Source organism: Pseudorhizobium marinum (genome assembly GCF_000705355.1).
GTDB classification, from domain to species: Bacteria; Pseudomonadota; Alphaproteobacteria; order Rhizobiales; family Rhizobiaceae; genus Neorhizobium; species Neorhizobium pelagicum.
On record NZ_JMQK01000013.1, the window covers coordinates 1 to 57,671 of the forward strand.

Consider the following 57,671-nt stretch of genomic DNA (forward strand, 5'->3'; position numbering starts at 1 on the left):
GCACCTGATCCTTGAGCCTGCCGTGGCGGAGAGCTCACGGTCTCTCCGCCACGGTAGGCCAGCATGTCCGCATGCTGCATCGAACGAAGGCCGAACCCGGCCATTTTTCATGCATGGCTCGCCTCGTGATGCCGCAGCGAGGTGCGTCGGGGAAACGCACGACGACGGTTCTCCTGACGGCTGTCTGCAAAAGCGGCGCCGTGATCTGCCAGCCCGCTGCCAATCGACGCCGGTCACGTGCGGGAGGCATGAGCGCGAAAGGCCCGGTCGTCTTCTTCGATCGCATTTCTTGGCAGCCATTGCTCCCATTCGAAGCGGCCGACTCGCGCTCAGTTCGATGAACGCGACGATGCGGCACTTCGGGCCGAAGCGATGATCGACGCGTCCGTCTTTGACGCAACCTGGAGCGACCAGATGAAGACGATGGGCCGCTGCAGGTATCAGAGCTTGCGGGTCAGCAGCGACGTGGGATGACGTCTCCACCTCGTCTGTGGAAATTAAGCGAGCCGGTTCCCTGCCGGATGACTGTGCAGACGACGAACCCGGCTTGGCTGCAGGGATGGGTGAGCGCTCACCTTGATCAAGATGCGCACTGCTTGCCACCGTGTTGTCCAGGGTCGGGGAATCCCTCGGCCACGTCAGCAAGGGTGACATCAGCGAACCTTGTGCGCAGGAGCTCCTCCGCCTCGTTGAAGACATCTTTGAGCGTCGCGTTGACCGCCTGCTCGATCTGGCAACCGGGCATGTCGTATGCAGGTCCGACCGCAAAGATGGAGGGTTCTCCGACGGCGTGGTAGATGTCGAGGAGCGTCAGCTCCTCAAGAGGACGAGAAAGCCTCCAGCCACCGCCGTGCCCTTTCACTGAAACCACATAGCCCTCGTCGCGCAGACCCGCCAGGGTCCGTCGAATCACAACCGGGTTGGCGCCGAGCATGCCGGCGATCATCTCTGAGGTCATGGCCCCATCATATCGCCCCAAGTGGATCAAGACGTGCAGCATGCGTGAAAGCCGGCTGTCTTGCCTCATTATCGTTCCTCTTTGTGAAGTTCCTGGCGCTGCCATAGCACAACCGGCGCTCACGACACAATCGAAGTGCCTTGAGTGTTGACATCCGCCGGTCATGCCACTTATGTTGTTGCGTGAACAGGAGGCGGTCATGCGCGACACCATCTACGACGTCATCATCATCGGCGGAAGCTACGCCGGATTATCAGCAGCCCTTCAACTGGCCCGCGCCCGGCGCCGGGTGCTCATCGTCGACGAGGGTCTCAGGCGCAACCGGTTTGCCTCCCACTCGCATGGCTTCATCACCCAGGACGGCGTCGACCCCGCCGTCATCGCAGCCCAGGCGCGGGCCCAGGTAATGAACTATGCGACGGTGGACTGGCTGGCCGGTCGAGCCGATGGCGTACAGCTGGCCAAGAACCGGGAGCCGGCAAGTCAACATATCGAAGTGACGGGTGGCGCCTGGCGTCACGCTTCGCGCCGGCTGATCCTGGCTCTCGGCGTCACCGACATCCTTCCGGAGATCGAGGGCTTGAAGGAACGGTGGGGCAGACACGTCTTTCATTGCCCCTACTGCCATGGCTACGAGCTGAACCAGGGCAGAATCGGCGTGATCGCCGGCTCCGAACTTTCCCTCCACCAGGCGCTGATGCTGCCTGACTGGGGTCCAACGACCTTGCTCCTCAACCAGGCTTTCGATCCGCACGCCGATCAACTGGCAGCACTCGCAGCCCGTGGCGTCGCCGTTGAACGCAGTCTTGTGAAATCCATCAGGGGTGACGCCGACGCCGATGTCGAGCTTGCCGATGGTCGCACGCTGTCATTCTCGGGGCTGTTCGCGCTCGCTCCATTCAAGACAACGACCTCGCTCCCGCAGCAGCTTGGCCTTGACTTTGATGAAACACCGCTCGGCTCCATCATCAGGACCGATGCGATGAAGGAGACCAGCTTGGCTGGCGTCTTCGCGTGCGGCGATGCCGTACGGGCGACGGCCTCCGTTGCCCTGGCCGTCGCCGATGAAAACCTCGCAGGGGTCGCTGCCCACCGTTCATTGATGTCCGGCGGTATCGCCCATGGCTAGATTCGACGGACGACAGGCAGGTTACATCGAAGCAACCCGGCGTCAGGTTCCCGGTCTGGACGACCTGCATCGGATGACGGGGCTGCTTCTGGCAGAGCGGATTGCAGAGGAGGGACGCGTTCTCGTTGTCGGAGCAGGTGGCGGCCTGGAGCTGAGGGCGCTTGCGCAGCAGCATGCGGGTTGGTCCTTTGACGGTGTCGATCCATCCTCGGACATGCTGGCACTGGCGCAACAGACGACATCCTGCCATTCCAGCCGGATCCGCCTTTGCCAGGGCAATATCCAAGCCGCCCCCAAAGGTCCGTTCGATGGAGCCGTCTGCCTGCTGGTATTTCATCACATCTCTCCGGAGGAGAGGATGGAGACGCTTCGTGGCATTCGTCATCGGCTGTCTCCAGGATCCCCCCTGGTCCTCGCCCATGTCAGCTTTCCCCAAAGGGAGCCGGATCGCTCGCTCTGGATGGAAAGGCACATCGCGTTTGGCGCTGGTCCCGGAATGGACAAGTGGGACGCGGCCCGAATTGGGATGATGAAGAGGCTCTTCATCGACGCGCCCGAGGACGAACAGGCCCATTTGCACGACGCCGGGTTCACGGATGTTGCGCAGTTCTATCAGGCGTTCAGCTTTCGAGGCTGGATCGCTTACGCATGACCAACCCCTGCAAACGTCAGCGGCTCAGGCGGCAATATCGCCTTGCGCCTGGGGCCAGACCTTTTGGTGGGCGACGTGCCCCGCGTAACGGGAACCACCTGATGCTGCTGGGTTGCCAGCAGCATCAATTAAGGCACCTTTAATTAGGCGCCTCTAAGGTGGAAAGAACGACCACGCGGACTTCGCCATGCAAGCTCGGCCCCCGATTCCCTCAACTGTTCAATCCGCGGTGGCCGGCAGGCATGACATGCCCGAGGTGATGAACTGGCTTCCCCTGCCGCTGGCCATTGTCACGGCGGATGGCGAGACGGTCGCCGTCAATCAGGCCTTCCATTCGGCATGGCCCAAGACGGGTTCGAAGGCGGGGCCCAACACGGGATCGGGGCCATCCTTCCTCGATCTGATCGACAATGACGACCGGCAGCGCGTCCTTGTCGGGGTGCGCCGTGTGGCCATGGGCAATCCGTCGCCCGAAGAGCTGGTTGTTAAGGTGAACGGCAAGCTGCGCCATGTGCAGGTCGCGGCGTCTCCCCTGCCGCCCGGCATGGCCCCGGCTGCAGCCGTCCTCCTGCTTCCCCTGGACATCCACCCACGAGCCGATGCCGCCGACGATCTTACCTTCAGTGAAAGCCGGTGGAATCACGCCCTGATCTCCTCCGAGCTTGGGGTCTGGGATCATAACTGGGGCAAGGGAGATAAATATTACTCGCCCACCTGGTACAAGATGCGCGGCCTTGGGCCCGACGATCCCCTGCCGTCAAGCACGGCTGAATGGCTTGAGAACGTCCACCCCCATGACCGCGCCAAGGTCATGGTCGCGATGGACAAACAGGCTGCGGGAGATCCCGCCTATGCCGTCTTCGACTACCGGGAACGGCACAAGGATGGTCACTGGGTGTGGATTGAATGTCGGGGCGCGGCCGTGGCATGGGACGCTGATGGCCGACCCACCCGTGTCGTCGGCACCGATACCGATATCACGGAGCGAAAGGCCTCTGAAGAGGCGGCCTCTCGCAACGCCCGAAGGCTGGAGATGGCGCTCGACATCTCCGGGATCGGCGTGTTCGAAGCCAATTTCACCACGGGAGAGACGGAATGGGACGAGCGGATGTTCACCATCTACGGGGTCCCGGACAGCGGCAGAATTGCCATTGGCGGCCTGTGGGAAAGCAGGGTTCATCCCGATGATCTGCCGCGCGCGACCAGGACAGTGGAGGACCATGCGGGCAGCGTGGAACCCTTCGCCGACGAATATCGCATCCGGCTTGACGATGGCCGTGAACGTATCATCAAAAGCTACAGCAAGCGTTTCGTCGACCACGACGGCCAGTCCAGGATGGTAGGTGCCAATTGGGATGTCACCGAAGAGGTCCTGCTGCGGCGGGAACTGGAGCGTGCAAAGGATCTGGCCGAAGCCAGAAGCGCGGCGCTCGAGGCTGCCCGTCAGGAGATCGAGTACAGCGCCCTGCACGACGACCTGACGGGTCTGCCCAACCGGCGGTATCTGGACGCTGCGCTTCGACGTTGGATGGGACCTGGAGGCGAACAAGGCGACGTCGCCGTTCTTCACGTCGATCTCGACAGGTTCAAGCACATCAATGACACCTTGGGCCATGTAACCGGCGATAGCCTCCTCACCTATGTCGCCGAGGTCCTGAAACATTGTACAGACGCGGTCGATTTCGTGGCGCGCGTCGGGGGTGATGAATTCGTGATCATGCGTCACTTTCGCGGACCGGCAAAAGGGCTGGGCGAACTGGCCGAAAGGATCATTGGCGAACTGAGCAAGCCGGTGGTGCGCAATGGCAACCTTTGCCGCATCGGCGCCAGCATCGGCATTGCCTGCCAACAGCGGGGACAAGGGGATGCGGCACAACTTCTCCTCAACGCCGATATCGCCCTCTACCGCGCCAAGAAGAATGGCCGCAATCGGCACGAGTTCTTCTCCGCCCAGACCTATCGGGAGATTGTCAGCAACAAGAAGACCGCCGACGAAATCCTCGCCGCGCTTGAACAGCGCGAATTCATCCCGTTCTATCAGTTGCAGTTTCGGGCAGACTCGCTGGAGGTGGACGGCGTCGAAACGCTTGCACGCTGGGCCACCCCCGATGGCCGGCTTCTGGGGCCGGACGCGTTCCTGTCTGTGGCAGAAGAGCTTGGAGTCGTTGCCGAGATTGACGCCATGATGTTGAGTGCTGCACTCGACGACTTCAGACGCTGGCAGAGGCTGGGCCTCAACATTCCGAAGGTCTCGGTCAATGTCTCCTACCGCCGCCTGTCCGATCCCGCCCTGATGAAACACCTGCGCACCCTCGACTTCCAACCGGGGACCCTGTCTTTCGAATTGCTCGAATCCATCTTCCTCGACCAGTGCGACGCGCAGATCCTGCAGCGGCTGGCTGACCTGCGTGATCTTGGCATCGCGCTGGAGATTGACGACTTCGGCACCGGCCACGCATCGATCGTGAGCCTTCTGAAAACGGCCCCGGACGCGCTCAAGATCGACCGTGAGCTGGTCAAGGGCATTGTCGACTCCACCGAACAGCGGCAGCTGCTGCGCTCCATCATCGACATCGGTCACTCCCTCGGCATCTGCGTCGTGGCAGAGGGTGTGGAAACCGGTGCCCATGTTGGGATTCTGCGCGACCTGGGCTGTGACGTGCTGCAAGGATATGCGCTGGCAAAACCGATGCCGGCTGCGCATCTGGCTGACTTCATCAACCGCCAACAATGGCGCAGGATCTGACCCGCGGCCGATCAACCGCCAAAGGTCCAGTTGCGCCTGTGGACGCCTCCTCCGCCAACGCTATTGATATCAGTAGTCTTTTATAGATCTCACCGATGCTATACCCGGACATTTGATGTGCGGGATAATTGGACGACGAAAAAGACCGAGCATCGCTATCAAGCAAAGCTCGGCTTCTAGTTCTTGCTGACCAACCCCTGTGCTGGAGTTAGCTGATGCACCTTAGAAGGCGCATGTTGCGAAATCCTTAACCGCCAGCCGAAGGTGCTGGTGTCGTACCCTTGTTGGTAGCGTCGTCCATCTTGCCGGCAACGCCCTTGAAGGCATTGTCCAGCGAGTTTCCGAGAGTGGAGGCGCCAGCAATGAGGGCGACAGAAATGAGGGCGGCAATCAGCCCGTATTCGATTGCAGTTGCGCCCGACTCGTCGCTGCGGAAGCGGGCAAAAAGCTTCATCATGAGTTTTACTCCGTTGAATTAAACAGCATCAACCGAGGTCTCCGCCTCAGCTGTTCACACGCTGCCTGAAGGACTTTGAGAAACAGCTAATGGTTCCAGTTAACCAGAGGTAAACTCCGCTGCTCCCATGCCCGATAATGGAGCTGCCCATTTGATTTTGTTCCTCGCCCAGGCAGAGGGGGATGACGAGCCAATCTCCGCGGCCGCCAGAACCGGATGCGGAGCCGCCCTGGACGCGTGGGGTTGCCGCGATCGCTTGCCGGATGGCTCGCACCTCGAAGCGAGACTCGGCCACAAGGTCGCACAACAATGGCGCCTGGTCTGACCCTCGACCGATCGACCGCCAAAGGCCCAGTTGCGCCTGCGGGCATATGCTCGCGTATGACGGATAACGGCCGCTACCTGGCTGACCATATTACTGGCCTGTCCAGCGGCATGCGCGGACGAGACCGCTAGCCAGCTGGTCGATCAGATCGCGGAGCGCGCCTTTCTCGGGATGGCCGCGTATTCGCCCCAGGTCTTCAGGTCGCCGCGGTAGCATCGCGTCTCATCCGGGTTCCCGTACCCCTAGCTGGGTCCGGCTTACACTGATCGAAAGTGTTTGGGGGCGCGAGTGCAGAACCAAAGGAGGCCAACATTTGATGGGATGGGGCTGTATGTGGTCACCCTTGCCCCTTCATTCTCGCCTGGGATGGCGCCACACGAAAAATTGCGCGTGACCGTCCTTCCGCTTGTTGCTTAAAGGAGGAGCCAACCCGGAGCCCGCCATGTTGAATTTTCTTTTTCTCGGACTTGCTATCGTCGGTGAGGTGGTCGCCACCAGTGCGTTGAAGGCCTCGCAAGGGTTCACACAGCCGGTTCCAAGCCTGATCGTGGTGATCGGCTACGGAGTTGCTTTCTTCTTCCTCTCGCTCACCCTGAAAGTGATCCCGATCGGCATCGCCTACGCTACTTGGTCCGGTGCCGGGGTGGTGTTGGTCGCATTGATCGGCCAACTCTGGTTTCACCAGAAGCTGGATCTGGCGGCTGTCATCGGGATTGGCTTCATCATCGTAGGCGTTCTGCTGATAAACGTCGTGTCGAAGGCTGGCGGGCACTGACAACTTGCTTAAGGTGGCATCATTGCCCTACGGCAACGACTAGCTGTTCATCCCTTTTCTGGACGAGGTCTCCGTGTGCGAGGCGGCTTAGGCTTTGCCATCTGGTTGTCGCTTGGTTACCAAATCCATGCCTCTTTCCCTGGCGATGGATACACCGCCGGTGATGGCGTTGGATAGCTAGTGGTCGATGACCATCTCCTTGGTATTGATACCCTTCAGCCCGCACCCGATGGCCTTCGGTTGTGGAGCCATGGTGCGACAGTAGGCGAGAGCGAACTCCATGTCTTCGGTGTGCATGCTTGCCTCCGGTCCCATGGCGTGGTTGGGTGGATTGTGAGCCACCGGAGCGTTGTCTGCCTCCCTGCCCTTACCGATGACGAGCTTGTCGCAGCCTGGCCACTGGCAGAGGTAGTTGTCCGTGAGGAAGACCCGCTCCCGAAGACCGGGCCCTCGCTTGTCCTTGTAGAGCGTGTTGTGCTGGGGCTTGTAGCGCAGTGCCATGTACAGGCCTTCTCGATGAACCGGATTGCGCCCCACCGGGCAGCAGTGAGCAGTTCGAGCCTCCGCCAGCTGGTGGCGGCCGCGGCAAACCGACATGTCTGCATATCAACATGTTCTCATGTATGTTGTAGATGGTTGCTGGCGACTCGCGAATATTCGATGCATTGGTGGCAAATAGCAGAGGGAAGCGAATGTCAGTCTTCATGGTGTCGTTCCGCATTGCGGACAGAACCACCGTCATCGGCTCTTATGAGGAGCGATACGACTCCGTGAACACCGCAATCCAATCCCTCACGACGGGAATGCGTTGGTCTGAAACCACTTCATTCCACCTCATCGAAAGTGATCTGAACTCGGCAGAACTGGCGACTTCGATTGACCGAGCCTCGCTACTCGACCACGGCGTGGATCTGCTGGTCTGTGTCAATCTTTCGAAGAAGGGCTACAAGGTCGTCGGTGATAACAGGGATCAAGACATCGATGCCATCATGGCGCACCGTTAGCGGCAAGTGCGCTGTGCCGGTTCTACGGAGGACCATTTCTGCATGCGCCAGCCTAAACACCCCTGGCGGCAACTCTCACGCCGGCGATTTGCGGTCAGATTGCCTAGCCAACAATCCCCACCAATCCTGGTGATCGCCCTGCGCTCAAGAGCACCAGGACAATCCTAGCCTTTGCGACGACCTTGGCCGCCTCGGCGAGCATGACCGCGATCAGCTTTCATTGTCAGGCGCCCTTTAAGGCCGGGCAATTCTTACCACGCGGCGCGGTCTTCACCGCGGCACTCGGCCGTGGTCAACCACCTGTGTTCAGGTCGGATCAAATGGAGCTGCGTATTTTGGCGGGAGTTTCACCGAAGGAAGCCGCCAATGACGTTCCTTGGCTCTGCATTTGTTCTTGCGCTGGCGATCTTCATCATGAGCACGCCGCTGATGGCGAAGCACATGGACGACGGAGGCCAGTTTCGCGCGCACGCCGTCGCATCGGTCTACTGACATGTCGCCATGCTTCTAATCCGTGAGAACTGACACCGTGGCAGCCTGGCTGTCCCGTCCAACTGCAGCAGGATGTTCCTCAGGTGCCGACCACGCACGCAGTTCCGATGTAATTGGCTTTCTTGTAGGCCAAAATACCGACAGCGTCACCGATGCCGGCTCCATAGCCATGCGGCATCGACCGGCGGATCTAAAGTGCAAGGCAGGCGCATTCAATGCTTGCCAACCGCTGCAACGGGAGTATGGAATGCTGCTGCGTGCCATCGCCTTCAGGAGATAACCTTGCGAATTCTCGTGCGTGACAACAACGTCGATCAGGCGCTGCGATACCTCAAGAAGAAACTCCAGCAGGAGGGCATTTTGAGGGAAATGCGGCTTCGTGAGCATTATGAAAAGCCATCGGTAAAGCGGGCCCGCGAGAAAGCGGAGGGAATTCGCCGCACTCGCAAGCTCGCGCAGAAAAAACTGAACCGGGAGCTGGGCATCAAAGTCGGCAAAAAGCCACGGCCCGTGTTTCGGCCCGCCCCGTCTGCAACAGCAGACTAGGGCTTGCGACGCCGACGCGATGATTGCTGGGCGGCCGGATCATTCCGGCCACGCGACGCTTCTGGCAGGCGCCACAAGCCGTCGATTGCCATATTCGGACAATCAGTCCCCGTAGTGCCTGGATCCGTCTTGACCAGGCTTGCCACCTGATGGTCCTACCGCGCAATCGACGTCATCTCTGTCTTGCCCGCCTTTGCTGTCGGAGCGCCGTCGAAAAACCCTTTGCGCCTCTTGGGCGTCTCGGCGTCCGCGACACTTCGGTGAAGCGCAGTGGCCCGTTTCGATCGGAGATCTGTCTGCTTCATCTGCGGTTTTCTCGCCATTGTGGAGCAAGCCAGAAATTCGAATGCAAGATGCGCGTTTCGCGAAGTTCCTCGGCTAAGCGCCTACTGCCAAAACATATGCATCACGCAGCTTCCTCCCGCTTTCGGGTGTCTGCTGTTCTCCTCTGAAGCATCTATGAACTCCACACTCCTTGGGCTGCAGGTAGCTGTGAGCCCATCTTTTTGGCCATGAATAACAGGACGCGTCGCTCATCTACGTCCTGTTCGCGATCACAACGTTGGCGGGCGAAGACGCGCTGGAACAAAAACACGCCGATCATGGTGACCATATACATCGCGGGGGGGGGGCTTTCCAGCCTCTGGCAGGACATCTGCAAGATTGCCATTCGATGCAATCCGCGAAGCCCCGGTCAAGCGCTCTGGCGACTACGACAAGTCGTGAAGGTCTTTGCCGAAGGCCTGCCCGAGTTGCCACTCACTGAACTTCACCTCCAACCCAGCACGTTCGGGAGTGCAGCACATGGGGCCGACGAGATAACGATCCGACTTCGGGAAGGGGCAGAGGCGGACCAGTGGCCAAGTCTGTCCATCGCCTGATGCTTGTATCCTCAGAACGCCGTTCTGGACGGTCACCCTTATCCAGAAATCTGATGAATTGCCGACATATCGCCCCGTGGCCCAATCAGAGGCGCCATCCGTCAGCACACTGCCGAGTAAGCCATATCCATCCGAGAACTCGATCCCGGTTTTGATCCACCGACTTTCGTCAAGCCGGACCATGAGTCCTGCCTGATCATAGAGATGTTCGAAACAGGCCTGGACTCGAACCTGAGCGGTGAAATCACCTTCGGCCTGGAGTGCGTAGAAGTGACCGTTGTCGCGGACAAAGCCATAGTGGGTCTCTCGCCAAAAATCGGTGTTGGCGTCAGTCGTTACGGAAAGCTCGCCATCCGATGCTTTTGCTTCCCTGGGCTCATTCAGCCATCGTCCATTTTTAAGACTCTGCAACAGCGGCTCCTATCACAACCGGCAGACCTACCTGCCCGAATCTTTGGTAAATTGGTTACTCGTAGAGAGCCCATCTGCCGGCGACAGGCAAGGACTGATGGGCGTCTTTAGCTTCGCGCCATGTGTGGATTGCGCTGTCCGCTCAAGCACCTCCAGCTTACCAAACCTCTTCAATGTGAGGGTTCCGGATCTCCGGAGCGTGTCGCGGGCACAAGTGCCGGCAAACGTTCAACCCGGCGTCACGGCGAACCGCTTGCGGAGCCGAGGGCGCAGTCAGAAACTTGCCGCTCGCCCACCATCAGTTGGCGCTGCGAATGCTATGACGTCGCAAGCGTCCGCGAACCGACACCCGTGGCGCAGCCCCTGGCGAACCTGGACGGTGAGCAGCCGAGCCCTTTGCAAAATGCAGTGCTGAAGGCGCGCGGACGGTCCGCTTCGATCCTCTCATGATGGCCGCCGGACTGGGAACGAACCTCTCATCGTCGAGCATCTTCGAATCGATGCCCATGGGAAAGTGGCTGCTGATCTCAGCCAGACTTGCGCCCTTGTCGGGTGGAAGGGCCGTTAGCTACCATTGCCTTTGACGCTGGGCGCTACACCGGCCCCAGTGATAACGGCACCACTGTAGCTATCGCCAGCCAGAACGGTATGGCCGCTTCGGACGGCGACAGCCAGTATAGTGGCCACAATATCGTCTTGCAAGGTTACGGCTACAGAGTTGGGGCTTCTCAAGCAGCTAGCAACTCGTCTATTGCGGATACGACGGACGAAGGATCATAGGGTTTGGGAATAAAGCGCCCGACCATCGGAAGCTCACCGCTGGTGAAGCAATGCTTCCCGGATGTTATGATGATCTTGATCGGTGGCCAGCGCCCGCGGACAATTTTGGCGAGGAGTAGGCCATCCATGTCACCTGGCATATCAATGTCCGTAAAAAGCACTTTGATATCCGGGTGCAAAAGAAGTTGGTCCATGGCCGCTCTTGCATTGCTGGCTTCATAAACATGAAATCCAAGGGCCGTCAGCTCATCGCTTATGTTGATGAGGATTATTGCCTCATCCTCGACCACCAGGACCGGAGTTCCGAAACTTGGCAATGTGCAGCTCGATCCAGTATGAGACACGTCAGTATGTGCGATACCGTACATAACTTTCGCCTGCGAGATAAGTTTCGCCACCTGCAAAAGAAGGTTTCATCCACAAGATAGCCGCGGCTCCACATCGGCAACGGCCAGAACACCGTCAGCGCCGCTCAGTCGCCGCTTCAGCAAGACGCGCGGATATTGCAAAGCCGTACGATTTCGTACGCACCCTGAAATGATGAGGCCGGCCTGTTAGGTTAACCGTTGCTTGAAACCAGTGGAGGGAAGCTGATGCCCCTGCATCATACATGGAATTCAATTGCACTCGACAGGACTGATGTGGCGATGCTCCGGGAGGCCGTACAGATAGCGGCGAAAGCCGCCGGAACCACCCGTGAAGATGAACGCCAGCATCTGGCCAGCATCGTCTTCAGCTTCTACAGCCGTGGTCTGATGGATCCGAGACGGCTGGCCGAAATCGCAGTCCTCGCCTCCAGCTCGCGGCTCTTCAGAAGCCAGTACTATGGCGAAGCCGACCAATCGCGCGCGGGCGAGAAGGCCCGGACTGTTCACCTGAAATAACTATCCGGCATAGCTCAGCTGCTCCCGCCCGCAGGCGGTCGCAGGGCTTTCCCCATCAGGTTATGGTAATATTGCTCCGGTTTACCGTAGGCTTCGCCCGCAAACTCCTCCATTGCCTTGCGGTCGCGCATGGTGATCAGGCCACGCTCCGCTCGAATAAAACGGCTTCCTTCCAGGACATGCAGTGCCGTCGTGACGCTGGGGCGGCGGACACCCAGCATGACGGAAATGTACTCATGGGTCAGCCGAAGCTCGCCTCCCTGGATGCGGTCGTCGCACATGAGCAACCAACGCGCCAATCTCTCTTCCACGCTGTGGAGAGCGTTGGAGGCTGCAGTATAGGAAAGCTGCCGTTCTCATGACCATATCCTCCGTAAAGCAACATGGATCGGAGACGCCGCCAGAAGCATCCGTCTCCGGAATTGTCGGCACCTCTCAAGGCTGCCGATGGTATCGATTTGGTTTTTAAAAATTGCGCCTTCAAGATCCTTGCCGCGAAAAAACCGGAGGGATCCGCTCGATCCCTTTCTGGGGCCGACCCGCTCTGATCCGGGTCGCCCATGCCAGGGCTAATGAAAGTTCCGTGATTTCACCTTCAGTGTGTCGATGTGGAGATCTGGAATGTAAATGTCCCTTACCTGCACCACCGGCTTGGCGTTGTCGCGCGGATCAGGGCCACCTCCATGCCTGACCTGGTCGCCCCTGCCATGCGTCAAAGGGAACTGCCCTTCCCGTGCGCCGAGGCTGGAAAGATCGCTCGAGAAATCAAACAGGCGCTGCGCGACGAGATGGACAACATCGCCTTCACGCTGGATGCGGCCGTGGATACCCATCATGCTGGCGGTCATCAGAACCCGGCGTTGCTTCTCGAAAAGACTTGGCCAGACAACGGCGTTGACCACGCCTGTCTCGTCCTCCAGGGTCAGGAACATGACGCCCTTGGCCGATCCCGGCCGCTGTCTCACCAGAACCAGCCCCGCCGTCCATAGCCACCTGCCGTCACGCTCGCCCATCGCCTCGGCACAGGTCACGATCCGCTTCTTCCCGAGGTCGTTCCGGAGGAAGGACATCGGGTGCGCCCGCAAGGTCAACCCGGTGTTTGTGTAGTCCTCGACGACCTTCCTGCCCTCCGTCATCGACTTCAGGACGACATCCGGCTCTTGCACCTCCGCAACCGTTTTTGCTTCACGCTCGGCGGCCGCAGCCCAAAGTTCGAGAGGCTCATCGCGCAAGGCCTTTATGTTCCACAGTGCCTCCCGGCGCTCCAGTCCCAAGGACGGCAAGAAGGCGTCTGCCTTGGCGAGGTTGACCAGGGAGGCTGTCGAAACACCCGAACGTCGCCACACGTCGTGGGCGCTCTGGAACGGCTCACCTGCCCGCGCCAGCACGATTCGTGCCGCATCATTGGCAGCCAGGCCCCTTATCACCCGCAGGCCAAGCCGCACCGCGAAACGGTCCGCATTCTCGATGCGCTCCAGAGTACAGTCCCACCTTGACGCGTTGACGCAGACGGGCCTGACCTCGACCCCGTGCTGCCGCGCGTCGGTGACGATCTGCGCGACGGAATAAAACCCCATCGGCTGGCTGTTGATCAGAGCAGCGCAGAAGATCTCGGGGTGATGGCATTTCATCCAGGACGAGGCATAGGCGACAAGCGCAAAGCTGGCGGCATGGCTTTCAGGAAAGCCGTATGACCCGAAGCCTTCCAGCTGCGTGAACGTTCGCTCGGCGAATTCGGCACTGTAGCCGTTCTTCACCATCCCGCTGACCAGCTTGTCCTTGAACTGGGTGACCCCGCCGGTGAACTTGAAGGTGGCCATGGCCCGCCGCAGCTGGTCGGCCTCGCCGGCGCTGAACCCGGCGCAAACCATCGCGACTTTCATCGCCGATTCCTGAAACAGCGGCACGCCGAGTGTCTTGCCCAGCACCGCCTCGAGTTCAGGCGTCGGGTACTCGACCTTCTCCTTGCCCTCCCGGCGGCGAAGATACGGATGCACCATGTCGCCCTGGATCGGGCCCGGACGGACGATCGCGACCTGAACCACCAGGTCGTAGAACGTCCTGGGCTTCAGCCGCGGCAGCATCGCCATCTGCGCCCGGCTCTCGATCTGGAACGTCCCGAGCGTGTCGGCCCGCCTGATCATCGCATAGGTCTTCTGGTCCTCCTGGGGCACGTCCGCAAGGCTCATCGGCTCGTTCTTGTGCTCGGCCAGGAGCTCGAACGACCGTGCCATGCACGACAGCATGCCCAGTGCCAGCACGTCGACCTTCATGAATTTCAAGGCTTCGATGTCATCCTTGTCCCACTCGACCACCTGCCTGTCCCTCATCGTCGCCGGCTCGATCGGCACCAGGTCATCGAGCCTGTCCTGCGTCAGGACGAACCCGCCCGGATGCTGGCCGAGGTGGCGTGGCGCGCCCATCAGCTGCGTTGCCAGGTCCAACGCCAGGCGCAGGCGGTAGTCCGACGTGTTGACGTTGTTCTCCTTGAGCTGCTTGTCGCCGATGCCGTCTTTCGACCAGCCCCAGACCCCCGAGGAAAGCTGCGAAATGAGGTCTTCCGAAAGGCCCAAAGCCTTGCCGACATCGCGCAGCGCGCCTTTTGTCCGGTAGCGGGTGACGGTGGAACACAGCGCCGAGCGGCTGCGCCCGTAGGTCTCGAAAATCCACTGGATGACCTCCTCGCGGCGGGTGTGCTCGAAATCGACGTCGATGTCCGGCGGCTCGTTGCGCTCCATCGAGACGAAGCGTTCAAACAGCAGGTCTGCGGTTTCGGGGTTGATCGAGGTGATCCCGAGACAGTAGCAGACCGCCGAGTTGGCCGCGCTCCCGCGCCCCTGGCAGAGGATGCCCTTCGACCGGGCGAAGCGGACAATCGAATAGACCGTCAGGAAATAGGGGGCGTAGTTCATCGTCCTGATGAGATCGAGCTCGTGCAGGATCGCCTTTCGAACCTTGTCCGGTACGCCTTCGGGATATCGCTCTTTCGCACCTTGCCAGGCGAACCTGGTCAGCGACTGCTGCGCATCGAGGCCAGGGACGATGGCTTCCTCCGGGTACTGGTACTGCAGCTCGCTCATGTCGAAGCAGCAGCGTTCTACGATCTCCCCCGTCCGCGCCAGCGCCTCCGGGTACTCGCCAAACAGGCGGTGCATTTCTTCGGGTGCCTTGAGGAAGCGGTCCGCATGCCGTTCGCGGTCGAAACCGACGCTGTCGATCGTCGTGCGATTTCGAATGCAGGTTACAATATCCTGAAGCTGTCGGCGTCCTGGATCATGGAACAGGACATCGTTGGTGATGACGGTCTTCACCTTGTGCCTGGCGGCCATGTTCGACAGCGTGTGCAAGCGCAGCCTGTCGTTGGGCCGGCGACGCAGGCACAGGCTGACATAGGCCCTGTCGCCGAAGATTGCGGCCACCTTCCGCAGCTGTCCCGCGTAGATATCGTCAGCTTCGTCGGGAATGAGAATGGCGATCAGCCCGTCGCTGTAGGTGGCGACGTCGGTGATATCGAGGCGGCATTTTCCCTTGCCACCCCGGCCCTTGCCGAGCGACAACAGCCGGGTGAGCCGCGAGTATCCCGGGCGATCGATCGGGTAGACCAGAAGTGACATGCCGTCGGCAAGGTCGAGACGGCAACCGACCACAAGGCGAATGCCCGTGGCCTTGGCAGCCTCCCAGGCGCGGACGATCCCGGCCAGCGAGTTCCTGTCGACGATCCCAAGGGCATGGATGCCAAGAGCCGCGGCCGTGGCGAACAGCTCCGCGGCGGAACTTGCTCCGCGCAGAAAGCTGAAGTGTGTCGTGACCTGGAGCTCGGCATACCTCATCCGAAGACCCCGTGTATGAACCAGCGATGCGAGCCGGTTTCCGGATCGACCCCGTCACCGGCGCGATAGAGCCAGTACCGCTCGCCCTGCTCGTCCTCGACAACGAAATAATCCCGTACCGCCTGCATCTCCCGGGGACGCGTCCACCATTCGCCGAAGATGCGTTCAGGCCCATCTGCCCTTTTGACGCGGCGGCGCTTGCCACGCCAGGTGAACACGGCCGGTGGCTGGTCAGGAAGCAGGGCCATAACCTCGATTGCTTCCGGTCTTGCCATAAGCCGCGACGGACGCGGCCATCTGGCCGCCCAGTCGGCTCCGGTCGCGTCCGCCGTTGGCGCGATCCGGGTTACCGACCGCTCGGGGACGTCCGAGGCAACCGGCGTCATGCGATAGAGGCGCTGCCCCCGGTTGCCCAGGATGTCGATAAGAGGTGTCACGTCGACGACCTGTTCCTCCATCAGAGAGGCCGTCGTCTGCTTCTCTTGCAGCGGTTCGGCCATCACCGCCACGAGCACCATCTTCTCGATACCAAAGCCCGGTTCGATCTTTTCGATGCGGTCGCACAGAAGCTTGGCAAGACGGGCGGGATCGCGAACAGGCTTTGCAAGTCCGGCGCGCAGACACTGCCTCGTGTTGTCGACGCGATGGATGACCAGGTCCGAACGGCGCACGCCAAGGCCCCGTCCTTCAAGCTCGGCACTCAGCTGGCGGGCCAGGCGGTGAACGTATTTCTGGATCGTCTCGGCCGCCCCGATCGGGTCCTGGAAGTCGCGTGAGACCGCGACGGTTTCCGGCGTCCGCAAGGGTTCGATCGGCTCGGCGACGCGGCCAAAAAGCTGGTCGAGCCGTCGTGCGACCTCAGGACCGAAGCGCAATGTCAGCGGCGCCCGCGGCATCGCCGACAATTCGCCGACGGTTTCGACACCCAGGACGCGCAGACCCTGGATCGTATCCGCTGGCAGGCGCAGGCAATCAATCGGCAGTCCGACGACGGCCTTGCTCAACCCACCGACGGGAACCACCGTTGTTTCAGCCGCCGTCAGGCGGGTCAGCGCATGCGCCGCTCCCCAGGTATCCGCCACCGCCGCCCGCGCCGTCAGTCCACGGCCGCGAAGCGAATTCACCAGGCCGGAGACCATCATCATCTCGCCGCCGCGAAGGTGGTCGGCGCCTTCCGTGTCGATGACAATGCCATCGGTCCCGTCCACGGCGACAACAGGGCTGTATTGCCGCAGAACCCAGAGTGCAAGCCTCTCAAGGGCTGCGGCATCCGCGGCCGGATCGGCATCGATCATGGTGAGGTTGGCGATGATCGCCTGCGCCTTGCTGGCGGGCATGCCGACCCGCAGGCCTACGTCACGGGCAGCCCGATCGATGGCAGACACCCAGCGCCTTGTTCCCGACCGGGAGATGACGACGAGCGGTTGGTCAGACGGCATGGTTGCCTCTCCATGCCGTCTGATCCGGTCCGTTGGCAGATACGGGAAGTAGACACACGCGACCCTTGGCATCACAGGCTCCAATTTCGTACTCAGCACACTCGCCTGCTTTCACACGCATCAGTTCGGCCAGCCATCGCGCCCTGCCGACTCCCGCCACCGGCAATGGCTCCGACGGCAGCACGCTCACCCGCCATCGGGTGGAGGACGCCGTGGGATTGCCGTAGTCCGATGCCTCCGTCTGTCGCCGCCACCGACGAACGACCAGACCGATTGTCCCCGTCTTCTCAGCCGCAAGCTGGAGGCGGCGGGAGGCGGTCATGGGCAGACGGACAAGCTCGCCGACGACGGCAGCCAAGCCGCCGAATGACAGTCCCTCTTCCATGGAGGCCAGGACGTCCTCCTCTTTGTCAGCCTGGCAATAAATCACCCGGTCCGGATGCAGCCCTGCCTGCGACAGCGCAGGGGCAAACAGGTCGGGCCTGGTCAGACACCACAACACCTTGCCATTGGCCCTCGCCGCTATTCCCGCGGCAAACAATGCTGCCGCCGCCCCGTCCACCGTGCCGGTGCCGCCGCCTGCGATCTCGTGCAGGGCGCCGTAGGCGAGACCTCCCCCGGGCAGCCGCTCGTCGATCTGGCAAACGCCAAAGGGCAGCACGGCCGCGTTCTTCGACCCGCGCCCCTCAAGACCGGCTATCCGGTCCCTGAGCTCGTCGATGACCCGAGAATTGTGGACACGCGACATCGTTCACGGACCTCCTCAGGTTCGCGGTGTACAGGACTTCCTGCTCCAAAACAGTTGACGTTCCTCTTCTGTTCTCATCGCGGAAAAGAGTCAAGCCGGTCGGGCGCAGGTTTTTTAGACGTCGCTAATCGGCTTCCGATGAAGACCGGCAATCGGCACGGTTGCCCCTGCTGCTCGGCCAGCTCGGCTGCGATCTGACGGCTGACGCGTTCCCCTTGTCAGGAGGTTGTGACCCTGCGCCTGAGGCTGTCGGACCGGGTTGTCGAGTAGCAAGGGAAGCATCTTTGGACGCGAGACTTCAACCGTCGAGGAAGGCCGTAAGCGCGGCGTTGACTGCGCCGCTTTCCTCCCGGTGAACCCAATGCGTCGCCTGGGCGAAAACCTCCAGCTTGCCATCTTCGCAAAGAGCGAGGCTGCGCTGCGCCAGCCCGAACTCGAGAGCTTTGTCCTGCAGCCCCCAGATGACAAGGGTCGGCGTCACAATCCGCGCTTTCAAACTTGGGCGAAAGGGTAAGGCGCGATACCAGTTTAACATACTCGAGAGCGCCTCCGGTTGCTCCCAGGCATGCCGATATTCCACGATATCTTCTTCTTCGAACGCGCCTTGCCGGCTGGAACCCCTGAGCGCTCGGACCAGCAAGGCCGATCGACGAGACCCCAGGACAGCTTCCGGCAACAGGGGGATCTGGAAGAACGCCACGTAGCTGCTGCGCAGGAACTGCGTCGGAGAGTGCACAGCATGGGCAAGCAACACCTCGGGATGGGGCGCATTCAGGATGACAAGCTTGTCCAGGCGATGAGGCAGCGTCGCGCCTGTTGCCCAGGCCACAATGCCTCCCCAGTCATGGCCGACCAGATGAAACCTTTCCACGGCGAGCGCGTCGGCGAGTGCGACGACATCACCGATAAGCCTGGGCAGGGCATATTCGCGCACTCCGCGGGGCTTGTCGCTGGTGTTGTAACCCCTCTGGTCCGGAACGATCACCCGGTAGCCTGCAGATGCGAGCGCATCAATCTGCCGCCTCCAGCCGATCCAGAAGTCCGGGAACCCGTGCAGGAGCATGACCGGCCGCCCGCCGGCAGGTCCAAACTGAACCACATGAAGCCGGAGGCTTCCCACGTTCACGAAACGATGTTCAGGCGCAAATACGGTCATGCCGGTTAACGCAGTGCCTGCTGAAGTGATCCAGCGGCATCCTCAGGTCGTCTGGGTCAGCTGGCTCCGTCGGCCCGTTGATGTCGCAGCAATCGAGGCGGTCGCAATCAGGTGGAGCCGGCAATTGTTGCCTGCATGTCCTGCTGCGGCCATCCTAGCAGTGCTTCGCGCCCGGCAGGGGTCAAGCCATAGACGCCTCTATCGAGCCGTTCAAACCAGCCGTAGACGTTCGCGAGCAAAATCTTGCCCGCATCCGGTATGGTGGATCGGATTTCGCGCACCCGCATCGGCCCTGATGTCAGCACCAGAGCACAACCGAGGGCCTGCTGGCGGTAGGCTGTCATGATCGGCGCGCGGGTGCTTCCACCAAGGGCCGGATCGCCGCGCCGCCGCTGGTGCTCGCGCGTCAGCCGCGACCGGCGCTTCGAGTTGGTACGCGGCATCGGCGATACCGAGGCAACGATCACGCTGACCGCGCCGCTATCGGAGATGCCGAGCATGCCGATCCCGAGCCTGCGGCAGAGATCGCGATAGCGTCTGTCGGCCTCTCGGCCCTTGCCCTTGGCCGATACCCGCCCGGCAATCCAGACCTCGTCTGCGACAGCCGCGCGGTCGACAGCCTGGAGTATCAGCTCCAGATTGAAGCTCAGTTTGAGCTCGCAGATCACCACGACAGGCGGGTCGTCACGGCTCAAGCCGACCAGATCGCAGCCGCCCACTTCACCCTTCACAGTGTAGCCTGCCTCCTCAAGAAAGCCTTTGACGGGAAGATAGAGCGACGTTTCCATGTGCCTGCAGATCGAAGTGGAAAATCCTAGTACATCATAACGCCCGCATGCGATATCCTTGTCATTGCAGTTACAAACTCTCGCCCAAGGAGACCGCCGCCATGACTGCGCGTGGACCAGAGTGCCGTCATGGCGACAGTGCGATGATCGAGCTTGGCCGAACAGAAGAAACACGCCAGGCGCCGACAAGTCGCAGACCCTCTCGGGAGGCGACCGCGGTGTGTTTGAGCCTATAGCGTCACCCCAGGCGTAAGCGGTGTGCCCCGCTCGCAGCCCTCGAACCTCCTTTTCGAGATCCGGGCATTTTCGCGGCATCACTTTCCGGCTTGTGCGAACTGCCCGGGTGTAGCGGTTTTTCAAGGGTCTTCACATGCACTCGGCACGACCAACAGTCGTTTTCATTTTCCGTCGGCACTTTCGATGATGGCCTCAGGCCAACAGCCGTGGTCCGCTAGATGCGCCACTCACCGTCATTGACGGATTGCGCAAAAGCGATCACGGCGGCGCTGACCTCATGGGGCCTCTCCTGCGGTGCCCAGTGTCCGCAATCCGGGATGACCAGGCTCTGCGTCAGCTTGGGAACAAGCTGAGGCATTGCGTCAATGATTTGGCGCATCCCCGGTATGGTCAGGCCAACATCCTGCTCTCCCACCATATAGAGCGCCGGTACCTCTATCTTCATGCCGTTGAGCGAGCGCTGGAGGCTCCAGTTGGCGTCGAGATTGCGGTAGTAGTTGAGACCTCCACCAAACCCGGTCCGGCTAAAGGTCTGGACATAATGGGCAAGGTCGGCCTCACTCAACCACTGAGGAAGCATCTCAGGGGTCGGCAGCGAGGCGAGCAGTCCCCTTGCACACGACACCATGCTGAAAGGATTTGGCGTCCCATCGCCTTCCCGTCGTGCTCCGGCCTCGAACGAGGCGGAGAACAAGATCTTTCGAAGTGTGGAGCCAACATCACGCTCAAATTCCGCTTCCGCTACCCCTGGTTCCTGGAAGTACAGAGTGTAGAAGAGTTCGTCGTCAGTTTGCGGAAACAAGTGCGTGGGCGGCACAGGAGGATTGCCCATCATCGGCACCCCTATTGCGACGACACCTTTGAACCGGTCGGGTCGCATGAGGGCTGCCTGCCACCCCAAGGTGCTTCCCCAGTCGTTGCCGACGATGACAGCGCTTTCGCAGCCAAGCGCATCGAGAAGGCCCACAAGGTCTCCCACCAAGTCAAATGTCGAATAGCGAGCTATATCGGCTGGACTGTCCGTCTCTCCATAACCCCGCATATCAGGTGCGACAGCGTGAAAGCCTGCCGCTGCCAGCGCCTCAAGCTGGTGTCTCCATGCGTAGGACGTCTCCGGAAAGCCGTGGACGAAAAGAACCAGGGGTCCCTCGCCGCTTTCCTTTATGTGCATGTTCAGGCTATTGGCAACCAGCTTGCGGGACGACATGGCGAACTCCTCTGTTGTTTCGCAACATTTTATGTTACGGTAAGAGCCACGTCAAGTTTCCGAAACACGATAAGTTACGCAATGTCTGACACCCGTCTCTCCCGCATGCTCCACGTCCTTGTTCATATGCACCTCCTGGGGGGGAGCGAGACATCGGAGACCATCGCAAAGATGCTGAACACCAATCCGGTCGTGGTTCGGCGCACTATGGCAGCTTTGAGGGACCATGGGATTGTGACGTCAGCAGGGGGACGAAGCGGAGGTTGGCGTTTCGCCAAGGAAGCGGCCGAGATAACGGTGGAGCAGGTCCACGATGCATTGCAGGCCGGATCGGCCTTCTCAATCGCTCTTTCCAGAGACCATAGCGCCTGTCCGGTCGAAAGTGCGGCGAACGCCTTCTTGGCCGAGGCCATGGCAGACGCGGAAACGACCCTCAGGACACGTTTCGCAGGCACCACAATCCGCGACCTGGCGAGCGCCTTCGTCTGATTTCGCTTTGCCTCGATTGCGATAGCCGACATCGAGGAATAGGCCGCTGCTGACGCCTCGGGCCGCTTGGTGTCGCGGAGGCTCCTGGAACTGCGACACCAATCATATCAGCTACAACAGGCGGACCGACATGCCCCCATCAACGATCATGGGACTGCCGGTCATGAACCGAGACCGATCCGAGAGAAGGAAGAGTGCCGCTTGTGCGATCTCCAAAGCCGAAGCCATTCGTTTTATGGGATGCAGGTCAGAGACGAACTTTAAGGCTTCAGGATTACCTTCGCCACCCGCGGGGGTGACTGTCCCTCCGGGCAACAGCGCGTTGATCCGGATGCCCTCGCTGGCATGCTCGGCGGCAAGGGATTGGACGAGCCCGTTCAACCCCGCTTTGGACGCGGCATAGGCTGCCATACCGGGTAGGCCACCGTTGCTGAATCCGACGAATGAGGACGTGAAGACAATAGAGCCGCCGCCTCGTTCCTTCAGAACCGGAACTTGCGCCTTGGCCGCCCAGAAGGCGCTGGTCAGGTTGGTCGAGATGACCCTGTTCCAGTTGTCAATGGACATGTCAGGGACCGCCCGCATGTCACCCACCACGCCTGCATTGTTGAAAGCCCCATGTAGCGTGCCGAACCGGTCCAAGGCCAAATCGGTCAGCACACCTGCATAGGCTTCATCCAGCACGTCACCTGCACGGTACACGGCGCTGCCGCCGCCTCTGGTGATGTCATCGGCAACGGATTGAAGCTCGTCAGATCGTCGCGCCGCCAGAACGACATTTGCCCCCTCGGACGCAAACAGTCTGGCGGCAGCGGCTCCGATACCACTGCTGGCTCCGGTGACAATCAAAGTCTTATTGGCCAGTTCCATTTTCATCTCCTTTTATGATGCAGGAGATGGCTATTGCGCCCTCACGCCAGTCGCCACCCGTTTCCTGCTTCAGCGCAGAGATCCGCAATGGGTCAGCCGACAGACGCCTGCTTCGACGCGTGACAGTTCAAGCGAAGCCAGGAGCTAACAATATCCATGAAGCTTGCGAGGTACCTTGTTGCATTCAAATAATGTGCTATTTAAGTAGCACACACTGGAGTTCATCAGATGAGTAACACAGCAAAGATTCGCCGTCAGGGCGGCGCGACCGTATTTAGCATTCCTCCCGCGCTTTTGAAGATGCTCGGCGTCGAAGTCGGCACAGAATTGACCTTGGTTGTCAGGAATGGGTCTCTTGTGGCGACCCCGAAGCAGGGAAAGAAAAGATATACGCTGGCCGAGCTGCTCGAAGGAGCAGATGAAATGGTTGCGCTCAATAAAGAAGCGGCCTCCTGGAATGTTGGCGCGCCCGTTGGTAACGAAGTGTTCTGATGGTTCGGAGCAACATTCCAAAGCGTGGCGACGTCTTTATCGTCGATCTTAATCCCGTTGTCGGCAATGAAATGAGGGATGACCATCGCTGTGTCGTGATCACCCCTCGTGAAATCAATATGGTCGGCATGTGCCTTGCAGTTCCCATTACGACGGGCGGTGCGTTCACCCGCAAAGCCGGTCTTGCCGTCAATATCTCAGGCCACAAGACGACCGGTGTGGCTCTTTGCAATCAGGTAAGAGCGCTCGATATCCTGGAACGGGTGAAGCAAAGGACTGCCAAACATGTCGACACGCTGGACGCCTCCACCATTGACGAAATTGTCGCCAGAGTGGTTAGCATGATCGACCCTGCTTAGTCGGCCAACGCACGTCGGCCGAGAAACATCACTTTACATCTGCCTATCGCATCCGAAGGGATGCCATGCGCCTTTAATCCGGTTTGTGGCAACTGCTCCATATTGTCGCTTTGATCTCTGAAGGAGATGCAATTCCTCTCATGCGTCAGGCACGCCCGCCATGCGGGCGAAGTATCACCGGGCCGCGAGATTTACCGCTCTCTATAGCCTGATGCGCTGCGGCAGCCTCACGGAGAGGGAACTCCCTCCAGAAGTCAGTCGAGAAGATGCCTTCGCTGGCCGCATCAAGAACGTCGGTGGCTCGCTCTTTGTACTCCTTGACATCGGTCGCATGTGCTGCGAGCCCCGGACGGGTCAGGTATAAGGAGCCCTTGGCGTTAAGAATTGCAACTTCGACGGGTGGAGGCGCACCGGTGGAGGCACCGAAGGAAACCATCAGGCCGCGCGGGCGCAGACTGTTGATGGAGGCTTCGAAAGTCAACTTGCCCACGCCGTCATAGACGACATCCGCTTTTTGTCCGTACGTGAAGGCGGTAACCTTCTCCGCGAGGTCGCCTTCCCCCCAAACCAGGACTTCGTCGCATCCAAGCATCCGGGCCCGGTCGACGCTCGACCCTTTCGAGACCACGCCGATCACTGTCGCGCCGAGGTGCTTCGCCCAGGGTGTCATGATCTGGCCGAGCGCTCCGCCAACGCCATAGAGCAATACGACCGTCCCCTGTTTTACCTGATAGGTGGACTTCAGGAGGTACTGCGCCGTTATGCCCTTGAATAGGACGGTCGCAGCGATGTCAGGTGTCACACCCGGCGGCAACGGGATGACCCTATCGGCCGAAATCGTCCGGCTCTGCGAGTAGGCACCCAAGGGGCCGAGGATGTAGGCGGCACGATCCCCCGCCTTGAGGTCCGTCACAGACGAGCCGACTGCACTGACGATACCAGCACCCTCAAGGCCCAGGCCCGAGGGTAGAGGGACCTTGACCGCGCCGTTCCTCTGGGTGATGTCGAGGTAGTTCACGCCGATGGCTTCGTGTTCGATGACAACATCATTTGCTCCAGGCGCGACGGCATCGACTTCTGTGGCGTGCAGCACTTCGGCCCCCCCGGTCTCGGTGAAGCGGATTGCAACGGGCATGTGGAACCTCCCTGACAGTGAATTTCAGGGGCCTGTGCCCCGGCAGACGCTCAGACACGTGATCGGAACAAGGATGCCCCAACCGTCGGTGATCGTCGAAGGGGGATGCTACATGAACAACGCCCGATTTACATGGCCCCCCGATGTCCGCGTCCAGATTAATCTTCGGACCGCCCGTTCTCTCCAGGAAGGCGGCAACGGCAAGATTGCGTCGCTTAGGCAGACGATCCTTTCCGGTCGCGGCCAACGCACCCCGCATTTCCTACCGTGTTAGATCGGCCGCAAGCTGGAGCCCCCGGGCTGCTGCCGCCAGCCGCCCGGGTGATATCAAATACGCGGCATCGAAGCCCGTATCTTCCCCGCGCATCCTTACAATCTCACAATCCTTGTCTCGGTCTGCCGCGACGGAGATAGCGACGCGGTCTGCGCTACCTGCAGGCTTGCCCTTCCGCGCGAAGGAATCTGGTCCGGTGGCGTTCCATGCCTTCGCGGTCGGGCGACCCGGTTGCTCCGACACCCATACGCAAACGTCATCAGACTGACAGCAGCTTCGACGTCTACAAAGCGAGCCAGCCGCATGAAAATGGCGTGTCGGTCAGCATGGGACATGCATGGGAGCAGGAACGATCGGATCAAAGCGTTTCTCGTGCAGGAAAAGCGTAGACTGCCACAGAACTGTACCATCGGGGTCATCACCTTCTGCACGGTGACCGTGAGCTGGCTTCCAAGGGTCAGGCTTCCACCGGGGGCGATTCATTCTTCGGCACTCAAGGAGGCATGCCTCGACCATCGTCTTCCGACGCCGGCGTCACGTGTGGGAAGGCATGACACCTCGCTGCCTCCCTTGATCGCGGCAATGCCGGGATTGTAGGAGGAGCTTGCATCTGGTGAGACGCCTCGGCTGCAAGTGTTGCTGGCTCAGATGCCTTTCCCCTTCTCTCGGTAAGCGTAGGTTCAGCCGCGCGCCTCCTGCCAATGCGGGTAGGTCACATAGGCGGTCACCGCTCCTTCCTCGTGAGAGCGGATGGTGACAGCCCCGCCCTGCGGCATATAGATCACCTCACCCGGCCCCGCGGTGACTGTGGCGGAGTCGGTCGAGACCGTCAGCCGTCCCTCGAGGACCACCATGGTGTCGTGGACGGTCATGGTTTCCGAAAGGTTCTGGAGCGGGCCGTAGCGACCGAAGCCAATCGTGACAGGGCCGCCGTGGCGCTGATCAATCACATTGCCAGCAAAGATGTCGCCTTCCTGGCCGGGCGAGCGCTCCAGCAAGGCATCGGATACCGAGAACTTCTGGACATTCATGAGAACTCTCCATGTTGCAGATACATGCACGGCGTCAACGCAAAAACCCCCGGGTGGGTTCAGCCGCCACTCAACTTGCCAGAACCAGACCACCGTGGCGGCTGATCTCGCTGCGGATCTCCGCCACCAGCGTATCCAGCGCCGGATTGCGGGCCTTGCGTGCGCGCCGCACCACATAGGCGAGACCGGGCGGCTGCGGCAGGCCCTCGGCGATCACCTGCATGTCGGGCCGCAGGTGGCGCTCGTTGAGGAGCGCCACCCCGAGGCCGGCGGTCACCGCCGACACGATGCCCGCGGCGCTGGAGCATTCGAAGACGGTTTCCAGCACCATGCCGCCGTGCCGGCCACCCTCCCCACTGCCGTTCTGGCCGAACGTGAGGGCCCATTGGCGGTAGAAGCAGCTCTCGTCGAAGGAAAGAAAGGGAACCGCACCTTCCTGGGGCAGCGGCAGATCGGGATGCTTGACCCAGAAGAGGCTTTCGCGAAAGAGCACCACATCGGCCGGACGCACCTCATGGATGAAGAGCTGGACAATCGCGGCATCGAGTTCGCCCTGTTCCAGCATGGCGCGCAGCACGGTACTCATGCGCACCCGGGTGCGCACCGAGACCGCCGGATGCAGGCGGCGGAAGCGGCCGAGGATGCGGGCAAGGTCGCTGCAGGTGGTGTCTTCCGTCAGTCCGAGCATCAGGCGTCCGGTGAGCGCCGTCTTCGACAGGCTGAGAAGCGCTTCGTCATGCAGTCCGAGGATGCGTGACGCGTAGCCCAAGAGGTCCTCCCCCTCGGCCGTGAACAGGGGCGCGCCGGGTCGGCGGCTCAGGAGGTCGCAGCCAAGGCTCGTCTCCAGCCGCCTGATCTTGTGGCTGACTGCCGACTGCGACAACCCCAGCGCTTCGGCGGCGCGGGTGACGCCGCCGTGGTTGCGGATCGCCGACAGGACGCGCAGCGCATCTATCTCCAGGCGTCGGTTGTTCAACTCGCGCATCGGTTCATCGCCATCTCTTGTCGATCGGACTGTGCCGCACGCCGCGCTCGGTTTCAACTTACAATGACGACTGAAAATGCCGGGTCATGCACCGATCGATATTTGTCATGTGATGGCCGCTCACACTTGCCCTAGATGGGGTGTGCATCAGACGCTCGAGGCCGCATGACCGATCAGTTTCTTTCTTCCCCCGCAGAGAAATCCGCTCGCCTGCTGTGGCCGCTGATGGCGGCGCTGCTGATCATCGGCTGGAGCTCCGGCTTCGTGGGCATCCGCTATGCCAGCGAAGAGGCGAACGTGGCGCTGCTGCTCTTCTGGCGCACGCTCATCTCCGGGCTGATCCTGCTGCCGTTCGCGATCGCCTTCGGACCGAAACTGCAGTGGCGCGGCATCCGCGAGCAGATGCTCTTCGGCGTCATGTCGGTTTTCCTCTATCTCGGCGGCTTTGCGCTGGCGATCGAGCAGCGGGTGCCGACAGGTCTCGTGGCGCTGATCTCGGATCTCGTGCCGCTGGCAATCGCGGCGCTGTCACAGCCGGTGCTTGGAGAACCGCTGAGCCGGCGGCAGTGGCTCGGGACCGCGATCGCCGTCTCCGGCGTGCTGATCGTCTCCTTCAATACGTTGAGCTTCGGCACGGCGCCGCTCTGGGCCTATGGCGTGACGGTCGCCTCGATGCTGGTCTTCGCGCTCGCGTCCGTGCTCTACCGGCGCCGGCGGACGCAGCCGATGCCGGTGCACCAGAGCCTTTGCATCCACAGCCTGACCGGCTCGCTGCTCTTCGGCCTCTGCGCGCTGCTTCAGGGCGGGCTTGCGCCGCCGATGACGCCGGACTTCGCCATCGGCATCGCCTGGCTGGTGCTGATCGCGACCTTCATGGCCTACGGCATCTATTACAAGAGTCTGCGGATGTTTCCCGTCGCCAAGGTGAGTGCCGCCATCTATCTCAGCCCGCCCGTCACCATGCTCTGGGCCTGGGCGCTGTTTTCCGAACCGTTGACGGTCGCGATGTTCTTCGGACTTGCAGTGACGCTGGTGGGCGTCTGGATGACGTCGCACAGCTGAGGACCTTCGCCCATCCCCATCCCTTTCCCTTTCTCCGGCGGTTTCTCAGGCCCCTCGGCGGCCAACCGCTTGCCAAGACCCTGGTCTCGGCGCAGGGCGTGGTCGGCGGCCGGCGATCTTCCTCGGGCATCGGCGGCGACGCGGCCATGCCGCAGATGCGCTTCCCGACAGCGGGCGCGCCCTGACTCGACGATTCCGCTCCGCCGCCGCAGCCCAGGTGTTGCTGTTCATGAGATGTTCAGTTGACGTGCCGGATCGCCAGAAGGCCGCGGCCCGCGCTCTCAAAGATCTGACACGCGTGCCGGTGCGCGAGTGTCAGACCTAAGTCCTACGGCGGAACGCGGCGCGTCCAACATCGTTCTATAGCCAGCCACAACCAAAGAGGAGATGGCCATGAAAACGATTATCATTGCAGCGGCATCAGTCGCAATGTTCACCACCGGCGCCATGGCACAGGAAGGCGCCACGAGTGGTATGGTCGGCGGCGCTGCTACTGGCGCAGTTGTGGGCGGCCCGGTCGGCGCGGCCGTCGGCGGCATTGCCGGGGCAGTAATTGGCTCGGCGATCGATCCACCACCAGAACAGGTTGTCACCTATGTCCGCGAACAGCCCGTGCCGGCCCAGCCCATCGTGGTCGAGCAGGAGATCGCCGTTGGCCAGCCCCTGCCACGGACGGTCGTGCTGACGCCCGTTCCTGAGGCCCCCCAGTATGCCTACACTTACGTCAATGAGCGCCGGGTGATCGTAAACCCGCAGGACTACACTGTCGTACAGGTTCTCGAATGAACCTGGCGCTACGAAAGACTGAATGTCCGGGGGTCACCACCCCGGACTTTCTCTGACTGCCAGCAGCGGCGGGTTCGAGCTCGTTGAAGGGCCCGCCACCACTCGCCAACGCAGGCTGCAGCAGAACAAGGACCCAGAAATAAAACTCGGGCTTGGAGGGAGGCTCTCTTGTCGCTTCCGCCAACAGTCCAGGTCTCCTTATCGTCGCCAGTCACCTTGGGCTCACCAAGGACCAGGGAAACGTTGCCAACGACGTTGGAAAATGTCCCCACAGCAGAGGCGACCGTCTTGGCATCAATGGGTGTGCCGGTTGTTGGGAAGAGCGAACTGATTGATGGTTTGGAAATCGGCTCGACCTGATGGTCAGCCGTGCCGCAGTTCCCATCTTGGATCGAGCCTGCCGTAGCAGATACCTCCGGGTTCCCGCCCTTCTGATGACGAGCATCGACCGTCTCATGTGGCCTTCAAGGGGATGACATTGGTGGAGTTGACGGCACCCCGTGCTTTGGCGAATGCGTCGGCGAGTTCCTCCGTCTTGAACGGCTTGGCCACGACCGGACGACCCAGGTCAGATCCTCCCTCCAGTTTGTCACTGTAGCCCGTCATCAACACCACCGGCAGGCGGCGGTCCGTCTGCGCAATATGTGCCGCCAGCTCTATTCCCGACATGCCTGGCATCATGATGTCGCTCAGAACTGCTTCCAGGTCAGGGCGCTGCCGGAGCAGTCTGAGAGCCTGACTGCCGTCCGAAGCACTCACGATCTCAGGTATCAACGTCTCCAGTGACAAACGGACGGATTCCAGTGACGATGGGGTATCATCGACGATCAGGATCGAGCGAGGAAGTTCGTTGGCCGCCGCGTCGACGGCGTCCTGACCGGGTCGTTCCTCGCGCGATCTCGGAAGGAGGATGGTAAAGGCACTCCCGCGGCCAGGAAGACTTACCGCGCTTACAGAGCCTCCACTCCCCTTGGCAAAGCTGTGAACCTGGGTCAGTCCCAGACCGGCGCTGCCCTTCTTCTCGGAGTAGAACGGCTCGAACACCCGCCTGAGCGCATCGGCGGCAATTCCGGTCCCGGTGTCTGCCACAGTGATTGCCACGAATTCGCCCCGCAGCTCCGGGTCTTCCGCCCGGCCATCGGCGACGTTTCTCGTTGATATCCGGAGCTCGCCCCCGCTGGTCATTGCCTCTCTTGCGTTTGTAGCAAGGTTGATGAGCGCGATTTCCAGCGCTGCCGGATCGGCATGCACGGACCATGTCTCAGGCGCCACGTCTGTTACGATTACGATCGAATCGTTCGCCGCTTGCTGGAGAAGAGGGAGGGTTTCGGCAAGCTTAACGTCCAGATCAATGCGTTCGGCGCCTTGGTTCGAACGCCGGGAGAAGGAGAGCAGCCGCTGCGTGATTGTCTTGCCTCTCGCAACTCCGCTCGCCATATGGGTCAAAAGCTGCGTCACTCGCTGCTCGTCGTGCCGCCGTCTCGAAATGCCATCGACGCCGGATTGGAACACCATCAGGAGATTGTTGAAGTCGTGCGCCGCCTGCCCTGTCAACTTTCCAAGTGCGTCCATGCGCTGCCAATTGGCAATTGTCTCACGCTCTCGATTTCTGGCGCGGGCTTCACGCAAGAACAGCAGAGCAGCTGATCCAGACAGCAAAAGGGTGAAGCAACTCGCGCCGGCAAGCAGCAGCGATGCCTTTCGAGAGAGCGCCTGATATTCCGATACCGGCAGACCTACCCTCACCCGCCAAGGAGTCCCTTGAAGAGCGGCCTCTGCAACCCGAAGCTCCACACCGTCATTGAGCCGACCCAGACCGAACCCCGATCCCGAAAACGTGGCAAAGGCTGTGGCCTCACCGCCGGCCAGTGCGGGCGCACCGGTTGAAGTAACGAGACGGCCTCGCCCGTCCAGAACCCAGGCCGCCCACGATGGCGGCAGGCCGTTCCCATAAAGAAGATCGGTAACGATGGTCGGTCGGATGACGGCGGACAGAACCGCCCTCACCCGATCCTCTCTGGAAATCGGCACCCTCACCGCAAAGGCGGCATTGCCGCCCGGGCCAAGGGCAATGTCGCCAACGACAGGCGCACCGTCTCGGACGACTATCTCATGACTAGGGAGGTCGACCACGCGGCGCGCAGTGCCGTCCTTCATCGGTGGCACCGCCAAGAGGACATCGCCCTCCTTATCCGATATGCGAACCTGCTCCCATTCGGGGATCCGCTCTCTCATGCGACGCACGATTTCCGTGAAGGGCCTTCGCGATATCGGTGGGTCCAGGCGGGGCGATTCCGCAACCACCGTCAACAGCTTGACTTGAGAGTCCAGTTCGCGTTGCAGCGCCGCAGCCAGGACGCTCGCCCGCTCGTGCACCTCATTGTCCAGATCTCTCTGTTGTTCCTGGATGAAATATCGCCCAACCGCCGCCGCCAGGACGATAACCGGGATCAGGGACGCGATCAGGAGAAGGAGGGCGGGTCGGGTTCTACTCAATGTGCACCTGCAGGGCTCAAGCCTCCGGGTAGCAAGTATCCTGATATTCAGCCGCTGCAACACCAATTGACATCACGGCTTCGTGAGGACAGAGATCTCTCCGCAAGCCGCTCGATGGGGATTTCTTCCAACCGCGTTCACGGCCGCTGGCGAGAAGATAGCGACACTGATGACGCGCATTTCTTCTGCCCCGATCGCGTTATAGAGAACCTTTTGCAATTTCATCAATCGTCGTCACCGTGCATCTTTCCAATATCGGATCTGACCTTTGTGCACGAGAGCGCGTCGCCGTTGAAGTAGCAAAGGAAGACCTTGCTCCTCCGATACGCTTGCGCGCTTCCATGGCGCGATGATCCAAGGCACGTCGGGCAAGGCGACGCCGGCTCGTGAAGCTCCATTTTGGGTTCGGCACGGCGTGCAGGAGAAAATGGCACCCACGACCCAATGAACGGGCGCGTCTGCGATAGCATGTCAGAAAAACTGCGGATGAGCCCGCTGGATCTCGTCGACCTTAGCCAGCGTACCGGAAAGATGCCGGCGCACCGCCTCCTGTGCGGATGAAAGTTCTTGCGCCTGAAGGTGAGTGACGATCTCTCGGTGCGCGGCCAGAATGGTTGCGGCCTTGCCTGGATCCATGAGATTAAGCTTGCGCAGGCGATCGATATGCCCTGAGCGGGACTGGATAAGCGACCAGAGGTCGGGGACGCCGGCGGCCTCGAACATCAGGCGATGGAACTGCCTGTCGAGAAGAGCGAACCGTTCAAGGTCCTCGTCAATATTGACCGCTGTCTCCTGCAGTTGCACCAGGCGCGCTGCTTGATCTATGGCAGGATGGGCGGGCTCCGTCGACAGCGTCCGCACGACTTCAAGCTCAAGCGACATGCGCAGGAATTGCGTTTCGCGGGCATGGCGCAGGTCGATCCGGGTCACCTCCGTCTTCGATTGCGGATAGACCACCACCAGCCCCTCTTTTTCCAGCATCTGCAGCGCGTCGCGCACAGGCGTCTGGCTCACACCGTAAGCCTCGGCCAGCTCGTTGCGCGACAACTGCAGAGCCGGAGGCAGCTCAAGCGCGATGATACGCTCCCGCAATTGCTCATAAAGCTGATGCGAGGTCGACGTCCTGCGGATCGGGATGTTCGCGACCGGCGCGGCTTCGCGGTGGGGCAATGTCGTCATCTGGTGTCCTTTATTGCCTCAATATAGCGCACCCGTTGACAGTGCGAAACTAATATATTAGTGCATTTGTTACGGGGATGGAGGTCCTCGATCGTTTTCACAGGGAGGATTCCATGCACCTGAAACACGCTCTTCTTGCCGGCATCGCTGTCGCCGGCCTCTCTTCGGCAGCCAATGCCGAGACATACTCGATCCAGTCGTCGTTCAATGCCGGCGATTTTTCGATGCAGTATCTCACCGAGAACTGGCTGCCGAAGATCTCCGAGATGACCGACGGTCGCGTCGAGATCACCTTGACCCCCAATGCATCTGTCGTACCCGCCAAGGATACGATCGAAGCCGTTTCAGCCGGCGTTCTGGACGGCGACTTCACGTCCGTGAACTACTTTTCCGGCATCGAGCCGGCCTTCGCCATCATGGCCGATCTCATTTCAGGTTACGATACTCCCGCGCAGATGCTCGACTTCTGCAAGGAAGACCGCGGCGAGGAAATTCAGCAGAAGATCCTCGATGACGTCACCGGTGGCGAAGTGCACCTCATCGCCTGCGGCCCTTACAGCCGCGAATCGTTGCCGGCGCGAACGGCCATCCGGACGTTCGAAGATCTCAAAGGCAAGAAGATCAGGGCACCGGAAGGTCTGGCCTCGGCCGTGTTCGCCGCGGCGGGCGCCAGCCCCGTCTCCATTCCGTTCTCGGAAGTCTATGGCGCCCTAGAAAAGGGCATCGTCGATGCCGCCGATGCGTCCGCCTATGTCAACAATGTCGCTACCGGCCTGCATGACGTCGCGCCCTTCCCGCTTTATCCCGGCATCCACTCGATGCCGCTGATGCAGTTCACCATGAACACGGAGACGTGGGAGGATCTTTCCGCCGAAGATCAGACGGCCTTGCGTGACTGGTGGTACGCCGCCATGCAGGACCTGACCAAGGTGGTCGATCAGCAGGACCAGGAGAAGGCGAAGGCCGATGGCGCCGGCGGCAAGATCGAAGTCATCGACTGGGCTCAGGAAGATCGCGACCAGTTGCGCGAAGTCGCCCGCGCCGAATGGCTGAAATTTGCCGAGAAAAGCGACCTGGCTCAGGAGGCTCTGGATGCCAACCTCGCCTACATGAAGAAGATCGGCCTCCTCAAAAACTGATCACGCACCCGGCCGAACTCGGCCGGGCCCTTCACCTGTCGCAATCGAGGGGACCATGAAAGATCTTCTTGCGCGCTACGCCTCATCCATGGACCGCGTCAGCGTCTTTGTCGGGCATAGCTGCTCTGTCTTGTTCTTTGCCTGCATCGTCGCATCGGCCCTCGAAGTGGTCATGCGATATGGCTTCGACCGGCCCACGAGTTGGTCCACCGAGCTTTCGATGACGCTTTGTGCCACCGCATGGGTGCTGGCGGTCGGCTATGTCACCGAGCGCAACCGCCACATCTCCATCACCATGCTGGAGCTGCTGGTCGGCCCGCGTGTCTGGCGTCTCTTTCGTCTTCTTCAGCTGCTGGCCGCACTCGTTGCCGTCTCTCTCCTCGCACGCGCCGTCTGGGGGCCTGCGATGAAGGTCCTTTCGCGTCCGGAATTTTCCGGCACGGCCATGAACTCCCTGCAGCCAAGCTATCTCAAGGTCCTGCTCCTTACCGGTTGCGTGCTCTACCTGCTGCAGCTCCTCGCCAACATCATTCGCTGGTTCCAGCGTACGGAAAAGGACAGCTTCGGTGGGCATTGAATACATCACCCTCCTGATCGTCGGATCGCTGCTGGCCCTGATGGCCATCGGCATCCCGCTTGGCATCACGACGCTGCTCGTCTCGCTTGGTACCGCCCTTCTCTACTTCGGGGAACGAGCCGGCTTCTTCATCGTCTCGGCCAATGTCACCGAAGTCCTGCACAAATACGAGCTGATCTCGGTGCCGTTCTTCGTGTTCATGGCCAATATCCTCGAACGTTCCGGGATAGCGCACTCGCTCTTCGAGTCGATGGCGATCATCGGCGGCCGGTTCCGCGGCTCCGTTGGTGTTCAGACCTGCATCGTCGCCGTCATCCTCGCGGCCATGTCGGGCATCATGGGCGGCGAGATCGTCATGCTGGGCCTCATCGCGCTGCCGCAGATGCTCCGCCTGGGGTACGACAAGAAACTCGCGATCGGGATCATCTGCGCCGCCGGGGCCCTTGCAACCCTCATCCCGCCATCTGTCGTGCTGATCGTCTACGGTCTTGCGGCACAGGTTTCCATCACGGCGCTTTTCGCCGCTTCGCTTGGCCCGGGGCTGCTGCTCGCCTCGCTCTACATCATCTATATCCTCATCCGGGTGCGGCTTAACCCGGCGATGGCGCCGATCTACGACATCCCCGAGACCCGTCTCCCCTTCGTCAAGCGGCTGCCGTTCCTGAAGGGCGTCATCCTTCCCGGCCTCCTGATCGGCGCCGTTCTCGGAATCATCTACTCCGGCATCGCAACCGTCACCGAGGCTGCGGCCGTCGGCGCGGTCGGCGCCATCGTCGTGGCCGCAGCGCGCCGGGAGCTCTCCTGGGTGATGATGCGCGATGCGATGCGACAGACGGTCCTGACTGTCGGCTCGATCATCTGGCTCGTGCTCGGTGCCGTCGCCCTGATTGGCATCTACAACCGCATCGGCGGAGGAGAATTCCTGCGCGGCATCCTGACCTCGCTCGACGTCCCCCCGCTTGCCGTCATCATTGTCATGATGCTGATCGTGATGGTGCTCGGGACCTTCCTCGAGTGGATTGCGATCCTGTTCATCACGGTGCCGATCTTTGCGCCGGTCGTCATCGACCTCGGTTTCGATCCGATCTGGTTCGGCGTGCTCTTCGCCATGAATATCCAGATCTATTATCTCTCGCCACCCTTCGGGCCTGCCTGCTTCTTCCTGAAGTCGGTCGCTCCGAAAGAGGTCAGCCTGCAGGATATCTTTGCCGCCGTCCTTCCGTTCATCGCCCTGCAGGTGGTCGGGCTGACGCTGGTGCTGTTCTTTCCGCAGATCGCCCTCTTCATTCCGAGCCTGTTGAACTGAGGAGCCGACGATGAGCGATCACGACGACACCAACCGCAATCTCATGAGGGGCGACGAAGACATCGCGCCGACGGAGTTCTCGGTCGACGAAACTGCGGAGGCGGACTTCGGCAACTGGCCCGAAGTCATCGGAGCTGCCGCCACCGTCCTCCTCATCTGGTTTACCTTTGCATTCACTGGATAACGCCATGACCCGCCGCAAGACCTATGACCAATTGCGTTCAGCCCGCTGGATGGTGCCGGACGACCAGCGCTCCTTCGGGCACCGCTCACGGACCATGCAGATGGGCTATGACCCGCACGATTGGGAGGGCAAGCCAATCATCGCGATCATCAACACCTGGTCCGATGCGCAGCCTTGCCACATGCACTTCAAGGATCGCGTCGAGTGGGTGAAGCGCGGCGTCCTGCAGGCGGGCGGGTTCCCGATGGAACTCCCGGCGCTCTCGCTGTCGGAAAACTTCGTCAAGCCGACGACCATGCTCTACCGCAATATGCTGGCGATGGAGACGGAGGAACTGCTGCGCTCGCATCCGATCGACGGCGCGGTCCTCATGGGCGGATGTGACAAGACCACGCCAGGTCTCGTCATGGGAGCGCTCAGCATGGGGCTTCCCTTCGTCTACCTGCCGGCGGGCCCCATGCTGCGTGGCAACTGGGCCGGCAAGCACCTCGGCTCCGGCACTGACGGGTTCAAGTTCTGGGACGAGCGTCGTGCCGGGACGATCTCGAAGGAGGAATGGCAGGGCATCGAAGGCGGCATCGCACGATCCTACGGGCACTGCATGACAATGGGCACGGCCAGCACGATGACGGCGATTGCCGAAGCCATGGGCCTGACGCTGCCCGGCGCCTCCTCCATTCCCGCAGCCGATGCCGGACACCAGCGCATGTCGACCCAGTGCGGGCGCCGGATCGTCGACATGGTCTGGGAGGACCTGACGCCGGACCAGATCGTGACCCCTGCCGCCGTCACCAACGCCGTGACTGTCGCCATGGCGACAGGCTGCTCGACCAACGCCATCATCCACCTGATCGCCATGGCACGCCGTGGCGGCGTGCCGCTGGAGCTGGACGATCTCGACCGCGTCGGCCGCACGACGCCCGTCATCGCCAACATCCGGCCCTCCGGGACAACCTACTTGATGGAGGACTTCTATTACGCGGGCGGCCTGCGGGCATTGATGAAGCAGCTCGGCGACAAGCTGGATTCCAGCGCGATCACCGTGACGGGACAGCCGCTGACCGAAGGGCTCGAACTGGTCAAGGTGTGGAACGACGATGTCATCCGCCCACTTTCCAACCCAGTCTATCATGAGGGTTCGCTGGCCGTCCTGAAAGGCAATCTCTGCCCCGACGGCGCGGTAATCAAACCGGCCGCCTGCGACCGCAAGTTCCACCACCACCGTGGCCCCGCACTGGTGGCCGACAGCTATGCGGAGCTGAAGACGATCATCGACGATCCGGACTATCCGATGACGCCGGATACGGTTCTAGTGCTGCGCAATGCCGGTCCGCAGGGCGGGCCGGGCATGCCGGAATGGGGCATGATCCCGATGCCGAAGGCACTTCTGAAGCTCGGGCTGCGTGACATGGTACGCATCTCCGACGCCCGGATGTCCGGCACCTCGTTCGGCGCCTGTGTCCTCCATGCAGCCCCGGAGGCCTATGTCGGCGGCCCGCTTGCCTTGCTGGAGACGGGCGACATGGTCGAGCTGGATATTCCAAATCGGAGCTTGAACATGCTTGTCTGCGATGCCGAACTGGAGGTCCGCCGTGCGGCCTGGGTCGCCCCTGAGCCTCGCTACGGCCGCGGCTACGGCCTGATGTTTACCAAGCACATCGAGCAGGCCGACAAGGGCTGCGACTTCGATTTCCTCAAAACCGACTTCGGCCCCAAGGTCGAGGAGCCAGCGATCAACTGACGTTCCAGATCCGGAGAACAAGATGTCCGACTACGTGCTTTCCGACGACACCCGCAACAAGCTGATGAGGATCTCAACCGCATCGGTCGCGACCGCGCTCTACAAGCGGGGCCTTCGCAACCAGTTCATTCAGGGCGTCCAGCCGGTGTCCTGGAAGGGGCGCAACATGGTCGGTCAGGCCTTCACGCTGCGCTACATTCCGGCGCGGGAGGACCGCAACCCGATCACCGTCTTCCGCAATGCCGACCACCCGCAGCGCGTCGCCGTCGACACCTGTCCCGAAGGCTGGGTGCTGGTCATGGACAGCCGCAAGGACGCCCGTGCGGCCTCGGCAGGCTCCATCCTGGTCACCCGCCTCGCGATGCGCGGCTGCGCCGGCGTCGTCTCGGATGGAGGATTTCGAGACGCAGACGGGATCGGAAAGCTGGACATGCCGGCCTATCACCAGCGTCCGTCGGCTCCCACCAACCTCACCCTGCATGAGGCGCTCGACATCAACGTCCCCATATCCTGTGGCGATGCCCCCGTCTTCCCAGGCGACGTGCTCCTGGGCGATGGTGATGGGGTCATGGTGATCCCAGCCCATCTTGCCGAAGAAATCGCAGACGAATGCAGCGGGATGGAAAGCTTCGAAGACTTTGTCCTTGAACAGGTCAACAACGGTGCCTCGATCATTGGTCTCTATCCCGCGACAAACGCCAAGGTGCAGGCAGACTTTGTAGAGTGGCAAAGGCGGGAGGGACGCTGAGCCAAATCAGGACTGGTCATCTACAAATGCAAGGACGGGCAAATTGGTGAGACAGTCCCTCTCCTTGCAACAGGAAGAAGCAAGAGATGCAGGTGGCAGCTTCCGGATAAGGTGAGCTGCCAGTTCAGCGTCTAACATGGGGCGCAAAGCCGTGGTTCAGGTTGAGAAACTTGGCATTCCCAGTGCGGCAGGACGAGCTCTTTGCCTTGGCGGGAACCGCACTGCAGGCCGGCCGCGGAAACGGGGGAATTCATGTATCGGTTGCATTCATCAGACGCGCAACAAAGCTTCGTCTGCATCGTCTCCGTGATCGGCAGTCTCTTTGTCGCTGACCGCTTCGAGCGCTCCATCGTCAACCCAACCGCTACGCCGTTGCAGCGATGGGCGATTGGAAAAGCGAAACTCTGGGCATCGGCCTGATCAGGCGCAAGCGTCGGGGAGAGTGCTTCACCAGATCCTCATACATCACTACGAAGGATCTTTGACGTGAACGTGGCAGTTCAAAGAGAGGTTGATGCCAACAATTCGCGCGAATATGCGGCGTGGACCGTTCCCGACCGCAGGTCGTTTTGCGTCAGTTCGTCTACGAACACGCCCTCCTGCATGACAAGAACCCGATCGCACATGTGCCCGATGACAGCCATGTCGTGGCTGACCAGGACATAGGTTAGGTTACCCTCGTCCCGCTGGTCGGCCAGAAGATTGAGCAGTTCAGCCTGGATAGAAACGTCGAGCGCCGAGGTCGGTTCGTCCAGCAGCAGGACGGGCGGCGCCAGCATCAGTGCACGCGCAGATCGAAATCGCTACCGGAGCGAACGCTATCGGCGTGATGCCTTTCCATCGCCACCTCAAGCTCTCATCCGTTTGGTCAACAAAAAAGACGTCTACAGGTATCATTCCTTAAAAAATGATCTGTCTGTTTATCATCCTTGCCCAGCCGCAAAACGGCCGTGCCATATTCAAATGCGGCGCGTCACCACCATGCTTTGTTAGAGGCAGGCCCATACTTCCGCTCGCCTTTGGTACTCGTGCCAGAGAAAACCGCGCCTTTGCCCTGCTACCCAAATAAGCCACGACAATGCGCTTCGGTTACCGAAAATCATGAACTCCCGATATTTGGCATCATTCTTCATTGGAAGTGATCGTTTTTCATGCAATCTAAGTATCCGTCACTGATTATTCACAAAAAGGCGCTGAATTTATGCCTCGCGCACCGCAGAAGTCCTTTTCAGGCCCCGTAGCTGTTTTTCTCGAGCGGTGGCTTCCTGAGGAAGCAATCCCTGCGGGATATGCCGCCTTGATCAATGCCTATGAACTTGCTGTGCCGGTACCGCGTACGCTGGCGGCGATTGGCCCGCGCCATAAGGTCTATGAAACCGACGGCTGGCGTATCTTTACGCCCCGACACCAGCCCGCCAGCGCGCTCGATGCCCAGCTTATATTTGCCCTGCGCTATGAAGGGCTCGACCTCGCTGTTCTGAAGTCCCTGTTCCGCACTACCGGACCCGGCCCTATCGCGGAGATCGTCCGCGCGGCTCCGACGGGATCTTACGCGCGCCGCATCTGGTTTCTCTATGAATGGCTCCTGCAGGAGCAGCTAGACCTGCCCGACGCGGCCGCGGGTGTTTATGCGAGCGTCGTTGATCCCGAGCGCCAATGGGCTGTCGCGGGATCGAGCTCGACCCGCCATCGCGTGAAGAACAATCTGCCGGGTACTCCTGATTTTTGCCCGATGATCTTCAAGACGCCGGATCTGAATGCGTACGTTGCCCGCAATCTTGCCGCGCAGGCGCGCGCGCTCGTCGCGAATGTCCCGGCCGACTTGCTGGCGCGCACCGCAGCTTTCCTTCTGTTGAAGGATTCGCGATCCAGCTTCGAGATCGAAGGGGAAGATCCGCCGCAGGATCGCATCCTGCGATGGGGGCAAGTTATCGGGGAAGCCGGACGGCGTTCCATCGATCTGGATGAGCTGTTGCGCCTGCAGCGTATCGTAATCGGCGATGCGCGTTTCGTGCAGCTGGGCTTGCGCACCGAAGGCGGGTTTGTCGGCGAGCATGACCGCAATACCGGTACGCCAATCCCTGATCATATCAGTGCCAAGCACCAGGACCTCGAAGAGCTGATGAATGGCCTGACCGCCTTCGACCGCCTGACAGCTCCAGAGCTTGATCCGGTTATTGCTGCCGCGGTGCTGGCCTTTGGCTTTGTCTATATTCATCCGTTTGAAGACGGTAATGGACGTCTTCATCGTTTCCTGATCCATCACGTGCTGGCTGCATGTGGGTTCAACCCGCCCGGGATTGTGTTCCCAGTATCGGCGGTGATCCTTGATCGCATAGGCGATTATCGGCGCACGTTAGAAAGCTACTCGCGCAGATTGCTGCCTTTGATCCGCTGGGTGGCGACCGAGCGTGGGAATGTCGAAGTGCTCAGTGAGACTGCTGACTTTTATCGCTTTTTCGATGCCACACCGCATGCGGAATTCCTATTCTCGTGCGTGGCACGGACGGTCGATCTCGATCTGCCTGCGGAGACGGCTTTCCTCGCTGGCTACGACACCTTCAGGAAGCGCGTGTCTGCCTTGGTGGATATGCCTGACAGGATTATGGATCTGCTATTTCGCTTTCTGCGGCAAAACGATGGAACGCTTTCCAAGCGCGCACGCGAGCGAGAATTTGCTCAGCTCACGGATGCAGAGGCCGCAGAGATAGAGTCCATATACAGGGGGATTTTACCTAACCTTGGCGGGGCCAACAACGGCATCAGCTGAACTATGGATCAATGCGAGGGCCCTAAAGCGGCCTTTGACATCAACAAGGCGGTGAAGGACGTCCTGCAACGTTTCACGGATGAACTGACAGCCCGTTTTCTGCAAATCTCGCACATGTTGCAGATCATTCCTGCAGTGAGCGGCTTGGGCCAAGACTGTGTAACACACCATCCTGATGTCGTGGAATCAAGTTCATCGATCCGAGAACCGGAGGAGCTCGCAGGACACGTCCATGCCTGACCAAAGGCATTGGGTCGATGGCGTGCGGATTGACGTGTCGGGCTTTCTGCGATGTCGGTGTCCGGTATGTCTGACTGTAGATCATGGAATGAGAATGGCTCTCAGATCATTGACGTTGACACCTGTGGGGCCGCAAACGAACAGATCACCGACGGCGGAGAAGGCACAATAGCTGTCGTTCGCTTGTAGTCGGGCGCAACCGTTGACCTGTTGTGCCATGAAGCGCTCCACACTGGTGCCATCTGCAAATGCGCCGGCGTTGTCTCCCGATCCGTCTATGCCATCGGTATCAGCCGCGAGCGCGAACACATCGAGACCATCAACGGCGAGCGCAAACGACAGCGCAAACTCGCCGTTGCGCCCGCCTTTTCCGTCTCGTGTTCGGAGAGTCACAGTCGTCTCGCCGCCGGAGAGCAGCACGCAGGGGCGATTGAACGGGCTGTTTTGCATCGCGATCTCGCGCGCGATGGCCGCGTGCACGCGGCCAACTTCCCGTGCCTCGCCCTCCATGCAATCGGACAAGACCACAGCCGCAACTCCTGAACCGCGTGCGAAATCGGCTGCCGCTTCAAGCGAGATCCGAGCGGAGGAAACGAGGTGATGGTCGTGGGTGGCAAAGACCCGGCTGGCGGGGTGCGGTGCGTCGGCTGCGTCCGTGCCGATGAACTCCAGCATTCGCTGCGGAAGCTTGAGCCGATACCGGGTTATGATCTCGAGGGCGTCGCGGCGGGTGCTGCGGTCGGGAATTGTGGGGCCGGAAGATACCAATGCCGGATCATCCCCGGGGATATCGGAAACCACGAAACTGACCACCTTGGCCTTCGTCGACGCCGCCAGCCTGCCCCCCTTTATTGTTGAAAAATGCTTGCGAACGACATTCATGGCTGAAATCGGAGCACCCGAAGCTAGCAGCTCCTCGTTCAAGGCAACCTCGTCTGCGAGAGCAAAGCCGGCCGGAGGTGCCGGAAGCAATGCCGAACCCCCGCCACAGATCAGCGCAATCACAAGATCATCGCGGGACAGGTCGGACACGCTCGCCTTGAGCGCCTCGGCGGCCACCATGCCCGCCTTGTCCGGCACCGGATGCGCCGCACTGATCACATCTATCCGCAGCGTTTCACACTCATAGCCATAGGGTGTCACCACAACACCGCTCAGGGGACCATCCCAAAGGCTCTCGAGCGAACGCGCCATCTGGGCGGCGCCCTTTCCGGCGCCGACAACGACGACGCGACCGCTGGGGGGAAGAACCGGCAGCAGCTCCTTGATCCTGTGGAGCGGGTCGGCAGCTTGTACGGCCGCCTCATACAATGCTGTCAGAAACAGACGGGGGTTCTCTATCATCGACAATCGCTCCCGTCGGCCTCCCATCCGTCAGGGCGCCTATAGCGCATGGATAAGCGCCGCATGATCTTTCTCACCCAACCCCTTAGCCAAGGCTCCGTTCATCAGCTGGTGGACGATGGCCGTATTCGGCAACATCAGCTGCAACAGACGCGCCGACTCCAGGGCCAGCGACAAGTCCTTATGGTGCAGGCGAATGCGAAAGCCGGGCTCGAACGTCTCATTGATCATCCGCTCCCCATGAACTTCCAGGACACGAGATGCTGCAAACCCTCCCATCAGCGCCTTGCGGACGACGGCAGGATCGGCTCCCGCCCCGATGGTAAACCTGAGCGCTTCCGAGACGGCCTGAATATTGAGTGCGACAACGATCTGGTTGGCGACCTTGGCGATCTGTCCGTCACCCACCCCGCCAATCAGCGTGATGTTCTTGCCCATCCTTTCAAACAGCGGCCTGGCCCGCTCGAAGATCTCCGGCTTGCCGCCCACCATGATGGTCAAAGAGGCAGCCTGTGCGCCGACCTCTCCACCCGACACCGGCGCATCTAGGTAATCGCACCCGCGCGACGCGACCCGGGCGGCGAATTCCTTCGTCGCAAGCGGCGAAATGGAACTCATGTCGATGATCAGCTTGCCAGGCTCAACGCCGCTCACCACGCCGTCTTCGCCGAAGAGAACCTGCTCGACATCCTGTGTATCGGGAAGCATGAGGATGATGATGTCTGCCGAGCGTGCCACCTCCGATGCGGACGCGCAGGCCGTTGCACCGCCTTCGACAAGATGGGCCGACGCAGGCTTCACCCGATGCAGGTAAAGCTCATGACCCGCCTCGATCAGATGCTGTGCCATCGGGCGTCCCATAACACCCAGTCCGATAAATCCGATTTTCAATGGTCAGCTCCCTTTCTGATATGTCTTGAGCCAGCCCAGGCCCGCGCTTGTGCCGGCTGCCGGCCTGTATTCGCAACCCACCCAGCCCTCGTAGCCGAGTGCGTCCAGCCGCTCGAAGATGAAGTCGTGGTTGATCTCGCCGGTACCCGGCTCGTGGCGGCCGGGATTGTCGGCGATCTGGACATGGCCGATCCGGCTCTGCAGTCTCTCGAAGGTGGCGACGAGATCGCCCTGCATGATCTGCATGTGATAGAAGTCGTACTGGATCAGCAGGTTGGCGTGACCGACTTGCTCCATGAGCCGCTCCGCCTGATCGGTCGTCGTCAGGAAGTAATCGGGGATGTCGCGGGTATTGATCGGCTCGAAGACCAGCGATATCCCGGCATCGGCCAGCCGCTGTGCGGCATGCCGCAGATTGCCCACCAGCGTGGCTTGCGCCACATCCGGCTGCACACCGGCAGGCATGATACCGGCGAGGCAATTAATCTTGCCGCAGTCAAGCGCGCGGGCGTACGCGATCGCCTTGTCGACCGAGGCTTGAAATTCGGCAACCCGGTCCGGCAGGCAGGCGATCCCGCGCTCGCCCGCCGCCCAATCGCCGGCCGGAAGGTTGAACAGGGCCTGCACCAGATCGTATCGCTTCAGTTCAGCGGCGATCACTTCCGGGGGCGCCTCGTAGGGGCTGACATATTCCACCGCCTTGAAGCCATCGGCGGCGGCGGCGGCAAACCGTTCGATGAACGGATGCTCCGTGTAGAGCATGGAGAGATTGGCTGCGAACTTCGGCATGCTGAAGGGCCCTTTAGAGTTGGTCTGCGCGCAGGCGGTGAAGCATGCGCTTGTGGCGGGGATCCGGATTAGGAACGGAGGAAATCAGCCGCCTCGTGTAGGGCTGCGATGGGTTGGTGCAGATGGTCTGCGCATCGCCGACTTCGACGATTCTGCCCTTGTGCATGACGGCGACACGATCGCAGAAATAGCGGACAACCGAGATATCGTGCGAGATGAAGATGAAGCTGAGCTGCAACTGCTTCTGGATGTCGATGAGGAGATCGAGGATCTGGCTGCGGATCGACACATCGAGAGCGGAGGTCGCCTCGTCCGCGACGATGACCTTGGGGTTGAGGGCGAGCGCCCGGGCAATACCGATGCGCTGGCGCTGGCCGCCCGAAAAGGCATGCGGGTAGCGCTCCATCGCAAGCGGATCCAGGCCCACCTTGCCCAGAAGCTCGGCAACCCGCGCCTCCACGGCCTTGCCCGACATGGCCTTGGAGATGACGAGGGGATCGCCGATGATCTGCTTGACGGTCATGCGCGGATTAAGCGACGCGAACGGATCCTGGAAGATGAGCCGCACATCCTGATGGTAACGCCGCAGGTCCGCCTTGCCGAGCGAGGTGACGTCGACAGGTGCGGCAGCGGCATCCGCGCGGTACGACACCGTCCCGCAGGTCGGCTCGACGATGCGCAGGATCATGCGCCCGAGCGTCGTCTTGCCGGAGCCGCTTTCGCCGACGATCCCGAGGTTTTCGCCCGGGAAGAGGTCGAGACTGGCCTTGTCGACGGCCACCAGTCCGCGGCCGCTGCTGCGCGCGAACATGCGTGAGGGTGCGCCATAGATCTTGCTGAGGCCTCGCACGGAAAGCACCGGCTCGACGGAGGGCGCAAGCGAAGCCGGCAAGCCGCGCGCTGTCGCTCCGCTTTCGAGCTTCACCGTCGCCTCTAGAAGCTGGCGCGTGTACGGGTGCTGGCTGGCGTGGAAGATGTCATCGACCGGCCCCTGCTCGACGATCTTGCCGAAGCGCATGACGGCGACTTCATCGGCGACCTCGGCGACGATGCCCATGTCGTGGGTGATCAGCAGCATCGCCATCCCGCGTTCGTCCTGCAGCCGCTTGATGAGGTCCAGGATCTCCGCCTGGGTGGTGACGTCGAGCGCCGTCGTCGGCTCGTCGGCGATCAACACCTCGGGATCGCAGGCAAGCGCCATCGCAATCATCGCCCTCTGTCGCATTCCGCCGGAAAACTCGAAGGTGTAGCGGTCGGCCATCAGTTCCGGCTGGGGGATCTCGACCTGGCGCAACAGGTCGACGCATCGCGCCTTGGCCTCCGCTTTCGACACCCGCCCGTGCAAGCGCACGGCCTCGACGATCTGCGACCCGATGGTATGGACCGGCGACAGGGAGCTCATCGGCTCCTGGAAGATCAACCCGATCCGCCCACCGCGGATGGCGAGCACCTCGCGGCTGCCCTCCTTAAATGTCGCCACATCCACAGGCCCGTTCGGGCCGTCGAGCAGGATCTGGCCGCCAATCATCCGGCCGGGCTTGTCGATGATCCGCATCAGGGCGCGTGCCGTCACCGATTTTCCCGAGCCGCTTTCGCCCACCAGAGCCAGGGTCTTGCCGCGCTTCAGGTCGAAGCTGACGTCGCGTACCGCGTGCAGCACATGCGTTCGCAGGTTGAAATCGATGGAGAGACTGCGGACCGAAAGCAGCGTGTCGGGCTTCATCATCTAACCTTCCTCTCACGCATCATAGGGATCGGCTGCATCGCGCAGACCGTCGCCGAAGAAATTGAAGGACAGCACAGCGAGCACGACGGCGCAGCTGGGCCAGATGAGCAACCACGGCGCGGTTGCGACGGTTCGCACGTTCTGGGCATCCTGCAGCAGCACGCCCCAGCTGACGACCGGCGGCTTGAGACCGACGCCGAGGAATGACAGCGAGGTTTCGGCAACGATCATTGTCGGGATGGCGAGTGTCACCACCGCAAGGATGTGGCTGGTGAGCGACGGCAGGATATGGCGGAAGATGATCCGGCGCTCGCCGGCTCCGTCGAGCCTCGCGGCGGTGACGAAATCATCACCGCGCAGCGCGAAGAATCGTCCCCGAACCTCTCGCGCCAGTCCCGTCCAGCTCAGCAGCGAAACGATGAGCGTGACCATGAAATAGACCGAGAGGGGCGACCAGCTGAGCGGGATGGCAGCCGCCAGGCCGAGCCACAGGGGAATGGTTGGCATGGCGCTGACGATCTCGATGATCCTCTGGATCAGGGTGTCGACCCATCCACCGTAATAGCCCGAAACCGCTCCCATGATCACGCCGAGCGTCAGCGAGATGGCGACCCCCACCAGGCCGATCGACATGGACACGCGGGTTCCGTAGATCAGGCGGCTCATGAGATCCCGCCCGAGGCGATCGGACCCCAGCAGATACATCGGGTCGCGCGCCTCCAGCGGCCCGATCAGATGGGTTTCCATCGGGATGACGCCCCACAGCTTGTAGGCCGCGCCTTTGACGAAAAAACCGATCGGAATGATTTTCGTTTCATCGACGACAAAGCTGCGACGCAGTGCCTGGGGCTCGATCTCGATCTTGTAGCCCTTGACGTGCGGGAGAAAACGGGTGCCGCCATCCGCCGCGGGAGCAAACAGGGCAATCCTCTGGGGCGGCGCGAAGGTATATTGCGGCCTCGACGCGTTCGGCAGGCCGGGCGCCAGGAACTCGGCGAAAGCGCCGATCAGATAAAGGACCAGGATGACGCCTGCGGCAACGGCGGCAATCTTGTGGCGCAAGAAGCGTTGGCGGATGAGTGTCCATTGGCCGGCGGCTTCCAGGGTCACCACCTTGCCGCCCGATTTCAGCGGGCTGACGGCTGGACCGGTCTCCATGACGGCGGCAGAATTCGTGTCTATCAGCATGGCAAGCCCTCAGTTGAACCGGATCCGGGGATCCAGCACGGCCAGAAGGAGGTCGGAAATCAGCATCCCGACCAGCGTCAGCACCCCCATGAGGAGAATGAAGCTGCCGGCCAGATACATGTCCTGACCGACGAGGGCCCGCAGGAGCAGAGGTCCCGCAGTGGGCAGATTGAGGACGATGGCGGTAATGGTGACGCCGGAGACGAGGTCGGGCAGCACCCAGCCGATCGAGCTGACGAACGGGTTGAGAGCAATGCGGACCGGATATTTGAGGATCACCTTCCGCTCGGGCAGCCCCTTGGCGCGGGCGGTGACGACATAGGGCTTGCTCAATTCGTCCGAAAGGTTCGCCCGCAAGATCCTGATCATCGCCGCGGTGCCCGACATGGCGATGACGATCACCGGGATCCACATATGGCTGAGCATGTCCTGCAGCTTTGCCAGGCTCCATGGAGCATCGGCGAAGGCCGGCGAAAAGATCCCGCCGACGCTCTGCCCGAGGAATCGGTAGCTCGCATACATCAGGGTGAGCGCCATGATGAAGTTGGGCACCGCCAGCCCAATGAACCCCAGCAGCGTGAAGGCATGGTCGCCGAACGAGTGGCGCCTGACTGCGGAATAGATGCCGATCGGCAGGGAAATCGCCCAGACCAGCAGCAGGCTCGCCAGCGAGATCATGAGCGTCGATCCCATGCGATCCCAGATCAGCGTGGACACCGGCTGGTTCCACTCGAACGAATAGCCGAAATCGCCGCGCGTCAGGATCCCCGTTATCCAGACCAGATACTGGACGTAGACAGGCTGATCGAGACCATACTGGGCCCGCAGCCGTGCAATCGTCGCCGCGTCGAGGTTCTGTCCGCCATCGGCCATGGTTGACAGGAGCGACGTCAGGTAGTCGCCCGGTGGCAATTGGATGATCATGAAGGCGATCAACGACATGCCGAACAATGTCGGGATCATGTAGAGAACGCGCTTTGCCACATAAGCCAGCATGGTTTCCTCCCGCTGCGTATTCCTCGGCTTACGAATGCCAGGTGATATGAACGGTTTCCAGCGCCTCGATGAAAGGCACGCGGATTTCCAGACGATCTGCGACGACGCGGCATGGACGCGGCTCGCCCGTGACCAGCAGCTTGACCGAGGCCGACGTGCGACCCTCCGGCATTTTGATCGATACCGCCTGCTCCCCGATCGGGAAGATCTCCCGCAGCGGCCCCTTCATCATCATCGGGTTGGTCAGGTTGACGAGAAAGATCGCCATGGCGTCGTCGCTCTCGTAGACGGCGATATCGATAATACCCTTGCCTTCGACCCGGACGCGATGATCCTTGCCGATGGCCCAGTTGACAGCATTGGCGATCAGCCGCCCGTGATCGGGAGCAAGGACCTTCCAGAACACCTCGCCGATATTCCATGGAATATAGACAACGCGTCCGCCGTGGCTGGTCTCGTGTGCGATGACGGCAGCGCCCTGTGGTGCCTCGCGGGGGTAAACCTCCTCCATCGGCAGATCGGGAAAATCGGGCACGTAGAGGAAGGGTGTCTGCGCCTTCGCATCCGCATCGACGCCCATGAGGCGTGTCCCGCCGATAATGCGCGCCGCGCCCTCGTAGCCCCGGTTCAACGGATGCGGGTCGGACAGCGCGACATAGGTATTCTTCACCGGTCCGCGTGGAGCCGACGTCAGAGACGCTGCAAACACCCGCGCCAGCCCGAAATCGTCCCGCCTCCTCCCGATCTCGTCGTAAAGCGAGGTCTCGTTGGCGGCGACGACCGAGCCGCCGCGCTGGACGTAGCTTTCGATGGCTGCACACTGCGCGTCGGAGAGATAGGTGGCGTTGGCCAGCACGATCAGCTTGAAGCGGTCCAGCGCCTGCGGCGTCATGACCTGATCGGAGAGGAATTCAAACGGAAGGCGCGCTTCCACCAGCGCGTGATAGAAGCCGAGATCGTTGTGCTCGGCGATATGCCGTTCTTCCGGTGCCCAGTGCCGCAGCGTCGTCGACGGATCGATGATGGCGATCTCGGCGGTTGGCTGCATCGCGTCGATCTGCGGCTCTATCTGCGCATGGAGATTGAATGCGTCGACGACGGGTTGCACCCAGCGATCATCCGGGACACAGGCGTTGAACTTGGTAAACCAGGGAAACAGCCCCTGCGCGAAGCCGTCATGGATCCACAGCTTGATTTCTTCGCCGCTCTGGACGGAATCCTTCCAGCGATATTCCTCCTCCGGTCCGATGGAGGTGATCAGCCCGACCGGGCGGTCGCGGAACGTGCCGCGGATGCGCTTGCCGTTGCGGCCGGCAGACCAGCCAACCTCGACGCCCTGGCGGGCCTGGTGATCGACGAACAGGATCGGGCAATGCTTCTGGATGAGAGACAGGTCGAATTCCATCAGCGAGGAGCCGCTCATGTTGGGGATGAAGCTCGCATGCGACCGGATGGCCTTGACGGTTTCATCCCAGTAGACGACCAGTTCGGTCAGGATCCGCCTGCGCCACGCTGCCCATGCCTGCCAGGCCGGATCGCTGGCGTCGGGTTTTGCAGGCAGATCAAAGCCGGTTTCATCCCGGAACCGGCGCTGGTTGTCCTCGCTATAGGAGACCCCGTGCCCCTGCCACCGGTTGGCGAACACCGCATCGATGTCGTATTTGGTGACGACTTCGCGGATCACCTCGGTGGTGAAGTCGCGGTTGTAGCTTCCCAGCGCATCGGTGACGAAGATACCGGGGAATGCCCAATGCTCGCGCGGGCTGCCATCCCGGTTGATGGCCACCCATTCCGGATGCGCCTCGGCTGCATCCGCATGGATCGCATGCGGATCGACACGCGCCATGACGTGCATGCCGAGTTTGCGCGCGCCCTCGACGATGGTCCCGAACGGGTCGCTGCCGCCGATGAACTTCGATACGTAATGCAGGGGGATTTCACTGGGATAATAGGCGATGTACCCACCGGCCGAGAGGCACACCGCGTTCGACTTCGTGCGCCGAAACACGTCGATCCAGAATTCCGGGTCGTATTTGTCCGGATCGTCTTCCGCGAAGGTCAGTTGCGTCCAGCGGGTGGCCGACTTGTACCATTCTGGGGAGCGAACGGTGGAGCCGATGGTTGTGTTGGGTCGATGCAGCATGTGGATTTCCCATGGCAATAAAGTGCCGGCGCGCCGTGAGGCACGTGCAACAGGTTTGAAGTCCCCGCCCCGGTCCTGTCAGAACCGGGACGGGACGAGGTGATTAGGCCTTGAAGAAAGTCTCGGGATTGGCAGGTCCCGGCGTCGGGTATCCCCAGGAGTTCGGCATCGTCTTGGGAACGTTGTGCATGTCGTTCTTGACCACGCCGTAGCTGTCGCTCGGCAGGCAGACGCCGAAGACGTAGAACTGGTCGGCGGCAATCTCCAGGATCTCGGTCATCAGCTGCCGCTGCACGTTGGGATCAGGCGATCCGAGAACCCGATCATATCGCTCGAGTGCGTCCTTGACCGGCTGGGGAGGCTCGACGGCACCCTTGGACGCCGGATCGCGGTACCACAGCTGCCACCCCTTGGCATACAGCGCCTCGGTCGTGTTGGGGATGAAGTAGCGTGGATCGAGGATGGCCGCGATGCCCCCATTGCCGCCGAAACGGTGGGCGGTGGCATCGAACTCGATGCCCTGGCGAACCCGGACCTCCCAGAGCGACCGGTCCATGCTGCGCATCTGCACATCCACCCCGACCGCCTGAAACATCGGCAACGCCAGCTGGAAGATATCCAGGAAGGTCGCCCTTGCCTGGTCGATCTCGAATATGATCGATACCCGCTTGCCGCTGTCATCCAGCCGGAACCCCTCGCCGTCCTTGTTCGGCAGGATCTTGTCCAGCAGGCCATTGGCAGCATCAGGATCATACTGGGTGAACTGGGTCGCAAGCCTCTCGTTGTAGAGCGGATCGTCGGCCCGCACGGCGGGCTGCGAAATCGTTCCCTGCCCGATGAACACGGTATCGATGATCGCCTGGCGGTCGAGCGCCATCGACAGCGCCGCCCTGAACTCCTTGTTGTTGTAGAGCTTGCGCTTGGCTTCGTCCGGATGGTTGAGATTGAGCTGAAAGACCATCTCATTGGCTTCCGTCGAGGTCAGCGTGTAGAAGCCGAAATTGCCCTGCTCCTGGGAATCATAGAGCACCGCACGATTGGCAGGCGTGGCAATATACTGATCCATCAGATCGATCTCGCCCTGCATTGCCTTCAGCAGCAGGACCTGCGCATCAGCCACCATCTGGTAGACGATGCGATCGAGGTAAGGCAGCTGATTGCCTTCGGTGTCGACCTTCCAGTAATAGGGATTGCGTTCTGCGACAGCACGATCGGTGCTCTGTCCGGGCGCGACGGTCATCTTCCAGGCGTGGATGACGGGGCGCTGCGAGTTCTGGAAGAACTCATTGTCGACGACCAGGCCCGCCTCGCGCTGGAACAACTGGATCCAGCCGGACGCACCCTTGGTCTTGGCTTCCTCCTCGGCATTGGGATTGTACTTGATGTGGAACTGCTTGAGGTAATGCTTTGGCGCCCGTGTCGTCTGGTCGTCGTTGGCCCATGCCAGCCGAAGCGGAAAAAGCCCATTGGGGGCGGCGAAGATCACCTTGAACGTCACGTCGTCGACCACTTCGAAGCGCGCCTTCTGGCCGCCTGCACGCAGGTGGTTCTGGCCCACATCGTTGAGACCTTCGTAGTCGAAGATATCCTCGTACCAGAACATGATGTCTTCGGTGGTGAAGGGCTGGCCATCCGACCACTTCATGCCCTTGCGCAGCCTGAACGTGAACTCCGTGGCATCGGCATTGCTTTCGAAATGTTCTGCGACGTTCGGCACCACGCCCGACCAATCGGGCGCATACCGCACGAGAGGCTCGTAGGCCTGGTATCGGAACAACATGGACAGGGAACCGCCACCGACGATCGCACTGTTCCAGTCGCCCCCATGAGTGCCGACGCGATCGATCGGCGTGACGATCAACGGGTTGAGCGGCAGGCGGTCGGCAACCGCCGGGAGATTGCCTTCCTTGACCAGGGCCTCAAGCACAACAGGCTCCCTGGCGGAGTTGGCCAGCACGACAGCGGGCATTGCAGGCAGCAGGATGGCGGCGGTGCTCGCGGTGAGAAACGCGCGGCGACTGAACCCTTGCATGGTATTTCCTCCTCTCGTCATGTCCTAGCCGAAAGCCGCCCCTCCTCAGGTTCGCTCCCGCCTCGTTCACTGTCACCGATCCGCTTCGGACACTAGCTTACGGCTTTGCATTTGTGATAGCTTGCATTAGGTGATTTGTTAGGTAAAGCGTTATGTTGAGACTTATCTCCGCGAACAGCATCACAAGTGATCGAAGGGGTCTGCCATGAGCCGCGTCACGTTGCAGGACATCGCCAAGGACACCGGCCTGTCAAAATTTGCGGTCTCCTGCTCGCTATCGGGCAAGCCCGGGGTCAGCGACGCCACACGCAAGCGCGTCGAGGATGCCGCCACGCGATTGGGATACCAGCGCCAGAAACCCTCAGGAGAACAGCGCGAGATCACCCTCATTTTCCATGACCTGGTCGACAGCGTCAGCTACGAGCTGCGCACCATGCTGCAGGACGGAATGCAGCAGGAAGCACACCGATTGGGTCAGCCGGTGCGCCTGCAGTGGACTCATGATGCCAATCGGGTGGAAGCTCTGGCCAAGGACAGCGCCGGCATCATTCTGGTTGGCCCCCATGAGCAGAGAACGCTGGATATCGTCAGATCGTCCGGTGTTCCCGCAGTTCGCCTCGGCTGGGTTGCCCCTCTCGAACAGGCCGACCATGTCGGCGGTACCGACCATGAAGCAGGGATTGCCGTCGGCGAATACCTGATCGGCCTTGGACATCGTGACATTGCCTTTCTCCAGGGCGAGGAAGGCTATCGCGGCCGCATGGAACGTTATTACGGCCTGCGTGAAAGCCTTGAGCGATACCCTGACGCGCGACTTCATGACCTTCGCTTCAAGGAGGACGGAGGCTTCATTCCCGCGCTCCGGTCTCTCCACGATACCGGGATTGCACCCACGGCCCTGTTTTGTGCGCACGACGGACTTGCTCTCACTGCCGTTTCCGAGCTTCTCGCGCGCGGCTACAAGATCCCGGAGGATATGTCCGTCGTCGGCTTTGGCGATTTCTCGGCGGCGACGCAGATCTCTCCGCAGCTAACCACCATCAAGGTGCAAGGCCTGGAAATGGGTGCAACAGCCTTGCGGCTGCTGCTGGAACGTATCGAGATGGCAAGCCACCCCGTACCGGCCAGACGGGTGCTGATCGCATCGACGTTCATCGAGCGGCGATCATCGGGCCCGGCCCCTAAGCGAGGCAAGAGCCTCGTCGAGACGACAAGGTGATATCCGATCTCTCAAGCGGATTGCCACCTGCAGGCGCGGTGATGAATCGCCAAGACACGGAAGATCCCTAAGAGCCCCTGGAGCCGGACGAAAACCCGTTCCGGAACAAAGGTGACGGACCCGGTTGCCGCGCTCCCCCGCACGTGCCCAGAGACAGATGCGCCAACCAATGACCCAAGTCTGCCACACGAGCGAAGTCTGCCACGCGAGCGAAGGCTGTCACGCGAACCCCGATCAGGCAAAGTGGCAAGATCAAGATTTCGAGACGACATCCTGCCATTCCGGATGACGATCGATTTGCGCCTTTGCGAACGGACAAAGCGGGACGATCGCAGTGCCATCACGTCGGGCGTCCTCCACCGCCTGCCGTACAAGTCTTTCGCCGACCTTGCGCCCCCGCAGAGCTGGGGGAACATCGGTGTGATCGATGATGATCATGCCATTGCCAACCCGACTATATGTCATCTCGGCCTCGACGCCGTCGACGACCATCACGTACCGTCCCTTGGATCCTGTATCCTCCCGGTCGACATCTGCGTGGGTCGGCGCGGGAGCCGGCCCGGATTGCGCGGCGTCATGGGGTCGCGCCTGCCCCTTCCGTCCCGGCATGCATTCCAGCCCATCCCGGTCCCAACCGCCAAGATCGGCCGCTGCCTCATAGGTCGACACCAGGAACTCAAAAAGGATCGCGGCGGGATCGGCAGACGATTGCACGGCACCGTAGGGGAGTACGAACTCCGAAAGACCCTCCTGCCAGAAGGCGGCTTCGGGCCGGATACGAGCAGCACGGAAGCCTGCGGGTTCAGGATAGGCATAGGCGTAGAAGGCGGGATAGTCGATGCCGCCGCCGCCCGGCCAGAAGCCCGCCGACGAAACTTCGCGGTCATAGGCCTCATGCGTCACGTGATCCGGCAACGTCGGGATGCCGCCGGGATGAAGCGGCGCGCGCCGTCCGGAAAAGCGCGTGACGGCCATATCGAAGCTACCCCAGAACAGGTGTGACGGGCTCGACTTTCCAAGAAAGGACGAGCGGAACGCCTTGAAGACGCCGTCGACCGCCATCAGCACCTGATGAAAACGCTGGACCGCGTCGCCGTCATACGGTCGGTCACGAAGATCTTCCCTGAACGGCACAGGGAACGGAACCTCGTTTGGCATGCCGCTGAAGGTGGGGGTGCCGCCGAGCTCGGCGACCAGTTGCAGAAACTTCTCGTGAAAGGCCGCGACTGTCGTCGGCTCCAGGGGGAAGCTGGCCGTTTTGCCGTCTCCGGCGATCCCGCACACCTGGTGGCCGTGAAGATCGAACTGGATCTCGATGCCCGGACCATCGGGGATCAGGGACGATGTAAGACCGCGCGGCGTCACGTAGAAGGTCGCGTTCCAGGAGTGATTGAGCCACGGGGTATGCGCCAGGCGGTACTTTCCCGCTACCTGCAGATAGAGCTGCAGGGCGGAACATGTCTCACGCCAGCCGAGATAGTCGAGTTGGGGCCAATTACTGCTCATTTGCACGTCCTTCGTCAGCTCACAATGCATTTGGTTTCCAATTTTTTTTTCGCCGGTTTGTCTCAGTCTGGTAGCGGGATGTGTTCTTGGCGGTCGCCAACAGGCAGGTCGAAGCGGCCCTGCCCCCACTTCTGAGCGCGCCATTCGGCCTTGGCTTCCTCGATGCGCTCCCGCGACGAGGCCACGAAGTTCCACCAGATGTAACGGGGACCTGGCAGCGTGGCACCACCGAGGATCATCAACCGGGCTCCTCTCGCGCCCGCCGAGATCGTGATCCTGTCGCCGGGACGGAAGACCATCATCTGACCGGCCTCATAGTCCTGTCCGGCCACCACAATCGATCCTTCGACGATATAGATGCCGCGATCTTCGTGCTCGTCGGGCATCGGCAGGCGGCGTCCTGCCTCAAGCATGACGTCGGCGTAAAAGGTTTCCGAGAGCATCCTTGCCGGCGCCTTCTCCCCATAGGCATTGCCCAGTATAAGCCGCAGCTTCACGCCCTCGTCCTCGACAACCGGCAGCGTGCCCTTGCTGTAATGTTCGAACTGGGGGGCAGCTTCCTCGTCCTTCTCCGGCAGTGCCAGCCAGGTCTGGATGCCGAACAGGCTGTTGGGGCCGCTTCGCGCCTCGGCGCTCGTGCGTTCCGAGTGGGTGACGCCGCGCCCCGCAACCATCCAGTTCAACTCGCCGGGACGGATGATCTGGTCGGCGCCAGTGCTGTCTCGATGGTGAAAATCGCCTTGAAACAGATAAGTTACGGTGCCCAGACCGACATGCGGATGCGGACGGACATCGACGCCCCGGCCCGTCAGGAACTCGGCCGGCCCCGCCTGGTCGAAAAAGATGAAGGGGCCAACCATCTGCCGCTTCGGAGCCGGCAAAGCGCGCCGAACCTCGAAATCGCCGAGATCACGTGAGCGCGGCACGATAAGCGTCTCGATGACGTCTGCGCCCATATCATCAGGGCAGCCGGGAGCCATTGCAGGGATCCAGCTCATGAGGGTACTCCTTCTTGAACCTGTGTCGCATGCGAACAGGCTGGTTCGTTTCAGCAGGCCGCATATTGCTTGTGACAGAGCCGCTGACACGCAGGCTCGCCGATGAAGAGTGGAGGCGCTAGTTGCGCGAACCGCACATCCGTGTCGCGTCGATTGGAACGGTCACGATGTGGTTGTCGAAAGCAGCAGGCCGGCTGAAAAACCTAAAGGAAACGAGCCTCAGGCGCGGCCCCAAAGCTCCGGATTGGCCCTGAAATGTTCGATCAGCATCTCGGTGAGAACCCTGACCTTCTGGGACGGGTGCTGGCCCGAAGGCCTGACGACATATGCCGCTGCCGACAGCGGCGGAAAGCGCGTCATGACGGGAACAAGTCTCCCGGATGATACGAGGTCGTGGATGAGGCAATCGGGAACGCAGCCGATCCCCAATCCGGCAGCGGCCGCGGCGACGAGGGCCACGCCGTTATCGGCCTTGAAACGACCCTGCGGCTGAACCGTGATGATCCGGTCACCATCCGTCATTTTCCAGGATTCGGTGCCCTGCATGAGCGCCTCATGGGTGAGAAGTTCTTCCGGCGTTTCCGGCGCGCCGTGGCGTTTTACATAGTCCGGGCTTGCCACAAAACTTCCGGTAATCGGCCCGATGCGCTTGGCAATCAGGTTTGAGTCCGGAAGGTGCCCGACGCGAATGGCACAATCAAAACCTTCGGCGACGAGATCAACAAAGCGATCGCTATAGGAAGCATGGAGCTGGAGATCCGGATTGCCGTGCGCCATCTCGGCCAGCACCGGTGCGAAATGGGTGGGACCAAGAGACAGCGGCATCGCCACTCTGAGCTGACCGCGCAGCTTGCCGCTCGGAAGCATCGTCTCCCTTGCCATGTCGAGTTCGACTCCGATGCGCGCGGCATGTTCCCGGAACGTCACCCCGGCCTCGGTGAGAGCGGCACCACGGGTCGTGCGAAGAAGAAGCTGGACGCCCAGTTCGGCTTCAAGTTTGAAAAGCCGCCGACTGACGATTGACTTTGAAAGACCAAGCCGGCGCGCCGCGGCAGAGATACCCCCTGCATCGGCAACCTCCACGAATGTCTGCAGATCTTCTGTGTCCACCGTACCGCGTTCCCTTCCTCGCAACGCCGTGCTTCACATCCAGGGACTATCCCATCCGTTTTTGCGACGCCAGTCATAACCGGAAGCGGTGAATGGTGAATGGTGAATGGTGAAAAGGAGACTGCTCGCCATCCAATTTTATAAGCTCGATCTTCGGGAAGTCACCCATGACCAACGAAGACCGGGTTCCCGGTGGGTTCACTTTTCCAGCGATCAGACCGGTGCGGATGTTTGCGCTTTTCGAGAATGGCCGCATTCGCCGGCTCTACGTCTTTGTCGGTCAGCCCGGGACCTGAACCATGATGAATACGCCGCTTCGGATCGGCCACTGCCTGTCGTTCACCGGCCCCCGGGCCAGCAACAGCCAATCGGCCCGCTCGGCGGCCCCCAGCCAAGACCATTCAGCGCCCAAACACCCTCA

General features: G+C 61.1%; 51 protein-coding genes and 2 pseudogenes. 23 read left to right on the forward strand and 30 right to left on the reverse strand.

Annotation, left to right across the window (positions count from 1 at the left end):
- Window positions 1-580 precede the first annotated feature (580 nt).
- On the reverse strand, window positions 581-1,027 hold the full coding sequence (locus EO99_RS0115785) for an Rrf2 family transcriptional regulator (RefSeq protein WP_051679901.1): 447 nt from the start codon (window positions 1,025-1,027) through the stop codon (window positions 581-583).
- Between the two features lie 130 nt (window positions 1,028-1,157).
- On the opposite strand from EO99_RS0115785, the gene EO99_RS0115790 reads away from it, so the two are divergent.
- The 3 genes from EO99_RS0115790 (at window position 1,158) to EO99_RS25805 (ending at window position 5,485) form a co-directional block, all read left to right on the forward strand.
- Window positions 1,158-2,087, forward strand: a complete 930-nt coding sequence (locus tag EO99_RS0115790; protein ID WP_029619594.1) for an NAD(P)/FAD-dependent oxidoreductase — start codon at window positions 1,158-1,160, stop codon at window positions 2,085-2,087.
- Window positions 2,080-2,739 carry a class I SAM-dependent methyltransferase gene (locus EO99_RS0115795; RefSeq protein ID WP_029619595.1) on the forward strand — a complete coding sequence of 220 codons (660 nt, stop codon included), beginning with the start codon at window positions 2,080-2,082 and terminating at the stop codon, window positions 2,737-2,739. Before EO99_RS0115790 ends, EO99_RS0115795 begins: the two co-directional genes overlap by 8 nt.
- Before the next feature lie 454 nt (window positions 2,740-3,193).
- Window positions 3,194-5,485, forward strand: coding sequence for a sensor domain-containing protein (locus EO99_RS25805; RefSeq protein ID WP_235776849.1), 2,292 nt, complete (start codon window positions 3,194-3,196; stop codon window positions 5,483-5,485).
- A 247-nt stretch (window positions 5,486-5,732) separates the two neighbouring features.
- On the opposite strand, the gene EO99_RS0115805 is transcribed toward EO99_RS25805, so the two are convergent.
- Window positions 5,733-5,942, reverse strand: a complete 210-nt coding sequence (locus tag EO99_RS0115805; protein WP_029619596.1) for a Flp family type IVb pilin — start codon at window positions 5,940-5,942, stop codon at window positions 5,733-5,735.
- A gap of 767 nt (window positions 5,943-6,709) precedes the next feature.
- Here EO99_RS0115805 and EO99_RS0115815 point away from each other — a divergent pair.
- A complete protein-coding gene (locus EO99_RS0115815; RefSeq protein ID WP_029619597.1) occupies window positions 6,710-7,042 on the forward strand; it encodes a DMT family transporter in 333 nt (110 codons plus the stop codon).
- 177 nt (window positions 7,043-7,219) lie between these two features.
- Here EO99_RS0115815 and EO99_RS0115820 read toward each other — a convergent pair whose 3' ends face one another.
- Complete coding sequence (locus EO99_RS0115820) at window positions 7,220-7,543, reverse strand: hypothetical protein (protein ID WP_029619598.1); 324 nt, start codon at window positions 7,541-7,543, stop codon at window positions 7,220-7,222.
- Window positions 7,544-7,734: 191 nt separating this feature from the next.
- Between EO99_RS0115820 and EO99_RS0115825 the strand changes: the two genes are divergently transcribed.
- The 3 genes from EO99_RS0115825 (at window position 7,735) to rpsU (ending at window position 9,084) form a co-directional block, all read left to right on the forward strand.
- A complete protein-coding gene (locus EO99_RS0115825; protein ID WP_029619599.1) occupies window positions 7,735-8,046 on the forward strand; it encodes a hypothetical protein in 312 nt (103 codons plus the stop codon).
- 366 nt (window positions 8,047-8,412) lie between these two features.
- Entirely contained in the window at window positions 8,413-8,538 is a 126-nt protein-coding gene (locus tag EO99_RS28455) for a hypothetical protein (protein WP_268871302.1), read from the forward strand.
- Window positions 8,539-8,820: 282 nt separating this feature from the next.
- The gene (gene rpsU, locus EO99_RS0115835) at window positions 8,821-9,084 is read left to right on the forward strand and encodes a 30S ribosomal protein S21 (RefSeq protein ID WP_029619600.1); all 264 of its coding nucleotides are present in this window, start codon (window positions 8,821-8,823) and stop codon (window positions 9,082-9,084) included.
- A 710-nt stretch (window positions 9,085-9,794) separates the two neighbouring features.
- Here the strand turns inward: rpsU and EO99_RS0115850 are convergent.
- Window positions 9,795-10,376, reverse strand: coding sequence for a DUF1349 domain-containing protein (locus EO99_RS0115850; RefSeq protein WP_029619602.1), 582 nt, complete (start codon window positions 10,374-10,376; stop codon window positions 9,795-9,797).
- Window positions 10,377-11,104: 728 nt separating this feature from the next.
- Window positions 11,105-11,524, reverse strand: coding sequence for a response regulator (locus tag EO99_RS0115855; RefSeq protein ID WP_081852096.1), 420 nt, complete (start codon window positions 11,522-11,524; stop codon window positions 11,105-11,107).
- Between the two features lie 225 nt (window positions 11,525-11,749).
- On the opposite strand from EO99_RS0115855, the gene EO99_RS0115860 reads away from it, so the two are divergent.
- The gene (locus tag EO99_RS0115860; RefSeq protein ID WP_156034839.1) at window positions 11,750-12,040 is read left to right on the forward strand and encodes a hypothetical protein; all 291 of its coding nucleotides are present in this window, start codon (window positions 11,750-11,752) and stop codon (window positions 12,038-12,040) included.
- A gap of 14 nt (window positions 12,041-12,054) precedes the next feature.
- Here the strand turns inward: EO99_RS0115860 and EO99_RS0115865 are convergent.
- From EO99_RS0115865 to EO99_RS0115895, 7 genes and pseudogenes are all read right to left on the reverse strand, one after another.
- Window positions 12,055-12,390: pseudogene (locus EO99_RS0115865) on the reverse strand (Crp/Fnr family transcriptional regulator); the annotation flags it as partial.
- Between the two features lie 219 nt (window positions 12,391-12,609).
- Window positions 12,610-15,870, reverse strand: a complete 3,261-nt coding sequence (locus EO99_RS0115870) for an error-prone DNA polymerase (RefSeq protein ID WP_029619606.1) — start codon at window positions 15,868-15,870, stop codon at window positions 12,610-12,612.
- Entirely contained in the window at window positions 15,867-17,381 is a 1,515-nt protein-coding gene (locus EO99_RS0115875) for a DUF6504 family protein (protein WP_029619607.1), read from the reverse strand. Before EO99_RS0115875 ends, EO99_RS0115870 begins: the two co-directional genes overlap by 4 nt.
- The gene (locus EO99_RS0115880) at window positions 17,299-18,057 is read right to left on the reverse strand and encodes an ImuA family protein (RefSeq protein WP_029619608.1); all 759 of its coding nucleotides are present in this window, start codon (window positions 18,055-18,057) and stop codon (window positions 17,299-17,301) included. Before EO99_RS0115880 ends, EO99_RS0115875 begins: the two co-directional genes overlap by 83 nt.
- Before the next feature lie 298 nt (window positions 18,058-18,355).
- The gene (locus tag EO99_RS0115885) at window positions 18,356-19,213 is read right to left on the reverse strand and encodes an alpha/beta fold hydrolase (RefSeq protein ID WP_029619609.1); all 858 of its coding nucleotides are present in this window, start codon (window positions 19,211-19,213) and stop codon (window positions 18,356-18,358) included.
- A gap of 107 nt (window positions 19,214-19,320) precedes the next feature.
- The gene (locus EO99_RS0115890) at window positions 19,321-20,001 is read right to left on the reverse strand and encodes a DUF2161 domain-containing phosphodiesterase (RefSeq protein ID WP_029619610.1); all 681 of its coding nucleotides are present in this window, start codon (window positions 19,999-20,001) and stop codon (window positions 19,321-19,323) included.
- Window positions 20,002-20,452: 451 nt separating this feature from the next.
- Window positions 20,453-21,445, reverse strand: a complete 993-nt coding sequence (locus tag EO99_RS0115895; protein ID WP_029619611.1) for an alpha/beta fold hydrolase — start codon at window positions 21,443-21,445, stop codon at window positions 20,453-20,455.
- An 81-nt stretch (window positions 21,446-21,526) separates the two neighbouring features.
- Here EO99_RS0115895 and EO99_RS0115900 point away from each other — a divergent pair, with 81 nt between their 5' ends.
- On the forward strand, window positions 21,527-21,934 hold the full coding sequence (locus tag EO99_RS0115900; RefSeq protein ID WP_029619612.1) for an RrF2 family transcriptional regulator: 408 nt from the start codon (window positions 21,527-21,529) through the stop codon (window positions 21,932-21,934).
- Window positions 21,935-22,045: 111 nt separating this feature from the next.
- Here the strand turns inward: EO99_RS0115900 and EO99_RS0115905 are convergent, their stop codons facing one another.
- Window positions 22,046-22,804, reverse strand: coding sequence for an SDR family oxidoreductase (locus EO99_RS0115905; protein ID WP_029619613.1), 759 nt, complete (start codon window positions 22,802-22,804; stop codon window positions 22,046-22,048).
- A gap of 228 nt (window positions 22,805-23,032) precedes the next feature.
- On the opposite strand from EO99_RS0115905, the gene EO99_RS0115910 reads away from it, so the two are divergent.
- Window positions 23,033-23,296, forward strand: a complete 264-nt coding sequence (locus EO99_RS0115910; protein WP_029619614.1) for an AbrB/MazE/SpoVT family DNA-binding domain-containing protein — start codon at window positions 23,033-23,035, stop codon at window positions 23,294-23,296.
- A complete protein-coding gene (gene mazF / locus EO99_RS0115915; RefSeq protein WP_029619615.1) occupies window positions 23,296-23,655 on the forward strand; it encodes a type II toxin-antitoxin system toxin MazF in 360 nt (119 codons plus the stop codon). Before EO99_RS0115910 ends, mazF begins: the two co-directional genes overlap by 1 nt.
- A 145-nt stretch (window positions 23,656-23,800) precedes the next feature.
- Here the strand turns inward: mazF and EO99_RS0115920 are convergent, their stop codons facing one another.
- The 3 genes from EO99_RS0115920 to EO99_RS0115930 form a co-directional block, all read right to left on the reverse strand.
- Window positions 23,801-24,790, reverse strand: coding sequence for a quinone oxidoreductase family protein (locus EO99_RS0115920; RefSeq protein ID WP_029619616.1), 990 nt, complete (start codon window positions 24,788-24,790; stop codon window positions 23,801-23,803).
- A 954-nt stretch (window positions 24,791-25,744) separates the two neighbouring features.
- Window positions 25,745-26,095, reverse strand: coding sequence for an ethanolamine utilization protein (locus EO99_RS0115925; RefSeq protein ID WP_029619617.1), 351 nt, complete (start codon window positions 26,093-26,095; stop codon window positions 25,745-25,747).
- A gap of 70 nt (window positions 26,096-26,165) precedes the next feature.
- Window positions 26,166-27,080 (reverse strand): LysR family transcriptional regulator, encoded by a 915-nt coding sequence (locus EO99_RS0115930; protein ID WP_029619618.1) that lies wholly within the window; start codon window positions 27,078-27,080, stop codon window positions 26,166-26,168.
- A 165-nt stretch (window positions 27,081-27,245) separates the two neighbouring features.
- Here EO99_RS0115930 and EO99_RS0115935 point away from each other — a divergent pair, with 165 nt between their 5' ends.
- Window positions 27,246-28,142 carry a DMT family transporter gene (locus EO99_RS0115935; RefSeq protein ID WP_029619619.1) on the forward strand — a complete coding sequence of 299 codons (897 nt, stop codon included), beginning with the start codon at window positions 27,246-27,248 and terminating at the stop codon, window positions 28,140-28,142.
- A gap of 393 nt (window positions 28,143-28,535) precedes the next feature.
- Entirely contained in the window at window positions 28,536-28,928 is a 393-nt protein-coding gene (locus tag EO99_RS0115940) for a DUF1236 domain-containing protein (RefSeq protein WP_029619620.1), read from the forward strand.
- Window positions 28,929-29,381: 453 nt separating this feature from the next.
- Here the strand turns inward: EO99_RS0115940 and EO99_RS0115945 are convergent, their stop codons facing one another.
- A complete protein-coding gene (locus EO99_RS0115945) occupies window positions 29,382-31,424 on the reverse strand; it encodes an ATP-binding protein (protein WP_029619621.1) in 2,043 nt (680 codons plus the stop codon).
- A 471-nt stretch (window positions 31,425-31,895) separates the two neighbouring features.
- Complete coding sequence (locus tag EO99_RS0115950; RefSeq protein WP_029619622.1) at window positions 31,896-32,603, reverse strand: GntR family transcriptional regulator; 708 nt, start codon at window positions 32,601-32,603, stop codon at window positions 31,896-31,898.
- 113 nt (window positions 32,604-32,716) lie between these two features.
- Between EO99_RS0115950 and dctP the strand changes: the two genes are divergently transcribed.
- The 7 genes from dctP to EO99_RS27505 all read left to right on the forward strand — a co-directional run bounded on the left by dctP (window position 32,717) and on the right by EO99_RS27505 (window position 38,718).
- Window positions 32,717-33,742: a TRAP transporter substrate-binding protein DctP gene (gene dctP, locus EO99_RS0115955; protein ID WP_029619623.1), complete on the forward strand. Its 1,026-nt coding sequence runs from the start codon at window positions 32,717-32,719 to the stop codon at window positions 33,740-33,742.
- Between the two features lie 55 nt (window positions 33,743-33,797).
- Window positions 33,798-34,319, forward strand: a complete 522-nt coding sequence (locus tag EO99_RS0115960) for a TRAP transporter small permease subunit (RefSeq protein ID WP_029619624.1) — start codon at window positions 33,798-33,800, stop codon at window positions 34,317-34,319.
- Entirely contained in the window at window positions 34,309-35,625 is a 1,317-nt protein-coding gene (locus EO99_RS0115965; RefSeq protein ID WP_029619625.1) for a TRAP transporter large permease, read from the forward strand. Before EO99_RS0115960 ends, EO99_RS0115965 begins: the two co-directional genes overlap by 11 nt.
- A gap of 10 nt (window positions 35,626-35,635) precedes the next feature.
- Entirely contained in the window at window positions 35,636-35,809 is a 174-nt protein-coding gene (locus EO99_RS27500; protein WP_156034841.1) for a hypothetical protein, read from the forward strand.
- Between the two features lie 4 nt (window positions 35,810-35,813).
- Window positions 35,814-37,550, forward strand: a complete 1,737-nt coding sequence (araD, locus tag EO99_RS0115975; RefSeq protein WP_029619626.1) for an L-arabinonate dehydratase — start codon at window positions 35,814-35,816, stop codon at window positions 37,548-37,550.
- A 22-nt stretch (window positions 37,551-37,572) separates the two neighbouring features.
- Window positions 37,573-38,298 (forward strand): ribonuclease activity regulator RraA, encoded by a 726-nt coding sequence (locus tag EO99_RS0115980; RefSeq protein ID WP_029619627.1) that lies wholly within the window; start codon window positions 37,573-37,575, stop codon window positions 38,296-38,298.
- 252 nt (window positions 38,299-38,550) lie between these two features.
- The gene (locus EO99_RS27505) at window positions 38,551-38,718 is read left to right on the forward strand and encodes a hypothetical protein (RefSeq protein ID WP_156034843.1); all 168 of its coding nucleotides are present in this window, start codon (window positions 38,551-38,553) and stop codon (window positions 38,716-38,718) included.
- 80 nt (window positions 38,719-38,798) lie between these two features.
- Here the strand turns inward: EO99_RS27505 and EO99_RS0115985 are convergent.
- Window positions 38,799-39,101 (reverse strand): annotated as a pseudogene (locus EO99_RS0115985) (ABC transporter ATP-binding protein); the annotation flags it as partial.
- A gap of 398 nt (window positions 39,102-39,499) precedes the next feature.
- Between EO99_RS0115985 and EO99_RS0115990 the strand changes: the two are divergent.
- The gene (locus EO99_RS0115990) at window positions 39,500-41,068 is read left to right on the forward strand and encodes a Fic family protein (protein WP_051679903.1); all 1,569 of its coding nucleotides are present in this window, start codon (window positions 39,500-39,502) and stop codon (window positions 41,066-41,068) included.
- Window positions 41,069-41,389: 321 nt separating this feature from the next.
- Here EO99_RS0115990 and EO99_RS0116000 read toward each other — a convergent pair whose 3' ends face one another.
- The 8 genes from EO99_RS0116000 to EO99_RS0116035 form a co-directional block, all read right to left on the reverse strand.
- Entirely contained in the window at window positions 41,390-42,652 is a 1,263-nt protein-coding gene (locus tag EO99_RS0116000) for a glycerate kinase type-2 family protein (RefSeq protein ID WP_029619631.1), read from the reverse strand.
- Between the two features lie 39 nt (window positions 42,653-42,691).
- On the reverse strand, window positions 42,692-43,543 hold the full coding sequence (locus EO99_RS0116005) for a 2-hydroxy-3-oxopropionate reductase (RefSeq protein ID WP_029619632.1): 852 nt from the start codon (window positions 43,541-43,543) through the stop codon (window positions 42,692-42,694).
- A 3-nt stretch (window positions 43,544-43,546) separates the two neighbouring features.
- Window positions 43,547-44,332 carry a 2-oxo-tetronate isomerase gene (otnI, locus tag EO99_RS0116010; RefSeq protein ID WP_029619633.1) on the reverse strand — a complete coding sequence of 262 codons (786 nt, stop codon included), beginning with the start codon at window positions 44,330-44,332 and terminating at the stop codon, window positions 43,547-43,549.
- A gap of 13 nt (window positions 44,333-44,345) precedes the next feature.
- Entirely contained in the window at window positions 44,346-46,058 is a 1,713-nt protein-coding gene (locus EO99_RS0116015; RefSeq protein WP_029619634.1) for an ABC transporter ATP-binding protein, read from the reverse strand.
- Window positions 46,059-46,070: 12 nt separating this feature from the next.
- Window positions 46,071-47,246, reverse strand: coding sequence for an ABC transporter permease (locus EO99_RS0116020; protein WP_037112182.1), 1,176 nt, complete (start codon window positions 47,244-47,246; stop codon window positions 46,071-46,073).
- Window positions 47,247-47,255: 9 nt separating this feature from the next.
- A complete protein-coding gene (locus EO99_RS0116025) occupies window positions 47,256-48,242 on the reverse strand; it encodes an ABC transporter permease (protein ID WP_029619636.1) in 987 nt (328 codons plus the stop codon).
- Window positions 48,243-48,270: 28 nt separating this feature from the next.
- Window positions 48,271-50,385, reverse strand: coding sequence for a family 10 glycosylhydrolase (locus EO99_RS0116030; protein WP_029619637.1), 2,115 nt, complete (start codon window positions 50,383-50,385; stop codon window positions 48,271-48,273).
- A gap of 103 nt (window positions 50,386-50,488) precedes the next feature.
- Entirely contained in the window at window positions 50,489-52,417 is a 1,929-nt protein-coding gene (locus EO99_RS0116035; RefSeq protein WP_029619638.1) for an ABC transporter substrate-binding protein, read from the reverse strand.
- Between the two features lie 205 nt (window positions 52,418-52,622).
- Between EO99_RS0116035 and EO99_RS0116040 the strand changes: the two genes are divergently transcribed.
- Entirely contained in the window at window positions 52,623-53,636 is a 1,014-nt protein-coding gene (locus tag EO99_RS0116040) for a LacI family DNA-binding transcriptional regulator (RefSeq protein ID WP_029619639.1), read from the forward strand.
- A 252-nt stretch (window positions 53,637-53,888) separates the two neighbouring features.
- On the opposite strand, the gene EO99_RS0116045 is transcribed toward EO99_RS0116040, so the two are convergent.
- The 3 genes from EO99_RS0116045 to EO99_RS0116055 form a co-directional block, all read right to left on the reverse strand.
- Window positions 53,889-55,142 carry a DUF5996 family protein gene (locus tag EO99_RS0116045; RefSeq protein WP_029619640.1) on the reverse strand — a complete coding sequence of 418 codons (1,254 nt, stop codon included), beginning with the start codon at window positions 55,140-55,142 and terminating at the stop codon, window positions 53,889-53,891.
- Between the two features lie 62 nt (window positions 55,143-55,204).
- Window positions 55,205-56,140: a pirin family protein gene (locus EO99_RS0116050; protein ID WP_029619641.1), complete on the reverse strand. Its 936-nt coding sequence runs from the start codon at window positions 56,138-56,140 to the stop codon at window positions 55,205-55,207.
- 219 nt (window positions 56,141-56,359) lie between these two features.
- Complete coding sequence (locus EO99_RS0116055) at window positions 56,360-57,250, reverse strand: LysR family transcriptional regulator (RefSeq protein WP_029619642.1); 891 nt, start codon at window positions 57,248-57,250, stop codon at window positions 56,360-56,362.
- Window positions 57,251-57,417: 167 nt separating this feature from the next.
- On the opposite strand from EO99_RS0116055, the gene EO99_RS28460 reads away from it, so the two are divergent.
- On the forward strand, window positions 57,418-57,546 hold the full coding sequence (locus EO99_RS28460; protein WP_268871303.1) for a hypothetical protein: 129 nt from the start codon (window positions 57,418-57,420) through the stop codon (window positions 57,544-57,546).
- The last annotated feature ends 125 nt before the right edge of the window (window positions 57,547-57,671 follow it).

Bases quoted from the DNA above. Each gene is read 5' to 3' on its own strand.
- EO99_RS0115785 (WP_051679901.1), bottom strand. From the start codon at position 1,027: ATGAGGCAAGACAGCCGGCTTTCACGCATGCTGCACGTCTTGATCCAC.
- EO99_RS0115790 (WP_029619594.1), top strand. From the start codon at position 1,158: ATGCGCGACACCATCTACGACGTCATCATCATCGGCGGAAGCTACGCC.
- EO99_RS0115795 (WP_029619595.1), top strand. From the start codon at position 2,080: ATGGCTAGATTCGACGGACGACAGGCAGGTTACATCGAAGCAACCCGG.
- EO99_RS25805 (WP_235776849.1), top strand. From the start codon at position 3,194: ATGGGCAATCCGTCGCCCGAAGAGCTGGTTGTTAAGGTGAACGGCAAG.
- EO99_RS0115805 (WP_029619596.1), bottom strand. From the start codon at position 5,942: ATGATGAAGCTTTTTGCCCGCTTCCGCAGCGACGAGTCGGGCGCAACT.
- EO99_RS0115815 (WP_029619597.1), top strand. From the start codon at position 6,710: ATGTTGAATTTTCTTTTTCTCGGACTTGCTATCGTCGGTGAGGTGGTC.
- EO99_RS0115820 (WP_029619598.1), bottom strand. From the start codon at position 7,543: ATGGCACTGCGCTACAAGCCCCAGCACAACACGCTCTACAAGGACAAG.
- EO99_RS0115825 (WP_029619599.1), top strand. From the start codon at position 7,735: ATGTCAGTCTTCATGGTGTCGTTCCGCATTGCGGACAGAACCACCGTC.
- EO99_RS28455 (WP_268871302.1), top strand. From the start codon at position 8,413: ATGACGTTCCTTGGCTCTGCATTTGTTCTTGCGCTGGCGATCTTCATC.
- EO99_RS0115855 (WP_081852096.1), bottom strand. From the start codon at position 11,524: ATGTACGGTATCGCACATACTGACGTGTCTCATACTGGATCGAGCTGC.
- EO99_RS0115860 (WP_156034839.1), top strand. From the start codon at position 11,750: ATGCCCCTGCATCATACATGGAATTCAATTGCACTCGACAGGACTGAT.
- EO99_RS0115870 (WP_029619606.1), bottom strand. From the start codon at position 15,870: ATGAGGTATGCCGAGCTCCAGGTCACGACACACTTCAGCTTTCTGCGC.
- EO99_RS0115875 (WP_029619607.1), bottom strand. From the start codon at position 17,381: ATGCCAAGGGTCGCGTGTGTCTACTTCCCGTATCTGCCAACGGACCGG.
- EO99_RS0115880 (WP_029619608.1), bottom strand. From the start codon at position 18,057: ATGTCGCGTGTCCACAATTCTCGGGTCATCGACGAGCTCAGGGACCGG.
- EO99_RS0115885 (WP_029619609.1), bottom strand. From the start codon at position 19,213: ATGACCGTATTTGCGCCTGAACATCGTTTCGTGAACGTGGGAAGCCTC.
- EO99_RS0115890 (WP_029619610.1), bottom strand. From the start codon at position 20,001: ATGGAAACGTCGCTCTATCTTCCCGTCAAAGGCTTTCTTGAGGAGGCA.
- EO99_RS0115895 (WP_029619611.1), bottom strand. From the start codon at position 21,445: ATGTCGTCCCGCAAGCTGGTTGCCAATAGCCTGAACATGCACATAAAG.
- EO99_RS0115900 (WP_029619612.1), top strand. From the start codon at position 21,527: ATGTCTGACACCCGTCTCTCCCGCATGCTCCACGTCCTTGTTCATATG.
- EO99_RS0115905 (WP_029619613.1), bottom strand. From the start codon at position 22,804: ATGGAACTGGCCAATAAGACTTTGATTGTCACCGGAGCCAGCAGTGGT.
- EO99_RS0115910 (WP_029619614.1), top strand. From the start codon at position 23,033: ATGAGTAACACAGCAAAGATTCGCCGTCAGGGCGGCGCGACCGTATTT.
- mazF (WP_029619615.1), top strand. From the start codon at position 23,296: ATGGTTCGGAGCAACATTCCAAAGCGTGGCGACGTCTTTATCGTCGAT.
- EO99_RS0115920 (WP_029619616.1), bottom strand. From the start codon at position 24,790: ATGCCCGTTGCAATCCGCTTCACCGAGACCGGGGGGGCCGAAGTGCTG.
- EO99_RS0115925 (WP_029619617.1), bottom strand. From the start codon at position 26,095: ATGAATGTCCAGAAGTTCTCGGTATCCGATGCCTTGCTGGAGCGCTCG.
- EO99_RS0115930 (WP_029619618.1), bottom strand. From the start codon at position 27,080: ATGCGCGAGTTGAACAACCGACGCCTGGAGATAGATGCGCTGCGCGTC.
- EO99_RS0115935 (WP_029619619.1), top strand. From the start codon at position 27,246: ATGACCGATCAGTTTCTTTCTTCCCCCGCAGAGAAATCCGCTCGCCTG.
- EO99_RS0115940 (WP_029619620.1), top strand. From the start codon at position 28,536: ATGAAAACGATTATCATTGCAGCGGCATCAGTCGCAATGTTCACCACC.
- EO99_RS0115950 (WP_029619622.1), bottom strand. From the start codon at position 32,603: ATGACGACATTGCCCCACCGCGAAGCCGCGCCGGTCGCGAACATCCCG.
- dctP (WP_029619623.1), top strand. From the start codon at position 32,717: ATGCACCTGAAACACGCTCTTCTTGCCGGCATCGCTGTCGCCGGCCTC.
- EO99_RS0115960 (WP_029619624.1), top strand. From the start codon at position 33,798: ATGAAAGATCTTCTTGCGCGCTACGCCTCATCCATGGACCGCGTCAGC.
- EO99_RS27500 (WP_156034841.1), top strand. From the start codon at position 35,636: ATGAGCGATCACGACGACACCAACCGCAATCTCATGAGGGGCGACGAA.
- araD (WP_029619626.1), top strand. From the start codon at position 35,814: ATGACCCGCCGCAAGACCTATGACCAATTGCGTTCAGCCCGCTGGATG.
- EO99_RS0115980 (WP_029619627.1), top strand. From the start codon at position 37,573: ATGTCCGACTACGTGCTTTCCGACGACACCCGCAACAAGCTGATGAGG.
- EO99_RS27505 (WP_156034843.1), top strand. From the start codon at position 38,551: ATGTATCGGTTGCATTCATCAGACGCGCAACAAAGCTTCGTCTGCATC.
- EO99_RS0115990 (WP_051679903.1), top strand. From the start codon at position 39,500: ATGCCTCGCGCACCGCAGAAGTCCTTTTCAGGCCCCGTAGCTGTTTTT.
- EO99_RS0116000 (WP_029619631.1), bottom strand. From the start codon at position 42,652: ATGATAGAGAACCCCCGTCTGTTTCTGACAGCATTGTATGAGGCGGCC.
- otnI (WP_029619633.1), bottom strand. From the start codon at position 44,332: ATGCCGAAGTTCGCAGCCAATCTCTCCATGCTCTACACGGAGCATCCG.
- EO99_RS0116015 (WP_029619634.1), bottom strand. From the start codon at position 46,058: ATGATGAAGCCCGACACGCTGCTTTCGGTCCGCAGTCTCTCCATCGAT.
- EO99_RS0116020 (WP_037112182.1), bottom strand. From the start codon at position 47,246: ATGCTGATAGACACGAATTCTGCCGCCGTCATGGAGACCGGTCCAGCC.
- EO99_RS0116025 (WP_029619636.1), bottom strand. From the start codon at position 48,242: ATGCTGGCTTATGTGGCAAAGCGCGTTCTCTACATGATCCCGACATTG.
- EO99_RS0116030 (WP_029619637.1), bottom strand. From the start codon at position 50,385: ATGCTGCATCGACCCAACACAACCATCGGCTCCACCGTTCGCTCCCCA.
- EO99_RS0116035 (WP_029619638.1), bottom strand. From the start codon at position 52,417: ATGCAAGGGTTCAGTCGCCGCGCGTTTCTCACCGCGAGCACCGCCGCC.
- EO99_RS0116040 (WP_029619639.1), top strand. From the start codon at position 52,623: ATGAGCCGCGTCACGTTGCAGGACATCGCCAAGGACACCGGCCTGTCA.
- EO99_RS0116045 (WP_029619640.1), bottom strand. From the start codon at position 55,142: ATGAGCAGTAATTGGCCCCAACTCGACTATCTCGGCTGGCGTGAGACA.
- EO99_RS0116050 (WP_029619641.1), bottom strand. From the start codon at position 56,140: ATGAGCTGGATCCCTGCAATGGCTCCCGGCTGCCCTGATGATATGGGC.
- EO99_RS28460 (WP_268871303.1), top strand. From the start codon at position 57,418: ATGACCAACGAAGACCGGGTTCCCGGTGGGTTCACTTTTCCAGCGATC.